This window comes from Martinezella rhizogenes (assembly GCF_000799715.1).
Lineage (GTDB): Bacteria > Pseudomonadota > Alphaproteobacteria > Rhizobiales > Rhizobiaceae > Rhizobium > Rhizobium rhizogenes_C.
On sequence record NZ_JUHG01000016.1, the window covers coordinates 389,513 to 436,323 of the forward strand.

General features: G+C 60.9%; 39 protein-coding genes, 1 tRNA gene and 1 pseudogene. 13 read left to right on the top strand and 28 right to left on the bottom strand.

The window, feature by feature from the left end:
• Window positions 1–131 precede the first annotated feature (131 nt).
• The 5 genes from rirA to EX00_RS24220 all read right to left on the bottom strand — a co-directional run bounded on the left by rirA (window position 132) and on the right by EX00_RS24220 (window position 5,138).
• Window positions 132–620, bottom strand: coding sequence for an iron-responsive transcriptional regulator RirA (gene rirA / locus EX00_RS24200; RefSeq protein WP_047463766.1), 489 nt, complete (start codon window positions 618–620; stop codon window positions 132–134).
• Window positions 621–755: 135 nt separating this feature from the next.
• Window positions 756–1,853: a M48 family metallopeptidase gene (locus EX00_RS24205; RefSeq protein ID WP_080761320.1), complete on the bottom strand. Its 1,098-nt coding sequence runs from the start codon at window positions 1,851–1,853 to the stop codon at window positions 756–758.
• A complete protein-coding gene (locus EX00_RS24210) occupies window positions 1,825–2,886 on the bottom strand; it encodes a YjgN family protein (protein WP_047463767.1) in 1,062 nt (353 codons plus the stop codon). The genes EX00_RS24205 and EX00_RS24210 overlap by 29 nt, the downstream gene beginning before the upstream one ends.
• Window positions 2,887–3,148: 262 nt before the next feature.
• A complete protein-coding gene (locus tag EX00_RS24215) occupies window positions 3,149–3,496 on the bottom strand; it encodes a glyoxalase/bleomycin resistance/extradiol dioxygenase family protein (RefSeq protein ID WP_047463769.1) in 348 nt (115 codons plus the stop codon).
• Window positions 3,497–3,641: 145 nt separating this feature from the next.
• Window positions 3,642–5,138 (bottom strand): CoA-acylating methylmalonate-semialdehyde dehydrogenase, encoded by a 1,497-nt coding sequence (locus EX00_RS24220; protein ID WP_047463772.1) that lies wholly within the window; start codon window positions 5,136–5,138, stop codon window positions 3,642–3,644.
• Window positions 5,139–5,250: 112 nt separating this feature from the next.
• Here EX00_RS24220 and EX00_RS24225 point away from each other — a divergent pair, with 112 nt between their 5' ends.
• Window positions 5,251–6,132, top strand: coding sequence for a LysR family transcriptional regulator (locus EX00_RS24225; protein ID WP_047463773.1), 882 nt, complete (start codon window positions 5,251–5,253; stop codon window positions 6,130–6,132).
• A 3-nt stretch (window positions 6,133–6,135) separates the two neighbouring features.
• Here the strand turns inward: EX00_RS24225 and EX00_RS31785 are convergent, their stop codons facing one another.
• Window positions 6,136–6,306, bottom strand: coding sequence for a hypothetical protein (locus tag EX00_RS31785; RefSeq protein WP_202903759.1), 171 nt, complete (start codon window positions 6,304–6,306; stop codon window positions 6,136–6,138).
• 144 nt (window positions 6,307–6,450) lie between these two features.
• Here EX00_RS31785 and EX00_RS31790 point away from each other — a divergent pair, with 144 nt between their 5' ends.
• Window positions 6,451–6,600, top strand: a complete 150-nt coding sequence (locus EX00_RS31790; protein ID WP_007700040.1) for a hypothetical protein — start codon at window positions 6,451–6,453, stop codon at window positions 6,598–6,600.
• 53 nt (window positions 6,601–6,653) lie between these two features.
• On the opposite strand, the gene EX00_RS24230 is transcribed toward EX00_RS31790, so the two are convergent.
• Window positions 6,654–6,730, bottom strand: a tRNA-His gene (locus tag EX00_RS24230).
• A gap of 225 nt (window positions 6,731–6,955) precedes the next feature.
• A complete protein-coding gene (locus EX00_RS24240; RefSeq protein ID WP_007700051.1) occupies window positions 6,956–7,405 on the bottom strand; it encodes a phasin in 450 nt (149 codons plus the stop codon).
• 223 nt (window positions 7,406–7,628) lie between these two features.
• Between EX00_RS24240 and EX00_RS24245 the strand changes: the two genes are divergently transcribed.
• Window positions 7,629–11,198, top strand: a complete 3,570-nt coding sequence (locus tag EX00_RS24245) for an ATP-binding protein (RefSeq protein WP_047463775.1) — start codon at window positions 7,629–7,631, stop codon at window positions 11,196–11,198.
• A 151-nt stretch (window positions 11,199–11,349) separates the two neighbouring features.
• On the top strand, window positions 11,350–11,823 hold the full coding sequence (locus tag EX00_RS24250; protein WP_047463777.1) for a VOC family protein: 474 nt from the start codon (window positions 11,350–11,352) through the stop codon (window positions 11,821–11,823).
• A 111-nt stretch (window positions 11,824–11,934) separates the two neighbouring features.
• On the opposite strand, the gene EX00_RS24255 is transcribed toward EX00_RS24250, so the two are convergent.
• From EX00_RS24255 to EX00_RS24265, 3 genes are all read right to left on the bottom strand, one after another.
• Window positions 11,935–12,336: a GFA family protein gene (locus EX00_RS24255; RefSeq protein ID WP_047463890.1), complete on the bottom strand. Its 402-nt coding sequence runs from the start codon at window positions 12,334–12,336 to the stop codon at window positions 11,935–11,937.
• Between the two features lie 176 nt (window positions 12,337–12,512).
• On the bottom strand, window positions 12,513–14,417 hold the full coding sequence (locus EX00_RS24260; protein ID WP_047463892.1) for a DEAD/DEAH box helicase: 1,905 nt from the start codon (window positions 14,415–14,417) through the stop codon (window positions 12,513–12,515).
• A 213-nt stretch (window positions 14,418–14,630) separates the two neighbouring features.
• A complete protein-coding gene (locus EX00_RS24265; protein ID WP_047463779.1) occupies window positions 14,631–16,586 on the bottom strand; it encodes an acetoacetate--CoA ligase in 1,956 nt (651 codons plus the stop codon).
• 165 nt (window positions 16,587–16,751) lie between these two features.
• On the opposite strand from EX00_RS24265, the gene EX00_RS24270 reads away from it, so the two are divergent.
• Entirely contained in the window at window positions 16,752–18,647 is a 1,896-nt protein-coding gene (locus EX00_RS24270; RefSeq protein WP_047463894.1) for an AsmA family protein, read from the top strand.
• Window positions 18,648–18,652: 5 nt separating this feature from the next.
• On the opposite strand, the gene EX00_RS24275 is transcribed toward EX00_RS24270, so the two are convergent.
• The 5 genes from EX00_RS24275 to EX00_RS24295 form a co-directional block, all read right to left on the bottom strand.
• Window positions 18,653–19,468: an ABC transporter permease subunit gene (locus EX00_RS24275; RefSeq protein WP_047463781.1), complete on the bottom strand. Its 816-nt coding sequence runs from the start codon at window positions 19,466–19,468 to the stop codon at window positions 18,653–18,655.
• Window positions 19,469–19,471: 3 nt separating this feature from the next.
• Complete coding sequence (locus EX00_RS24280) at window positions 19,472–20,383, bottom strand: ABC transporter permease subunit (RefSeq protein WP_047463783.1); 912 nt, start codon at window positions 20,381–20,383, stop codon at window positions 19,472–19,474.
• A gap of 2 nt (window positions 20,384–20,385) precedes the next feature.
• Entirely contained in the window at window positions 20,386–21,528 is a 1,143-nt protein-coding gene (locus tag EX00_RS24285) for an ABC transporter ATP-binding protein (protein ID WP_047463786.1), read from the bottom strand.
• Window positions 21,529–21,647: 119 nt separating this feature from the next.
• The gene (locus EX00_RS24290; protein ID WP_234709103.1) at window positions 21,648–22,736 is read right to left on the bottom strand and encodes a polyamine ABC transporter substrate-binding protein; all 1,089 of its coding nucleotides are present in this window, start codon (window positions 22,734–22,736) and stop codon (window positions 21,648–21,650) included.
• A 201-nt stretch (window positions 22,737–22,937) separates the two neighbouring features.
• Window positions 22,938–23,810: a LysR family transcriptional regulator gene (locus EX00_RS24295; RefSeq protein ID WP_047463791.1), complete on the bottom strand. Its 873-nt coding sequence runs from the start codon at window positions 23,808–23,810 to the stop codon at window positions 22,938–22,940.
• A gap of 88 nt (window positions 23,811–23,898) precedes the next feature.
• Here EX00_RS24295 and EX00_RS24300 point away from each other — a divergent pair, with 88 nt between their 5' ends.
• Window positions 23,899–24,153 (top strand): hypothetical protein, encoded by a 255-nt coding sequence (locus EX00_RS24300; RefSeq protein ID WP_047463793.1) that lies wholly within the window; start codon window positions 23,899–23,901, stop codon window positions 24,151–24,153.
• Here EX00_RS24300 and EX00_RS24305 read toward each other — a convergent pair.
• The 4 genes from EX00_RS24305 to EX00_RS24315 form a co-directional block, all read right to left on the bottom strand.
• A complete protein-coding gene (locus EX00_RS24305; RefSeq protein WP_047463795.1) occupies window positions 24,132–26,669 on the bottom strand; it encodes a methyl-accepting chemotaxis protein in 2,538 nt (845 codons plus the stop codon). The two genes, EX00_RS24300 and EX00_RS24305, sit on opposite strands and share 22 nt — an antisense overlap.
• A 338-nt stretch (window positions 26,670–27,007) precedes the next feature.
• On the bottom strand, window positions 27,008–27,151 hold the full coding sequence (locus tag EX00_RS31795; protein ID WP_202903760.1) for a hypothetical protein: 144 nt from the start codon (window positions 27,149–27,151) through the stop codon (window positions 27,008–27,010).
• Between the two features lie 175 nt (window positions 27,152–27,326).
• Window positions 27,327–27,899, bottom strand: coding sequence for an ankyrin repeat domain-containing protein (locus tag EX00_RS24310; RefSeq protein ID WP_234709100.1), 573 nt, complete (start codon window positions 27,897–27,899; stop codon window positions 27,327–27,329).
• 13 nt (window positions 27,900–27,912) lie between these two features.
• Window positions 27,913–29,097, bottom strand: coding sequence for a BaiN/RdsA family NAD(P)/FAD-dependent oxidoreductase (locus tag EX00_RS24315; RefSeq protein WP_047463796.1), 1,185 nt, complete (start codon window positions 29,095–29,097; stop codon window positions 27,913–27,915).
• 136 nt (window positions 29,098–29,233) lie between these two features.
• Between EX00_RS24315 and EX00_RS24320 the strand changes: the two genes are divergently transcribed.
• The 5 genes from EX00_RS24320 (at window position 29,234) to edd (ending at window position 36,300) form a co-directional block, all read left to right on the top strand.
• The gene (locus EX00_RS24320; RefSeq protein ID WP_047463798.1) at window positions 29,234–30,670 is read left to right on the top strand and encodes a glutamine synthetase family protein; all 1,437 of its coding nucleotides are present in this window, start codon (window positions 29,234–29,236) and stop codon (window positions 30,668–30,670) included.
• 13 nt (window positions 30,671–30,683) lie between these two features.
• Complete coding sequence (locus EX00_RS24325) at window positions 30,684–31,982, top strand: NAD(P)/FAD-dependent oxidoreductase (RefSeq protein WP_047463799.1); 1,299 nt, start codon at window positions 30,684–30,686, stop codon at window positions 31,980–31,982.
• A gap of 129 nt (window positions 31,983–32,111) precedes the next feature.
• A complete protein-coding gene (zwf, locus tag EX00_RS24330) occupies window positions 32,112–33,587 on the top strand; it encodes a glucose-6-phosphate dehydrogenase (protein WP_047463801.1) in 1,476 nt (491 codons plus the stop codon).
• 10 nt (window positions 33,588–33,597) lie between these two features.
• Entirely contained in the window at window positions 33,598–34,296 is a 699-nt protein-coding gene (gene pgl, locus EX00_RS24335) for a 6-phosphogluconolactonase (RefSeq protein WP_047463803.1), read from the top strand.
• A gap of 180 nt (window positions 34,297–34,476) precedes the next feature.
• A complete protein-coding gene (gene edd / locus EX00_RS24340) occupies window positions 34,477–36,300 on the top strand; it encodes a phosphogluconate dehydratase (RefSeq protein ID WP_047463806.1) in 1,824 nt (607 codons plus the stop codon).
• Window positions 36,301–36,348: 48 nt separating this feature from the next.
• On the opposite strand, the gene EX00_RS24345 is transcribed toward edd, so the two are convergent.
• Window positions 36,349–37,254 (bottom strand): DUF3313 domain-containing protein, encoded by a 906-nt coding sequence (locus EX00_RS24345; RefSeq protein WP_047463808.1) that lies wholly within the window; start codon window positions 37,252–37,254, stop codon window positions 36,349–36,351.
• Window positions 37,255–37,458: 204 nt separating this feature from the next.
• Between EX00_RS24345 and EX00_RS24350 the strand changes: the two genes are divergently transcribed.
• Window positions 37,459–38,049, top strand: a complete 591-nt coding sequence (locus EX00_RS24350; RefSeq protein ID WP_047463810.1) for a TetR/AcrR family transcriptional regulator — start codon at window positions 37,459–37,461, stop codon at window positions 38,047–38,049.
• A 39-nt stretch (window positions 38,050–38,088) separates the two neighbouring features.
• Here EX00_RS24350 and EX00_RS24355 read toward each other — a convergent pair whose 3' ends face one another.
• The 6 genes from EX00_RS24355 to EX00_RS24380 form a co-directional block, all read right to left on the bottom strand.
• Window positions 38,089–38,442 carry a hypothetical protein gene (locus tag EX00_RS24355; protein WP_047463897.1) on the bottom strand — a complete coding sequence of 118 codons (354 nt, stop codon included), beginning with the start codon at window positions 38,440–38,442 and terminating at the stop codon, window positions 38,089–38,091.
• 199 nt (window positions 38,443–38,641) lie between these two features.
• Window positions 38,642–39,733, bottom strand: a complete 1,092-nt coding sequence (locus tag EX00_RS24360) for an ABC transporter ATP-binding protein (RefSeq protein WP_047463811.1) — start codon at window positions 39,731–39,733, stop codon at window positions 38,642–38,644.
• Window positions 39,734–39,754: 21 nt separating this feature from the next.
• Window positions 39,755–41,407 (bottom strand): beta-galactosidase BglA, encoded by a 1,653-nt coding sequence (gene bglA / locus EX00_RS24365; RefSeq protein WP_047463812.1) that lies wholly within the window; start codon window positions 41,405–41,407, stop codon window positions 39,755–39,757.
• A 42-nt stretch (window positions 41,408–41,449) separates the two neighbouring features.
• Window positions 41,450–42,613 carry a carbohydrate ABC transporter permease gene (locus EX00_RS24370; protein ID WP_047463814.1) on the bottom strand — a complete coding sequence of 388 codons (1,164 nt, stop codon included), beginning with the start codon at window positions 42,611–42,613 and terminating at the stop codon, window positions 41,450–41,452.
• A gap of 1 nt (window position 42,614) precedes the next feature.
• Complete coding sequence (locus EX00_RS24375; protein ID WP_047463816.1) at window positions 42,615–43,631, bottom strand: carbohydrate ABC transporter permease; 1,017 nt, start codon at window positions 43,629–43,631, stop codon at window positions 42,615–42,617.
• Window positions 43,632–43,765: 134 nt separating this feature from the next.
• Window positions 43,766–45,127: an ABC transporter substrate-binding protein gene (locus EX00_RS24380; protein ID WP_047463818.1), complete on the bottom strand. Its 1,362-nt coding sequence runs from the start codon at window positions 45,125–45,127 to the stop codon at window positions 43,766–43,768.
• Window positions 45,128–45,436: 309 nt separating this feature from the next.
• On the opposite strand from EX00_RS24380, the gene EX00_RS24385 reads away from it, so the two are divergent.
• Window positions 45,437–46,462, top strand: a complete 1,026-nt coding sequence (locus EX00_RS24385) for a substrate-binding domain-containing protein (protein ID WP_047463899.1) — start codon at window positions 45,437–45,439, stop codon at window positions 46,460–46,462.
• A 6-nt stretch (window positions 46,463–46,468) separates the two neighbouring features.
• On the opposite strand, the pseudogene EX00_RS24390 reads toward EX00_RS24385, so the two are convergent.
• Window positions 46,469–46,811: pseudogene (locus EX00_RS24390) on the bottom strand (bifunctional methylenetetrahydrofolate dehydrogenase/methenyltetrahydrofolate cyclohydrolase); the annotation flags it as partial.

Below are 46,811 nucleotides of genomic sequence, written 5' to 3' on the forward strand. Positions count from 1 at the left end.
GAACAATTTGACGTGTTCTTCTTACGGAACGTTGACAGCTTCTTGCCTCTTTACACGGCAACTCAAACAAAAAACCGCGGCAGCCTTGGACAACCGCGGATGGAAGACATGGACAATTCGAAAACAGTCGATCAGGCGGCCGGTGCCGTGATCGGCATCTTCTTGGCGATACCCCTGTGATCCAGGTGGTCCAGGCCGAGCAGGAAGTTGATCTGCGGGCGGGCCTTGACGAGATCGTCGATGGAATATTCCATCAGCACGTCGAAGAAAGCGTTGAGCGCCTTGCGCAGCGCCGAATTCAGGCCACAGCTATCGACCAACGGGCATTCAACGGCACCGTCTTCGAAGCATTCCGCCATGGCGAAGCTATCCTCGGTCACCCGGACGACATCGAACAGGCTGATATCGGTCGGCGGCTTGCCCAAGCGCACGCCGCCATTGCGGCCACGCACGGTTTCCACCAGGCCCGCCTTGGTCAGCGGCTGCAGGATCTTGAACAAAAACAGCTCGGAAACACCATAGGCCTTGGCGATTTCCGGGATGCGGCTCAAGTAGCCTTCGTTGGCGGCGCAATACATGAGCATGCGCACTGCGTAGTTAGTCTGCTTGGTCAGGCGCATGCCGATCTCCTGGAATCGAAGCCGCAAAGGGCGGGTCGAGAGCTATATAGTGCGTTTCTTAGTTTGGAACAATTCCAAAATATGAAATTTACATTCACGTTATTCCGAGGGAGCAGACCGGATCAAGACCGGTTTTCACGGCTGCACCTTTTTGTCTCTAAGCTCTCTGGCATAGTCGAGGATTGCCTGCTTGCGTTCCGGCGTGCCTGGATGGGTCGACAACATGCTGGTATCGGAGTGATCATCGAGCCTGGTTTCCAGAATATCAAAGAAACGCGACAGGGCCGTCGGGTCCATGCCAGCCGCCTGCATCAGCTCGACGGAACGACGGTCGGCCTGGGCCTCGGCCGAACGGGAATAGGAAAGCGCCAGGAGACCGCCGCCCTGGGTCAGCACATCCTGCACGCCGGAACCGACATCGCCGGCAATCAGCATGACAAGACCGGCGACACCGGCGGCGCGATAAAGCTGGCGGAGACTATGCTTGTACTCGACATGGCCGATCTCGTGGCCGAGAACGGCGGTGATCATTTCGGTATCGCCGCCGGCAAGATCGACCAATTGATCGGTGAGGACGAGATTGCCGTCCGGCAGCGCGAAGGCATTCGGGCCGATGATACCGCCATCGCGGAAGTTCAGCTTGTAGCGACCGGCGCCGCCTTCGGCCTGGGCCGCGATCTTTTCGAACCGATCCGAGATGTTCTTACGCCTGTCCTCCGGGAGCTTGCTCGGGCCGAGCGCCGTCTGATCCAGCGTCTTCAGCGTGCCCGCCGACATGATCTCCGGCACCACCGGCGGCGTCACCAGCACCGCCACCTCCACCAGCCCCGGCAAGGCATAATGATAGATGGCCGATGCCAGCACGATCGTCGCGACGGCAAAGGCGATCAGGCGCGGGCGGACGATCTCCAGCCGGTGCACGAAACCGCTACGCCCCTCGCCGCGACCATGAAGATAGGTATCGATCGCGTCATTGTCGCGCGTCTCAAAGAGCGACTCGTTGCCAAAAACAATACGTCGCGGAATCGAGCCGACGCGCGGGCTGATCTCGATGTCGGAGCGGATACCCCAGGCGAGACGCTTGTCCTTCTCATCGTCCTCGTCCGAGAGCACGGTCAACGAACCGCCGATGTCAGTCAGCCGCGCCGGAACCTCCCGGCTGGAATGCGGTGGATGCCAGATGCCCGTAGCAATTGTCGTTCCGTCAGAAGCCAAAGTCGAACCCATCGGCATCGAGATACTCCGCGCTGATGACCCCGCCGGTCGAGCGAACCTGATCAAAGACCTCACCAATTTCGCCATCAAGGCTGATCGCCGTGTGCTCAGCCAAATAACGCTGGATCTGCACTGCCGCCCAAGGACGCATCAGACCAAGCGTCAGAAGGGTGAGCACCGTGTTGACGATCACGATCCAGATATATTGGCGACGACCGAGATTGCTGCGGAGCTGATGGCGATGATCGATCATGGCTGCCGACCAGACGATGTTGCGGATGGTTACTCGATAATAGAGGCCGGCGAACATATAGGCGATCAAACCAAGGCCAATCACGAAATAGCCAACAACTATCTCCGTCGAGCTTACTACGACTTTCTCGAAAATACCCGAAACACCGACAACGACACCGATGACCAGGCCACATCCGAGGGCGATCGCGATCATGGCGCCGAACGCCTTGTAGATCGCGCCCAATCGTGGCTCCGTCGAGAACGGCCGATCGCCGTAACGCAGGTTGTCGAAAACATACTTGTAGAACCAGCGACTTGCCACCGGGGACAGCAGGCCGATCGATATCACCGTTATCAAGGTCCCGAGGAAGATTGCCTTGAATGCGCCGCCATAGGTCCCGACGAAATCGAAACGCACATTGCGATAGCTTGTCACACGCGCATTGAATTTCAGACTGCGCATGAGAAACCACGGAAATATCACCAACATCACCGGCCAGATCGCGAGAACCGCCAATGGCGCTATATGCGAAAGAACATTCAGTGCGATAAGAAACCCGAAGACGATCAGCCGGCCGATGAAAATCTGTTTGCCCTTGGCATGATATTCGAAGGTCTGTCCGAGCAGAACAGTGTTGCCGTAGAAATATCTGTTGCGTCGCACCTTGGCCCAGGCCGAATAGATGCCAAGCGTGACGATCGTCAGCAGGATGTTGACGATCCAGATGCCGAAATACTCCTTGGCGCTGCCGGTAAATGAGGCGCGCTGAAAAAAATGTTTATTGCCAATAGGGTAATGCTGCTCGGCGACTGCCATGTTTCCCTGCCCCCACTATGGTCGTCTCCGGGCTGCTTGCGGAAAGAGTCCGAAACGATTGCCAACCACGTCGGTACACCTGAATCTTGCGCCATCAGGTGTACCAATGAGTACGAAACTCGCCTCATTGTTGTATTTGAGAGCAGGAAATTCGGCGGCAGGCAATGGGAAAATCAGGAACCGGAATGTGCAATGCCGCCATGCCGCAACTCAGGCCGGGACTGCGGCCACAAAGCCACACCCAAAGCCCGTCTCACAGCACTCACGGCACCGAAATCCAGACCGCCATCTCGCAACCGCCCGGCTCACGGAAGTGAAAGCGCCGGCCGCCCGGGAAATCGAAGGCGGGGCGCGTCACCACGCCGCCGGCGAATTCGACAGCACGCTGCGCCGCTTCGAGATCCGTCGTGCGCACGACCGGTAGCGGCGCGCCGGCGGCGTCCCCCGCATCGCCATCGATCCCGGCGTCGATGCCAGCAGCCTCGATGGCATGATAAGTCGGCCCGTAGCTGACGAAGCTCCAGTGAAAAGCCTCCTCGAAAAAGCGACGGGTCTTCAGCGCATCTGTTGATGGGAATTCGAGATAGTCGATCTGATAGGTTGCGGGCATCGCAACATCCTCCAATTGTTCTTGTTTTGTTCTAGTGCAAAACATATGTTCCGGCAAGATGACGGCGCCAGAAATAACCGCAATAAAAAACCGCCGCCCGATTCAACATCGGGCGGCGGCGGATTTCAAGAGAGATCGACGCAGATCACTTCATCGTCGGCATGACGAATTCAGCGCCGTCCTTGATGCCGGACGGCCAGCGGGCGGTGATCGTCTTGGTGCGGGTCCAGAACTTGATCGAGTCCGTGCCGTGCTGGTTGAGGTCGCCGAAGCTGGAGGCCTTCCAGCCGCCGAAGGAATGATAGGCGAGCGGAACCGGGATCGGAACGTTGACGCCGATCATGCCGATGTTGATGCGCGAGGCGAAATCGCGGGCTGCGTCGCCGTCACGGGTATAGATGGCAACGCCGTTGCCATATTCGTGCTTCATCGGCAGCTCGAGCGCGTCTTCATAATTCTTGGCGCGGACGACCGAGAGAACCGGTCCGAAAATCTCGGCCTTGTAGATATCCATGTCCGCCGTGACGTTATCGAACAGGCTGCCGCCGACGAAATAGCCGTCCTCGTAACCTTGCAGCTTGAAGCCGCGGCCGTCGACGAGGAGCTTGGCGCCCTCTTCGACACCGCGATCGATCAGGCCGTTGATACGATTATAGGCGTCCTTGGTGATGACCGGACCCATGTCGGCCTTGTCGTCGGTATAGGGACCGATGCGCAGCGACTCGATCTTCGGGATCAGCTTTTCGACCAGGCGGTTGGCCGTGTCTTCGCCGACCGGGACGGCGACGGAGATCGCCATGCAGCGCTCGCCGGCGGAACCATAGCCCGCGCCCATCAGGGCGTTGACGGCCTGGTCCAGATCGGCGTCCGGCATGATGATCATGTGGTTCTTGGCGCCGCCGAAGCACTGTGCGCGCTTGCCGTTCGCGGCAGCCGTGCCGTAGACGTAGCGGGCGATGGGCGTCGAGCCGACGAAGGAGATGGCGCCGATATCCGGGTCTGTCAGGATGGCGTCGACCGCAGCCTTGTCGCCGTTGACGACGTTGAGGATGCCGGCAGGCAGGCCGGCTTCGATCATCAGTTCGGCAAGTCGGATCGGCAGAGAGGGATCACGCTCGGAGGGCTTCAGGATAAAGGCGTTGCCGCAGGCGATTGCTGGCGCAAACATCCACATCGGGATCATGCCCGGGAAGTTGAACGGCGTGATGCCGGCGCCGATGCCAACCGGCTGGCGGATGGAATACATGTCGATCGCCGGGCCGGCGCCTTCGGTGAACTCGCCCTTCGAAAGGTGCGGAATGCCGCAGACGAATTCGCAAACTTCCAGGCCGCGAATGACATCGCCCTTGGCATCGTCGATCGTCTTGCCGTGCTCCTTGGAGAGCATGAGCGCCAGCTCATCCATATGCTTGTTCAGCAGCTCGACGAACTTGAAGAAGACGCGGGCGCGGCGCTGCGGATTGGTAGCGCCCCATTTTGGCTGCGCTGCCTTGGCATTTTCGACGGCGGCGCGGATTTCCTCGACGCTGGCGAGCGCTACCGTCGACTGAACTTCGCCGGTTGCCGGATTATAGACGTTGGCTGTGCGTCCGCTGGTGCCGGCGACGTGTTTGCCGCCGATAAAATGACCGATCTCATGCATGGATGTGCCTCCTCGTTTTCTTGGATGAATGCAGGATCGCACTTCAATTTGCACAAATCAATGCGCTGTTATAAGCAACCGTTGTGCAAAAATTAAAGTCCTAGGTGTGCAAATGGATTGGGATGACGTCCGTATGTTCCTCGCCGTCGCCCGCACGGGACAGATCCTGGCGGCCTCGAAGCGGCTTGGGGTCAACCATGCGACGCTGTCGCGGCGGGTGACGACACTGGAGGAACGGCTGAAGACTCGGCTGCTGGTGCGCCGCACCAATGGCTGCGAACTGACGGCCGAGGGCGAAATCTTCCTGCATGCCGCCGAGCGCATGGAAACCGAGATGCTGCGCGCCCAGGCAAGCGTCGGCCATCTCGACAGCGCCATTACCGGCACGGTGCGCATCGGCGCTCCGGATGGTTTCGGCGTCTCTTTCCTCGCCCCGCGCCTGGGACGGCTGATCGCGCGATATCCGGAGCTGCGGATTCAGCTCGTGCCCGTTCCCCGCTCCTTCTCGCTGTCGCAGCGCGAGGCCGATATCGCCATTACGCTTGAGCGCCCCGAACAGGGCCGGCTGGTCTCCTCCAAGCTGACGGACTACACGCTTGGCCTCTATGCCTCGAACGCCTATCTCGACAAGGCCGGCCTGCCCGACAGCGTCGAAGCGCTGAAACTGTATCCGCGCATCGGCTATGTCGAAGATCTGATCTTCACCGCCTCCTTGAACTTTTCCGGCGAGATCATGCGCAGCTGGGATGCCTCCTTCGAAATATCCACCTCCATCGGCCAAACGGAAGCCGTGCGCTCCGGCGCCGGCATCGGTATCCTGCACGACTATATCGCCCGGCAATATCCGGAACTGACCCGCATCCTGCCCGATATCTCGATCAAACGCGCCTACTGGACCACCTACCACGAGAGCGCCCGCGATCTCGTGCGGGTTCGCACCGTCGCCGACTTTCTGCAAGAGCTGGTGAGCGAAGAGCGGCGGATGTTTTTGTGAACGTCACGCCCGGCCCAGTGCATGCTTCGGCGGCTCCTCGTTCTCATCGGGATTGGGCACGGGAATTTCATCCGGCAAGCTGTCCGGATCCGGCTCTTCAATCGGTGGCTTCGGGATCCAGCCGGGATCGGGCATCGGTGGTGTCTCGGGTATGGGCTCGCGTGGCACGGACATGCCAATTCCTTCCGTCCAGTTGCTGATACTGGCTAACGGTCGGGAGCAAGCAGGGTTCCCGGAGAAATGTCGCCGACGGTTTGAACGAGGCTGGACAAGGGGCAGCCTTGGCCTAGTATCTTAGGAGGATCTCAGGGAGCGAAAATGATGGCTGAGAAAAAGAAAACGAAGCAGGCCGAGAAAGAGCACAAGGAGCAGGACGACTATCTCGAGGAGGCGCTCGAGGAAACCTTTCCCGCAAGTGATCCGATCTCGCCGGGGCATGTCGTCAAGAAGCCCGAAGACAAGAAATAGCCCACGGCCCGAGCCGGGAAGCTATGATGTCTAGTTCTATCAAAGAGTGGGAATGGTACGGTTGGGGGGTCTCGAACCTCCGACCTCAGGTGCCACAAACCTGCGCTCTAACCAACTGAGCTACAACCGCACATGCCCGCGTCGCCGCGAACGGGGGTGACATACGAGGAGTTTGAAATTATTTCAAGTCCTATCTCCCCGCAATATGAAAAAGCTGGGCATGATACCCAATTCTTACGCGCTGCGCCCTTAGATGACGGCACGAAGGCCGCCATCGCCCTGAATCAGAAACGTCCCGCCTTCAGAGCTTTCACCTGAAAACGGGACGTTTTGGCCTTGGGAGGCATTTTGGGTATCAAGCTGCCTTGAAGGTGGACATGGCCTTTTCAGCCGCATCCTTGGCCGGCTTTGCCAGCTTTTCGGCAACCTGCTTGGTGGTTTCCTGAATGGACTTGGCCTGCTCGACGGTCACTTCAGCCTGCTTGCGGATGAAGGAGGTCTGCAGTTCGAAGAGTTCAGCGACGGACTTGACGCGAAGCAGGGCTTCCATGTGCGCGAGCGAGCTTTCGGCATTGGTGCGCAGCGCGTCGATGGCCTTGAGGCCGATCTCCACGGAGCCAGCCTGGGCGGTCTGCACGGTGGCTTCAACGGTCTTGCCGGCTTCTTCAGCGGCGGTCTTCATCTTGGCGAAGGCTTCCTTGGACTGGGCCGCGCCCTTTTCCGCGAAGTCGCGGAAGGATTCGGAGAGCTTGGAAGGGTCGAATGCAGCCGTTGAAAAAACGTCGTCTTTCTTTACAGTAGCCATGATAACGCTCCTAATATGGGCCCTCCTCCGAGCGCCCTTCGTGAAGGTGAGTGAGGCTTATATAATATAGATTATTGTGCAGTGCAACATAATTGTGCGACGCACAACGCGTTAACCCTGCCAGCCGAAAAACTGGCCGTTCGCTGGACCTGAAACCGGGGTGCCGGTATTAATAAAGCGTTAAAGCAAGAGAGGCGGTCACGCCCGCAAAGCAGGTTGGAACATGCCCGCAGTCCAGTACCCATTCATTGACATCGCCGTGCACCCCCGCGTTCGGGAACGCTTTGCGCGCGGCGAAGCCATGGTAATGTTTTCGGCGGGCATGGATCGTGTTCTCTGGGCCAACGGCGCCGGGGCCAATCTCTTTGGCTATGACATTATTTACGATTTTCTCGACCAGGGGCCGAAGGCCGGCGACGTCTCCTTCCGCCAGATCGAGGCGACGGCACGCGGGCTTGGAGCCATCGGCGACCAGCGCACCTTCCTGATCCGCATGGCCTCCGGCTTCCAGCGCGCCGTGGTCAACGCCGCCGTCGAAATCATCCGCGTGCAGGCGGGCGAGGAAGCTATCCTGTTTTCCTCTCCGGTCTCGGCCAAACCGCTTGCTCCGGCCGAAAGCGCCAGGCGGATGATCGACGGCTTCGACGATCCCGATACGCATATGGCCGTGATCGGCCGCGACGGCGACGTCATCGCCGCGTCCACTGGCTTCGATGCACTTGGCGTAACGCCGCAGACCGCAAGAATGTTAACGACCATGGCGGGCGCGCTGCCGGAACGCTTGATCAAGCGGCCGATCCCGACCGGCCGTGGCTATCTGCCCGCCGCCGTCGGCAAGCTGTCGGAAATCCCCACCTTGCATCTGCTCTTCGTCGTCGAGACCGTGCTCGGTCATCTCGACCCGACGGAAGGACCGGACACATCCGCCGCGCCGGCTGCAATCGCCAAGGTCGAGCCGGAGGCGGAAGAAGCCCGCAACGAGCTTGAAGCCGCAGCGGTCGAACCGACACCTGCTCCCGACACAACCCCTGTTGTGACAGCCGCCTCTCCTTCTGCCGACGTTCTCGATGCCGTAGCAGATATCGAGGAAGTCGAGGATACGCCGGAAGCCGATGATGCGCGCGAGGCGATCCCGGCGCAATCCGATGCCGCGAGCGAGGATCTCGGCCAGCTGGCGACAATGGACGGCGCGACGCAGGAGCAGATCGAAGCTATCGCGTATGCCGACGAACTGACGGATGAAGCCGATGACGTGGTTGCACCAGCCGCCGCCGAAACCCCGGCGGAGCATGAGGAAGCACGCGTCCAGCCAGCTGCTCCCGAAAACGATACAGCGGTGGAGGGCCAATCGGCAGAGTTCGCGTTCAAGCGCAATGGCCGTGCCACCCGCTTTGTCTGGAAGATCGATGCCGAGGGCCGCTTCAGCGAGGTTTCGCGTGAATTCGCCGAAGCCGTCGGCCCAAATGCCGCCAAGGTAACGGGCAAGGCCTTCGCCGACGTCGCCGCGCGTTTCAACCTTGATTCGGACGGCAAGATCGCCGAGCTTCTGGCGCGGCGCGACACATGGTCGGGCCGGACGATCTACTGGCCGGTGGAAAAGACCAGCCTGATGGTGCCGGTCGATCTCGCCGCCTTGCCGACCTATACGCGCAGCCGCGACTTCGACGGCTTCAGGGGCTTCGGCGTCGTCCGTCTCTCGGATGCGATCGAGGATCCGATGAAGCTGGGATCGATGCTGGGTGCGGACGAAGATCAGGCCGCTCCGGCGCCGGACGCCACGGAAGAACCAGCGGCGGCCGAGACGGATGCGACGGCTCCGGTAATTGCCGAAAGAGAGGAAACTGTTCCCGAAGCGGCAGAGGAACCCGCTCCCGCGAATGAAGAACCGCCGGCGCTGACGATTACCGAGACGCCGAACCGCCGCGAAACCGACAAGATCGTCCAGCTTCACGAACGGCGTTCATCTATGCCGGGCGGCCTGTCGCTGAGCGAACAGGCAGCCTTCCGCGAGATCGCCCGCCAGCTCGAACCCTTCGGCAAGCGCAGCGATCAACCCGAAGAAGCCACAGGAACCTCTCCAAAGCCGAATGCGGCGGACGAGATCCTGTCCGATGCGGCCGACGACGACATCGCTGAAGACCAGCCAAAGGATGAAATCGCGCCGGAGACCGACGCCGTCGCGCAATCCGAACCGGACAAACCGGAGCCCCTGGTTGAGGCCGAAAAGCCGGAAGAGCATCTCGATCCGCTGGGTGTCCTGAACACCGCCATCCCGTCGCGCGTTAAAATGCGCAATGGCCTATCGGACGAGATCGTCGATCAACTGCCGCTCGCCATTCTCATCCACGCCGGCGACCGGCTGATCCATGGCAATCCGGAATTCCTGCGGCTGACGGGTTATGAGAGCCTTGCCGACCTCGACCATGTCGGTGGCCTGGATGCGCTGCTGCAGCGCCATGACCTCGAAGGCAAGACCGAGCAGCCGGGCACGATGATGGTGGTGCGCGCCGACGATACGCTGGTGCCGGTCACCGCGCGGCTGCAGTCGATCCGCTGGGAAGACGGCACCGCCCTGATGCTGGCGCTGATGCCGATCGAGAAGAATGATGCCGCATCGTCGGAGCCCGTACCCGAAGAAGCGCGGCCGGAGCGCATGATCGAAAAGCTCGGCAAGTTGCAGGTCGAAATCGAGGAGCTGCAATCGACGCTGGAAACCGCGACGGATGGCGTCGTCATCATCGGCCAGGACGGCGACATCCGCTCGATGAACCGTTCGGCGAGCGCCCTCTTCAACTTTGACGACCAGGAAACCCGCGGTAAACCTTTCGTCATGCTGTTCGCTCATGAAAGCCAGAAGGCCGTACTCGATTACCTTAGCGGGCTCTCGGGCCATGGCGTGGCGAGCGTGTTGAATGACGGCCGCGAGGTCATGGGCCGCGAGGCGTCGGGCGGCTTCGTGCCGTTGTTCATGACCATGGGGCGGCTGAACTCCTCCAACGGCTATTGCGCCGTCATCCGCGATATCACGCAATGGAAACGCACCGAGGAAGAGCTGCGCAACGCCAAGCGCGCGGCGGAAACCGCCAATGCCCACAAGACGGATTTCCTTGCCCGCGTCAGCCATGAAATCCGCACGCCGCTCAACGCCATCATCGGCTTTTCCGACATGATGGCCGGCGAGCGCTTCGGGCCGATCGGTCATTCCCGCTATATCGAATACGCGACCGACATCGGCCGCTCCGGCCGGCATGTGCTCGATATCGTCAACGATCTCCTGGATATCTCCAAGATCGAAGCCGGCGAGATGGACCTGGAATTTGCCTCTGTCGGCCTTAACGAGGCGATTGCCGAGGCCGTATCGCTGGTGCAGCCGCAGGCTAACGGCCAGCGCGTCATCATCCGCACCGCACTGTCGCAAGCCGTGCCGAATGTCGTCGCCGACCTGCGCTCGATCAAGCAGATCGCGCTCAACATCCTGTCGAACGCCATCCGCTTCACGCCGTCCGGCGGCCAGATCGTGGTTTCCACCTCCTATGAGGGGAATGGCAGCGTCGTCATGCGCATCCGCGATACCGGCGTCGGCATGACACGCTCGGAGCTGGAACAGGCAATGAAGCCCTTCCGCCAGGTCTCCACCAATTCCCGCAAACGCGGCGATGGCACCGGCCTCGGCCTGCCGCTGACCAAAGCCATGGTCGACGCCAACCGCGCGACGTTCTCAATCAATTCGTCGCCGAACGAGGGGACCTTGGTGGAAGTCACTTTCCCCTCGCCGCGGGTACTGGCGAATTGATTTCTGATCTGTGAAATTGAGCGACGGGTTGCCGGCAGACGCTTCGACCATTTTGGCACGTAAAATGGCTTAGATAGGCTGGAGAAAGACAGTTTGCCTCTTATCTCATTTCAGGAGGGAATGGGAAAGAGATGCAAAAGGAGGACCCGCAATGGCAAAGAACACGATCTGCCTATGGTACGACAAGGACGCCGAGGCTGCCGCCCACTTCTACGCCGAGACCTTTCCCGACAGCGCGGTAGGCGCCGTCATTCGTGCGCCTGGGAACTATCCCGAGGGCAAGCAGGGAGACGTCCTGGTTGTTGAATTCACCGTTGCGGGTATTCCTTGTATCGGCCTGAACGGCGGCCCGGTATTCAAACACAACGAAGCCTTCTCATTTCAAATCGCGACTGACGACCAGGAAGAGACAGACCGCTACTGGAACGCCATTGTCGGCAATGACGGACGGGAAAGTGAATGTGGCTGGTGCAAAGACAAATGGGGCGTGTCCTGGCAGATCACGCCGCGCGTATTGACCGAAGCGCTCGCGGCCGGCGGCGATCAAGCTAAGCGTGCTTTCGATGCGATGATGACCATGAGGAAAATCGATGTCGGGGTGATCGAAGCGGCGCGGCGCGGCTAAGGCAGACGCGAGATCTTCGGGATTAATTCGTTGTCGAGGAGGGGCCTTGCTGGAAGTGACCTTCCCGGTGCCGCAGGTGCTGGCGAACTGAAGGAGCGCACCGGCCCGTTGTCAGAACCAGAGATCGCGTACACACCGCCCTTTTGAAGGAAGGTCTTCGAACGTATCGAGCCCATCGAAATGATCGATGGGCAGGTCGGAGACGAGATCCGGCGGCGCAAGTCGCAGGTTTACGGCCATTCGCCGGCGGCCATCTTTTTGAAGCCGCAGCCCGCGCCAGCTCAACACGCAGGCGCAGGACGGACAGAACAATATTTCAAGAGACGAATTGTCCCTTCCGGCACGCGTATAGGAGGCGGTCTTCCCGCTGATGGAGATACGCTCGCCCTCGTAGTCGTAGGCCCAAAGCGCGCCATAGCGTCGGCAGAGTGTGCAGTTGCACGCCGTAATCGAGCCAGGATCGCCCTTAAGCGCCCAGCTTGCCTTGCCACAATGACATGAACCGATCAGCATGAGTGCATCTTGCTGCATATTTGAAGACAGTATTCTGCCTCGGTCACCCGACGCCTGCAAGTGGCGCAAGTCGCATATTGTCTCTACGCCGACCTCCGGCCCGATTCATGCCGTGCCGGTGACGTGACTCTTGCTACAGACGGTGGACCACGATACCCCGAGCGCGGCGACGGGGATCACTCCCCGCGAGCCTTCTCAGCCTTGCGCTTGGCGCGCGAATCCGGCTTGCCGGCCGGCGGACTGGCATCGCTCTTGGCGAAATTCGGCTTGCCCGGCTTCTTCACCCAAGGCTTCTTGTCGGAAGCACCCTCGCCTGCCCGTTCCGGCTTGCGGTCGGACTTCCATTTCGGCTTGCTGTCGTCGTGCGGACGAGCAGCCTTGTCGGCGAAGGGCTTCTTACCGTAGCCGCCCTCGCGCTTGACCTGCGAAAAATCCGGGATGCCGGCGAGCGGCTTGACGCGGATGCCGCGTTCCAACGCCTTGTCTGGGCCAATGGCTGCCAGGAAGCGTTCAGCGCCTTCGGCCGAAAACTCGACGAAGGTTTCTTCCGGCTGCATCTTGATCGCACCAATGTCGCGCTTGGTGAGGTTGCCGTTGCGGCAAAGCATCGGGATCAGCCAGCGCGGCTCGGCATTCTGCTTGCGGCCGACCGAGAGCGATACCCAGACACCATCGGTGAAATCGTTGCGGCCAGCGCCGGCGGGCGCTTCGTCATACCGCGTGACCGGAAAGTCGTCGCGGCGGGGCTTTTTGCGTTCACCTTCGGCCGGCACATCCTGCAGGTCTTCGGGTGCGGAATGACCGGTGCGGTATTGACGCAGGAACGCGGCGGCAACCTGTTCGGCGCCATGGCTCTGCAACAGCTGCTGAACCAGCGACTGCTCGTCGTCACGCAGCGGAGCGGTGAAAATCGGATCGGCGAGAAGACGCTCGTCGTCACGCTGGCTGACTTCATCGGCCGATGGCGGCTTTGCCCAGGTGGCGCGAATGCGGGCGGCTTCCAGCAGGCGTTCGGTGCGGCGACGGCCGCTGAGCGGCACGATCAGGGCGCTGACGCCCTTGCGGCCAGCGCGGCCCGTGCGGCCGCTGCGATGCAGAAGCGTTTCCGGGTTGGTCGGTATGTCGGCGTGAATCACCAGATCGAGGCCCGGCAAGTCGATGCCGCGAGCGGCGACGTCGGTGGCGATGCAGACGCGGGCACGACCGTCGCGCATGGCCTGAAGCGCATGCGTGCGCTCGCTCTGGCTAAGCTCGCCGGAGAGCGCAACGACGGAGAAGCCGCGATTGTTGAAGCGTGCCGTCAGATGGTTGACCGCTGCACGCGTCGAGCAGAACACGATCGCATTCTGCGCTTCGTAGTAGCGCAGAACGTTGATGATAGCGTTTTCCCTGTCGCTCGGCACGACCGTCAGCGCACGATAGTCGATATCGACATGCTGCTTGGCTTCCGTGGCGCTGGCGATGCGCACGGCGTCACGCTGATAGTTTTCGGCAAGCTTGGCGATCGAGCGCGGCACGGTCGCCGAGAACATCATCGTCCGCCGTTCGGCAGGCGACGTTTCGAGGATGAATTCGAGGTCTTCGCGGAAGCCGAGATCGAGCATCTCGTCGGCCTCATCCAGCACGACGGCCTTCAGCTTGGAAATATCGAGCGAGTTGCGGCGGATATGGTCGCAAAGACGGCCCGGCGTTCCCACAACGATGTGCGCGCCACGCTCCAGCGCCCGCTTCTCGGTGCGCATGTCCATGCCGCCGACGCAGGAGACGATGGTGGCGCCCGTCAGCTCGTAGAGCCATTCCAGCTCGCGCTGGACCTGCAAGGCAAGTTCGCGGGTCGGCGCGATCGCCAGCGCCAGCGGCGTGCCGGCGCGGCCGAAGCGCTCGGCGCCTTCCAGCAGGGTCGGGGCCAGCGCCAGGCCGAAGGCTACCGTCTTGCCGGAGCCGGTCTGGGCCGACACCAACGCGTCCTTGCCAGCAAGGTCGGGATCGAGCATCGACTTTTGTACCGGCGTCAGCGTTTCGTAACCACGCTTTGCCAAAGCCTGGGCAATCGCAGGAACGATGCCTTCGAATTCGGTCATGTCTTGTCTTTCGGAATTCTTCACGCGCCAGGAGGCACGGATCATCGTGGCCCGCACGTCGCAAGCCTCTTCTTCAGCCGTGCACATACTGGTTCAGCGCGACAATGTACAGAGCGGGCGCATATTTGTGCAGCGCGAACCAAAAAAAGGCAGCGAATCGGGCTGCCTTTAGCCTTCATGGGGTCGAATGAAGGCTTGCGTCAATCAGGGCTGTCATTCGTTCTTCAGCTCCTCAAGCCCGGCAAACAGGTCAAGAGCTTCCGGGTTGGCGAGCGCTTCCTTATTCTTCACCGCCCGGCCGTGAACGACATCGCGGACGGCGAGCTCGACGATCTTGCCGGATTTGGTGCGCGGGATGTCGGTGACGGCAATGATCTTGGCCGGCACATGCCGTGGCGAGGCGCCGGTGCGGATGCGGGTCTTCATCGCCTTGACGAGATCCTCCGTGAGCGCTGTTCCCGCCGCCAGGCGAACGAACAGCACGACCCGCACGTCGTCGTCCCAATCCTGGCCGATGCAGAGCGCTTCCAGAACCTCCGGCATCTGTTCGACCTGATTGTAGATCTCCGCCGTGCCGATGCGCACGCCGCCGGGATTGAGCGTCGCGTCCGAGCGGCCATGGATGATCAGGCCGCCATGTTCCGTCCATTCGGCGAAGTCGCCATGGCACCAGATATTGTCGAAACGCTCGAAATAGGCGGCGTGGTATTTGACGCGGTCGGGATCGTTCCAGAACATCACCGGCATCGAGGGAAAGGCCTTGGCGCAGACCAGCTCGCCCTTTTCGCCGCGCACCGGCTTGCCGTCCTCATTCCAGACATCGACGGCAAGGCCGAGACCGGCTCCCTGGATTTCGCCGCGCCAGACCGGCTGCAAGGGATTGCCGAGCACGAAACAGGAAACAATGTCGGTGCCGCCCGAGATCGAGGCGAGCTGGACATCGTCCTTGATGCCCTCATAGACGAAAGTGAAGCCTTCCGGCGACAGTGGCGAGCCGGTGGAGGTCATCAGCCGCAGGCTGGAGAGGTCATGCGAAGCCTTCGGCGTCAGGCCGCTTTTGCGCACCGCGTCGATATATTTCGCCGAGGTGCCGAACACGGCGAAGCCCTCCTCCTGCGCATAATCGAAGAGGATGTTGCCGTCGGGCGCGAAAGGCGAGCCGTCATAGAGGCAGAGCGTGGCGCCGGCGGCAAGCCCCGTCACCAGCCAGTTCCACATCATCCAGCCGCAGGTGGTGAAATAAAAGACCTTTTCGCCGGGAACGACGCCGCAATGCAGGCGATGCTCCTTGATGAGCTGCAACAGCGCGCCGCCGGTGGAATGGACGATGCATTTCGGCACGCCGGTCGTGCCCGAGGAAAACAGAATGAACAGCGGATGCGCAAACGGCAGGGGCACGAATTCGACAGCCTTCGCCTCGAAAGGCGCAATGAAGGCAGAGAGTGTCTTGGCACCCGGCGTCACCGCCGCGACCGCATCGGCATCGCCGGCATAGGGAATAATGACGGTCGGTGCGCCGAGGCGCTGCGCGATGGTGCTGACCTTTGCCGTCACATCCTGCAATTTGCCATTATACCAATAGCCTGCGCAGGCAATGAAGAGCTTCGGCTCGATCTGGCCGAAGCGGTCGAGAACGCCCTGCTCGCCGAAATCGGGAGAACAGGAAGACCAGATGGCGCCGATCGAGGCGGCGGCCAGCATGCAGGCAATGGTTTCCGGCATGTTCGGCATCATCGCGGCGACACGGTCGCCCTTGCCGATACCGAGGGCGATATAGGCCTGTTGCAGGCGTGACACCGTGGCCGACAACCGATCCCAGGACCAGCGATCGCGCACCTTGTCTTCCCCCCAGAAGACCAGGGCATCGCCATCGCCACTCTTCGACAAAAGGTTCTCGGCGAAGTTCAGCTCGGCATCGGGAAAGAAGCGCGCCTCCAGCATCTGATCGCCATTGATCAGCGCCCTTTCGCCGCGTTTTCCCGTGATGCCACAGAAATCCCACACTGCTGTCCAGAAGGTCTCACGCTCGGTGATGGACCATGTGTGCAGGCTGGAGAAATCGGAGAGCGACAGACCGAAGCGCCGGTTGCATTCCTGCATGAAGGCAAACATCGGGCTGTGCCGGCGAAACTCGTCCGACGGGGTCCAGAGCGGTTGAATGTCGTGCATATGATCTCCCCCTGCTTTTTGGCTTATATACCATGCTGCAGCGCATTATAAAGTCACAGAGTCGTCGACCCTCCCGCTGTACAACGTTTGCATCCGCCGATCATTTCCTATATCCGGCAAACACAGGCATATCAGCGCTATGAGTATGAAAGTCTCCGCGAGATCATGAGCACGTCGAGGAACAAGAAGTGGCGGTTGACGATACGATCGGCCTCGCGCTGGCTGCCGGCCGTCGCGCGCACTTTCGGCATCGTGCTGCTGACCGTCCTCATCGTCTTCGCCGTCTTCAGGGCAACCGCCCCGTTCCTGATCTCCAGCGGGCTGGTGCGCTCCGGCATCGAGAAGGCACTGTCGGACTGGACCGGATATCGCGCCCAGATCGAGGGTGACCCGACGCTGGAGTTCTGGCCGACGCCGCGCGTGACGCTCAATCAGGTCACCATCCGCGAGCCGACGAAGAACGGCAAGGTACTCGGCCATGTCGACAGTCTTTCGGCTGATTTCTCGCTGTTTGCGGCGCTGCGTGGACGCGCGCATTTCCATGAGTTCCATTTCCTGCGGCCGACGCTCTATATCCGCCGCGACGAAACCGGCCTGATCGACTGGACGAATGAAGGGCTGCTGTCCAAGGCGATCGAGCGGGTGGAAACATCCGCCAACCAGGGCATGCCGATGCGGCGGGAGCAGGATGCGGATATCGGCACGCTGACCATCGATGACGGCAGTGTCGAGATGACCGACGAGCGCACCGGCAACATCTACAAGATGAACGGCGTCAACGCTGACATCACCTGGCCACGGCTGTCGCGGCCGATGTCGGCCGTCATCCTGGCGCGGCTCAACGGCCAGGACGTCAAGATCGATTTCAATTCCAGCCAGCCTCTGCTGCTGTTTGCCGGCAAGAGCGTGGATGCAAGGACGAGCTTCTCCTCGCCGCTGATCAACTGGACCTATACCGGCGTCAGCAGCATCTCCGATTTCTCGACGCTCGCCGGAAATCTGGATCTGAGCGTGCCGAACGTGCCCTCATTCCTTGCCTGGAGCGGCGAGCATCTGCCGGCCGCCAATACGCTGCAGAACGTCTCGCTCAACGCCGATATCGTCGCGATCCAGAATGGCCTGCGTTTCAACAATCTGAATTTCAAGGTCAACGATTCCGCCGCGTCCGGCGTCATGGACCTGAGCTATACGACAGCCGGCAAGCCAAAGATTTCCGGCACGCTCGCCTTCGACCAGATGAACCTCAATCCGTTCCTGGCGGCATTCTCCATGCGGCTGGCGGCCGATACCGCCATCGATGCGCTGATCAACGGCAATCCGCTGCAGCGCCTCGACGTGGATATGCGGCTCTCGTCGAACAAGGCCTGGCTCGGTCCCTTCCAATTCGACAATATCGGTGCCAGCCTGCTGGTGGCCGGCGGCAAGGCGAAATTCGACATCGGCGACAGCGGCTTCGAGGGCGGGGATCTGACTGCGCATCTGGAAGTCACGCAAGGCGACTTCGATGGAGGCGGCAAATTGCAGATATCCATCCGCAACGCCGATTTCGGGGGGCTTTTCGCTCGTCTCAAGCTCGTTGGTCCGCTGCCGATGACGACAGGATCGCTGGATCTGGCGCTCAGCACCTCGAAGCCGATCTGGGCCGCCAATCTCGGCGATGTCGCCGGCAAGATGAATTTCACCGCACAGGCGGGCTCCTTCCGGCAATTCAACATCTCCGCCTTCCGCGCGCTTGCCGCCGACAAGGCTTTCTTCCGGATGAGCGATATCGCCGACACGGCCTTCGATTTCGACAGCCTTAATGTCGATGCAAGCTTCGCCAAGGGATCGGCCGAGGTGCATAGCGCCAAGATCACAGGGCGCAACGAGACGGTGACGCTGAACGGCGTCGTTCCCTTCCGCAGCAACGGACTGGCGCTTTCAGGCGCCCTCGAGGCGAGCAACCCGGCTGACACACCGGATCTGCCGATGCTGCCCTTCTTCATCGGGGGCACCTGGCCGGACCCGGTGATCTCCCCGGTCACGACACTGCTGCAGAAACCCGACCAGCCGCAGCAATAAAACCCTCAGCCAGCCGCCGCAGCGTGCTCATCCCTCTGGCGCTGTACCTCGCGGCGCTTGGTGGCGATGGAAGCGCAGATGACGCCAATGGCAACGATGCCGATCAGGATGGTGCAGATCGCGTTGATTTCCGGCGTCACACCAAGCTTGACCTGACTGTAGATCAGCATGGGGAGCGTCTTGGCGCCAGCGCCCGAGGCAAAGGTGGCGATCACCAGGTCGTCGAGCGACAGCGTCAGCGCCAGCACCCAGCCGGAGAACACCGCCGGCGCGATGATCGGCAACGTGATTTCGAAGAAGGTGCGCACTGGCGGCGCGCCGAGATCCAGCGCCGCCTCCTCGATCGAGCGGTCGAAGGTCAGAAGCCTGGATTGCACGACGACGGCGACGAAGCACATGGTCAGCGTCGTATGCGCCATGACGATCGTCCAGAAACCACGGTCGATGCCGGCGGTGACGAAGAATAGCAGCAGCGACAGGCCGGTGATGACATCCGGCATGACCAACGGCGCGTAGATCATGCCGGAAAACAGGATGCGGCCGCGAAAGCGCGTGTAGCGCACCAGCGTCAGCGCCGCCAGCGTGCCGAGCACCGTGGCGACCGTCGCCGAGAAAAGCGCAATGCGCACCGTCAGCCAGGCGGCATTCAGCATGGTATCGTTGCTGAAGAGATGCACATACCATTGCGTCGAGAAGCCGCCCCAAACCGTGACCAGGCGCGAGGAGTTGAAGGAATAGATGACCAGCAGCAGGATCGGCAGATAGAGGAATGCCAGGCCAAGCGTGACCGAGACGATGTTGAAACGGGACCAGCGGATCATGGACTACCTCCCTCTCTCTTCGGCTTTTGCCTGGAAATGCTGGAAGAAGACGATGGGCACCACCAGCACAAGCAGCAGGATGGTTGCCACGGCCGAGGCCAGCGGCCAGTCGGTGTTGCCGTAAAACTCGGTCCACAGCACCTTGCCGATCATCAGCGTTTCGGAACCGCCGAGCAGGTCCGGGATGACGAATTCGCCGACGGCCGGGATGAAGACCAGCATGCAGCCGGCAATCACGCCGGGGATCGACAGCGGGAAGGTGACGCGCCAGAAAGCGCCGATCGCCGTGCAGCCAAGATCCTGCGCCGCCTCGATCAGCGTGCCGTCCATTTTTTCCAGCGCGGAATAGAGCGGCAGCACCATGAAGGGCAGGTAGGAATAGACCATGCCGATATAGACGGCGGTGTTGGTGTTGAGGATCACCAGCGGCTCATGGATGACGCCGAGCCCCATCAGCAGCTGGTTCAGCAGACCGGTGGTGCTGAGGATCGACATCCAGGAGTAGACGCGAATCAGGAAGCTCGTCCAGAACGGCAGGATGACCAGCATCAGCAGCGTCGGGCGGATGGTGCGCGGTGCCTGCGCCATGCCGTAGGCGATGGGATAGGCGATGAGCAGCGTCAGGAATGTCGAGATGCCGGCGATTTTCAGGCTGCCGAGATAGGCATTCATATAGAGCGGATCGCCGGCCAACCATGTGTAGTTGTCGAACGACATACTTTGCAGCTTGTCCCACCAATCGCTGAAACTATCCGACCAATTGAAGGACGGATCATAAGGCGGGATGGACAGCGCCTTCGTCGACAGCGAGATGCGGAAGACGATCAGGAACGGCACGAGGAAGAAGAGCAGCAGCCAGACATAGGGGATGATGATGACGAGGCGCTGGTAGAGGGAGGAACCGAGCGTTTTCATCATCAATCCTTCAGCAGCACGCCGGCGTTTTCGTCGAAGGAGACCCAGACATTCTGGTCGTAGGCGAAGGGCTCTTCCACCACCCGGACCGAATTCAGCGATGAGGCCTTGACCACCTGGCCGTTCTGCAGCTTGACGTGGAAAACTGTCATGTCGCCGAGATAGGCGATATCCCAGATCTCGCCCTCGGCGGCGTTGACCGAGGCATTGGCCGGCGGGCGCGGCGTGATCCTGAGCTTTTCCGGCCGAATGGCGAGACTGGCGCGGCTTCCTTCCGCCGGCGTATCACCGGATGCGGTACGCAGCGTGAAGGCGGGATCGACGGCGATCTCGATGATCCCCGAACGGGCCGAGGTGACATTACCCTCGAGAATATTCACATCGCCGATAAAGTCGGCGACGAAGCGCGAGTTGGGAGCCTCGTAGATCTCTGCCGGCGTCGCTATCTGCGCCACCTTGCCATGGCTCATGACGGCGATGCGGTCGGCCATGGTCATCGCCTCTTCCTGGTCGTGGGTGACGACGACGAAGGTGAGGCCGAGGCTCTGTTGCAGGTCCATCAGTTCGAACTGGGTCTCCTCGCGCAGCTTCTTGTCGAGCGCGCCGAGCGGCTCATCGAGCAGCAGCACCTTCGGGCGCTTGGCGAGCGAGCGGGCAAGCGCCACGCGCTGACGCTGTCCGCCGGAAAGCTGATGGGGCTTGCGCCTGGCGAATTGCTCCAGCTTGACCAGCTTCAGCATCTGCGTCACGCGCTCGGCGATCTCCGCCTTCGGCATGCCATCCTGGCGCAGCCCGAAGGCGATGTTCTTTTCCACACTCATATGTGGGAAGAGCGCATAGGACTGGAACATCATGTTGACGGGGCGGCGATAGGGCGGCGTGCCGGCAAGACTCTGGCCGTCGAGGATGATCTCGCCCGTCGTCGGCTGCTCAAATCCCGCCAGCATGCGCAGCAGCGTGGACTTGCCGCAACCGGAGGCGCCGAGCAGGGCGAAGAATTCGCGGTTGTAGATATCCAGCGAAAGATTATCGACAGCGACGAAATCGCCGAACTTCTTCGTGACGTTCTTGAAGGAAATATAAGGCTTTGCCGAAGGGTCGGTCCACGGAGCAAAGGAACGCCGGATATTACCGAGAGACTTCATCATTTATCCCCAAATGAAAGGCTGGTGCGCCGGCTCTTCCCCATTCCGGCGCGGTCCTGATCTTTACGTTATGCCGTCAGAAAAAGGCCCGGACGTTGCCGTCCGGGCCTGCTTTGAAATTATTGGCCAGTGGTGACCTTCGTCCACAAGCGCGTCGCCACGCGCTGCGCTTTCGGATCCCACGGTTTCAAGGTATAAAGGCTCTTCGTGATCTCTTCCGTCGGATAGACGGACGGATCCTCCAGCACTTCCTTGCTCACGAACTGCTGCGACGCCTTGTTGCCATTCGCGTAAGTCGTGAAGTTGCTGGCCTTGGCGATGACTTCCGGCTTCATCATGTAGTTGATGAATGCGTGCGCTTCGGCGACATGCGGCGCATCGGCCGGGATCGCCATCACGTCGAACCACATCTGGGCGCCCTTTTTCGGGATCGAATAGCTGATGTTGATGCCATTCTTGGCTTCGGCCGCGCGGTTGCGCGCCTGCAGCACGTCGCCAGAGTAGCCAAAGGCCAGGCAGATATCGCCGTTGGCGAGCGCATTGATGTATTCCGACGAATGGAATTTGCGGATATTCGGACGAGCGGCCGTCAGCAGCTCCTCGGCCTTCTTGAGGTCTTCGGCCTTGGTCGAATTCGGATCGAGGCCGAGATAGCGCAGCGCCGCCGGAATGACGTCCGTGGGAGAGTCGAGCACGTAGATACCGCAATCCTTGAACTTGGCGGCAACCTTCGGATCGAAGATCACGTCAATATCCGGCGCCTCGTCGGTGCCGAGGATCTGTTTCACCTTGTCGACATTGTAGCCGACGCCGCTAGTGCCCCACATATAATCGACGGCATATTGGTTGCCGGGATCATAGGCAGCGATCCGCTGCTGCACCGTATCCCACATGTTGGAGATATTCGGCAGCTTCGACTTGTCGAGCTTCTGGAAGACGCCGGCCTTGATCTGGCGCTGCAGGAAGTAGGCGGTCGGCACGACGACGTCATAACCGGTCTTGCCCGCGAGCAGCTTGGTTTCCAGCGTTTCGTTGGCGTCGAAGGTGTCGTAGACGACCTTGATGCCGGTTTCCTTGGTGAAATCGGCCAGGATCGAATCATCGATGTAATCCGACCAGTTGTAGACGTTGACAACCTTGTCTTCCGCCTGGGCAGCCGTCACCAGCGAAACAGCCGCAAAGGCGGTTGCCGCGAGCCGTGCGAACATGGACTTCATGGTCTCTCCTGTTTTGTTCAAGGGCATCCTCGCGACACCCAACCCTCTGTTTTTCCCGCCAGACTAGAAAGGAATCCCAAAGGCCACAAGGGGGAAAAGCAAGCCCCATGAGCTTTCACGGATTTACACGAAATCGGGGATGATGCGGCTCTCCGACCGGAGACGAGCCACGCCGTCTTCAGTGTACGGTTTTCAAACGTAGGTCGGACGGTTGCCCGCGAAGAGATCGGCATGGCTCTTCAGCAGCCGGGCCATGCGGTCGACCACCGTGCGGATCTCGCGGCGATGACGGTCAGTGTCGTTCATGACGATCCATTGTCCGTGACGCAGGGGAGCGATTTCCTCGCCCACCCGCTCCAGCCGAGGCTCCAGGTCGCCGACGAAACAGGGAAGAACGGCGATGCCCGACCCTGAAAGAACCAGATCATGGAGCGACCGCGGCCGAGTGACCGTCACCGCGATCGCCTCGCGCTCGTTCTGATGCGGCCAGCGCAGATAGGCGGAGATCGCGTCCTCTTCCGCAACGGCGATCCAGCGGCGGGGGCCGGCGAAGCGCATGTTGCGCGCCTGATAGGCGGCATAGGCGACATCGCCGGTCTTAATGGCCGCAAGGTTCGTTTCCTCCGGCTCGAAGGCGCGGATACCGATATCGCTCTCGCGATGGGCAAGACTGGCGCGGCGTTCGGCGATTTGCAGATCGATGCGGAAGCCGTCCCGCTCGGAGCAGATCGACGGCATGTTCTGGCTGAGCACCCAGGCGACCCAGGTGCCTGCGGTAATGCGGACGATGGCCGCGCCCTGCGCCTCGCGCTGCCAGCTATCCACCTTGCGGGCGGCCGCCTCCATATCGAGCAGCTGATCGAACAGTTCCTGGCCATCGCCGGTCAGCGCATAACCGGTCTGGCTGCGCTGAAAGAGCGGGCGGCCGATCTGGCTCTCCAGCTCCAGCATACGCCGGCCGATCGTCGCCGGGCTCAATCCGCTCGACGAAACGGCGCCCGTCAGCCCGCCGCCGCGGGCCACATCGAGGAAAAGCTGATAGGCATCCCAGGTCGAATTTTTCATAATTGAAAAACATAAGGCGAAAACGGCTATATATAAAGAAAATTTCTATGTGTAATTGAAGGGATGCCTTTCAACATGGAGAGTTCCCATGCTCGACTGCATCGCTTTAGCCAAAATCTTCGAATTGCAAAACCAGACGCTCCACGAGCAATGGCGCAGGAACGAGGATATGTTCTACCAGGCCTATGGTCATAAAAACTGGGCACTGCTCTCCCGACTTGGAAGAACCCTCGACCATGCATATGCATGGCTTAAAACGAAAAAGGCGGACCGGCCCAATATCGGCCGATCCGCCTGTGATGATGGCGTCAACTACTGCGGTCAGGCAGCGTCCGCCCGCTGATAGCTCATGCCCTTGCCGCTTTCGATCTTGAACTGCTGGATGAGATAGAGCAATGCATCCGCCTCGGAGGCCAGTTCCCGGCTGGCCGCCGTGGTCTCCTCGACCATGCCGGCGTTCTTTTGCGTCATCTGGTCCATGTGGTTGACGGAGGCATTGACCTCCTGCAACGCGCTTGCCTGATCGTGGCTGGCGCGGGCGATCATCTCCACATGCTGGCTGATGGTGACGATCTGGCCGCTGATCTGTGCCAGCACCGAGCCGGCCTGCTGCACGAATTGCGAACCGGAATTGACTTCCTGGGTCGATTTATTGATCAGCCCTTTGATCTCCTTGGCCGCTGCGGCGGAACGCTGGGCCAGTTCGCGTACTTCCATGGCCACGACCGCAAAACCCTTGCCGGCGTCACCGGCGCGAGCGGCCTCGATGCCGGCGTTCAACGCCAGGAGGTTGGTCTGGAAGGCGATCTCGTCGATGACGCCGATGATCTGCTCGATCTTGCGGGACGCATCCTCGATGCGCGTCATGGCGTCGATGGCGTTGCCGACGACGACGGAGCTGTCATCGGCGCTGCGCTTGGCTTCGCGCACGATCGCATCCGCATCCTTGGCGCGCTCGGCGGACGAGCGAACGGTGACGGTGATTTCGTCGACAGCGGCGGCGGTCTGCTCCAGCGAGGCTGCCTGCTGTTCGGTGCGTTTCGACAGGTCCTCGGCGGAGGCCGCCATCTGGTTGCCATTGGTCTGGATCATCTCGACATTGTCGCGCACTTGGCTGATCGTCTGCTGCAGGCGCGACAGCGAGCTATTGAAATCCTGGCGAAGCTGTTCGAGACGGCCGATGAAGGGCGTCTCGATCGTCGAGGAGATATCGCCCTGCGCCAGACGCTCGAGGCCTGCGGCAAGCTCGCTGACGGCAAAGTCGATCTGGCGGTCGAGCTCGCGCTTTTCGGCGTCGTTGCGCTGGCGCTCGTGCTCGGCGGCAGCGCGCTCCTCGTCGCTCTGCTCCTCAATGCGGATTTTCGAAATCGCATTTTCCTTGAAGATTCCGAGCGCGCGGGCCATGTCGCCGATTTCGTCGTGGCGCTTTTCGCCGGAGATCGCGGTCTCCAGCATGCCATCGGCAATGCGGCGCATGGCAGCGGTGATCTGGCCGATCGGACGCTGCAAGGTCAGCACCAGCGCAATGCCGCCGGCGATGGAAAGAATGATACCCAGAATGGTGGCGAGGATCGAGATGTAGTTTGCCTGCTCACGCTCGGTGCCCGCGCTCTGTTTCTGCGTTTCGGCGAAGGCGGTGAGCTGGCCCCAGACCTGATCGAGCTGCTGGCGCGCAGCGGCATATTCCGCAACGCGCTGGGTCGACGTGTTGACCAGCTGGTCGCCGCCGTCCTCGATCGCCTTGAGGGCGGGCCGGATAGCCGCATCGATGCCATCGATGAAATCCATGCCCTTGGCGCTTTGCTTCATCGTGTCCATGGCGCCGCGGAGCTTGAAGACCTCCTGCCGTAGACGAGTGAGATTATCCTTGCTGGTATTGGCCAGGAATTCGCCAAGCACGAGCTGCAGCGAATAGATCGAACCCTGGAGACGCCGGGTATCCTGAAGAACGGAGTTGGTTTGAACAACCTTGGCGTCCATCTCCACGAAGGTCGTCGTCGCCTGGCGCATCATCTGCGTCGCGGCCAACTGGGTATAGGTCGAGGTCTGGCGGAAGCGGGAGAGAAGCCGGGTGATGCCGGCAATCGTATCATCGGTCGGGACATCCGCGCTTTCGGTGAAGGCGGTCAGGTCCTTGATCGTGCCGACAACGGATTGCACGACGCTCTTCTGGTTTTGCGGAAGAGCAAGATTGATCGAGCGTTGCGCCTTGTTCAGATCTGGCAGCCGGTCCTTGAGCAGCTTGACCTTGTCGACAGGGGTTGCAGCCTTGTTGAAATCCTCGGCAACGGCAACGAGCTGATCGCCGCCCTTCAGCAGGCGATCGGCCGACCGCAGCGTCGATGTCGCGGCGGCCTGGTCCTGGCGCATCTGATCTTCCAGTTGCTGCCCGTTGAAATCGACGTTGAAGCGAGCCTTGATCAGCGCCTTCTGAGCATCGTCGATCGCCTTGCGGAAATCGACTTCCTGTTCGTGCAGCGTCCAGAGCTTGGCGACCTCATTCGCCATGGCGGCGGTCTTGGTCGTCGCATCCGTCAGATTGTCACGGCCATCCGCATCTTTGCCGAGCTGGTCGAGCGTCGATGCCAGAACGCCCTGCTGCGATTTGATGTCCTCATATAGCTTGTCACGCTGCTGCTCGTTGGTGATGCGCAGGAAGTCATCCATCGAACCATAGAGATTCTTGAAGCCCGTCAGCGATTGCAGCACGCTGTTGGAGATTTCCATGCGCCCCTGCAGCAGGCCGGAAGCATAGAGCCCGGTGAGGCCGACGGCGGAAATGCTGATGACGAACGGGAGGACGAAGAGGAGAACCTTCGTCTTGATCTTGAAACGGGACAGGATCTTGTCAATGAACATCGTAGCTCGGGCCTCTCACAACTGCTCCCCCCTTGCCGGCGCCTTCACAGCGCTGACCGGATGCATAATCTTCAATCTTGAGATGTTCGCAGACGGGGTCCTGAACGATGTCAGGCGGCAATCATTGCTTCTGCTTCACGTTGTGGAAGCGGCCCCAGAAAATCTGCGCAGATTGTGAGTTTGATAGATTAATTTTCGGATAAGGGGCCGTGGCGGCAATTACACAACGGAAAACGCGGGAAAACGGCTGATAACAGGTCAGCCGAAACAAGACGTAGCGCCTGGGCGCAAGTGCTTCGCCGAGAAAACGGCGAAATCAGCCGATCGGGCCGACGATGTCAGAAGCCGCGTGCCACGAGATAAGCAATGCAGGCAGCCGTGGCGCCGGTTGCAAGCATCAGCAGCCTGACGGCCACCAGCTTGGCGTTGTCCCGGGTTTGAGCAATTGCTATGGCGCGAGCGCGACGTTGTGTTTTGTTCATGAGCCTAAATCCCATTTTCGCACTGACACGATAACCGGCAACAGGCCGTTCCGGCAACAGGCAATGTAGAAAATAAAGATGTAGGAAATGAAAACGCCAAAACCAGAGGTTAGTCGCAATTGCCGCACCTTTCGAACATTTGCCCAAAAAGCGCGGAACTCCGCGGGGTGTAATTTTACTTCAGCAGCTCCGCGATCGCCGGATTGGTCGCCATCTCAGCGGCGGTCTTGCCGGAAGACGACTTGATGGTCTTGTCGGCCCCATTCTTCAACAGCGTCCTGACGATGGCCGCATCTTCTTGTTGTGCCGCCATATGCAACGGCGTCCAGCCATCATAGTCGCCGCGCACGTTGACGTCGGCACCTTTGGAGACCAGGAGATCGATCATGCTGGCCGGGCCGTAATAGGCGGCGGTGTGCAGCGGATACCAGCCTTCGGTCGTCTTCATATCCAGCTTGGCGCCGCAGGCGAGCATCTTCTTGACGACATCGCCCTTCTTGTCGCGGATCGCCAGCGCGAAATTGGTGTCGCCGCCCGTATCCTGGCCGTTCGGATCCAGCTTCTTGCATGCCGCAGACGCGGCATTGGCGTCCAGCGCCGTGACAGCGATGAAGCCAAGAGACAGCATCAAGGCTGCCGCCATGCCAGGAAAAGTTGCGGATCGAAATGTCCAGGTCTTGAACGTCATCATCGCCTCCATCGAATAGTGTCGTCGCTGGAGACGCTCCTTGCCTGCTTCGCGACCCATTGGCAAGGCCGCCTCAAGCCGCCTCGCCGGCAACGTGGCCGGAGGCCCAGGCCCATTGAAAATTATAGCCGCCGAGCCAGCCGGAAACGTCAACGCATTCGCCGATGAAGAAGAGGCCGGGTATGGTTTTCACCTGCATGGTCTTCGAATCAAGACAGGTGGTGTCGATGCCACCGAGCGTGACTTCCGCCGTCCGATAGCCTTCCGAGCCCGAGGGCTTGACCGGCCAGGCCTGGACGGCGGCGGCAAGCTGCTGCAGCCGCTTGTCGCCCTGGTCCGCCATATTGCCCGACATGCCCTCGCCCTCGGCGAAATGCTGCGCCAGCCGTTTCGGCAGGATTTCCGCCAACGCGGTCTGCGCCGATTGCCGGCCGTTAGCGTGCCGCGCTGCCTTCAGCATGACGAAGACATCCACATCGGGTTCGATCGCCACGGTGATCTCGTCTCCTTCCCGCCAATAGGAGGAAATCTGCAGGATCGCCGGACCGCTCAGGCCACGATGGGTGAAGAGCAGGGCCTCGCGGAACGCCGTCTTGCCATGGCGGATTTCGGCGGGCGCGGCTATGCCGGAAAGCGGCGCCAGGCGCTGGAGAAGCTGGGGATCGAGAGTCAGCGGCACAAGGCCGGGGCGGGTCTCGACCAGCGGCAGGCCGAATTGCTCGGCGATACGATAGGCAAAGCCGGTGGCACCCATCTTCGGGATCGATTTGCCGCCAGTCGCCATGACTAGAGAGGCCGCCTCGAAGGCTCCTTCCGAAGTCGCTATGCGATAACCGCCACCCGAGACAGGCTCGATCGCATTGATTTCGGTGCGTAGCCGCAAAACCACACCGGCCGATCGCATCTCGTCGGTCAGCATGCGGATGATGTCCTTGGCGCTGTTGTCGCAGAAAAGCTGGCCGAGCGTCTTTTCATGCCAGGCGATGCCATGGCTCTCGACCATGGCGAGAAAATCCCTGGGCGTGAAGCGCGCCAGGGCTGATTTGGCGAAATGCGGATTGGCGGAAAGGAAATTCTTCGGGCCGGCATGGATATTGGTAAAATTGCAGCGGCCGCCGCCGGAAATGCGGATCTTCTCGCCCGGTGCGGCGGCATGGTCGAGCACCAGCACGGAGCGCCCGCGCCGGCCGGCGCGAATGGCGCACATCATGCCCGCGGCGCCCGCGCCGAGAACGATCACATCATATTTGCCGGCCAAGTTTCATTCCTTCATTCGAATATCGCGCTGCGTGACTATTTTTCCATCATATGGCGAAAGTCGGAGCGCCTCCCCCTCGCCAATTGGCAAACTGCCGTTATGATGCATTCTCCGATCCACGCAAATACGGTGTTTTATGCCTGCGAAAAAGACCCCGCTGAAAGCTTCCAAGCCGGTCTCGAAAGTTGCGACAGTTCCCCCTAGCTTACGATCGGCACGCGGGGTGGCAAATTGGAAGGAAGCAACCCAGTGGCTGCGGGCGCGCGGGATCGAAGACATAGAATGCATCACGCCCGACCTTGCGGGCGTGCCGCGCGGCAAGATGATGCCGACCTCGAAATTTACCTCCAACACCTCGCTCGCCCTGCCCTCGGCGATCTACCGACATACGATTTCCGGAGAATATCCCGAAGAGACCGAAAACTTCCGCTACGAGCCGCGCGACAGCGACCTCAAGCTGGTGCCCGATCTCTCGACGCTTTCCGTCGTGCCCTGGGAAACCGATCCGACGGCGCAGGTGATCTGCGACATCGTCAATTCCGAAGGCGAAGCGGTGTCCTATACGCCGCGCAACCTGCTGAAGCAGATCATGAATCTCTACAAGGAGCGCGGCTGGAAAGCGGTGGTCGCGCCGGAGATCGAATTCTATCTCGTCGCCAAGAACGACGACCCGGACTATCCGCTGCATCCGCCGAAGGGCCGCTCCGGCCGTTCGATCCTCGGCGGCCAGGGCTACTCGATCGCCGGCATCAACGAATTCGACGAGCTGATCGACGATATCTATCATTTCTCCGAGAAACAGGGTCTCGAGATCGACACGCTGATCCATGAAGAGGGTCCGGCGCAGCTCGAAATCAACCTGCGCCATGGCGACCCGATCGAGCTTGCCGACCAGGTGTTCATGTTCAAGCGCACCATTCGCGAGGCGGCGCTGAAACACGGCATCTATGCGACCTTCATGGCCAAACCCATGCAAAGCCAGGCGGGCTCGGCGATGCATATCCACCAGTCGGTGGTCAACATCGAGACTGGCAAGAACGTCTTCACCAATCCGGACGGCAGTCCGTCGCAGGAGTTCTTCCACTTCATCGGCGGCATGCAGCGCTACGTGCCGAATGCACTGGCGATGCTCGCGCCCTACGTGAATTCCTATCGACGGCTGGCGCCGAACATGTCTTGCCCGGTCAACAATGCCTGGGGTTACGACAACCGCACGACCGCTTTCCGCGTGCCGGTCTCCGATCCGCAGGCCCGGCGCGTCGAGAACCGGTTGCCAAGCTCGGACGCCAATCCCTATCTCGCGCTTGCCGCCTCGCTCGCCTCTGGCCTCCTTGGCATCATGAAGAAGGTGGAACCGACGGCACCGACCGAGGATTCGGCCAATGAAGGCTCGATCGACCTCCCCCGTGGCCTTCTCGAAGCCATCGCGCTCCTGGAGGGCGAGCCGGCCTTTTATGAAGTCCTCGGCAAGGAGTTCATCGACATCTATGCCGGCGTCAAGCGCGGCGAGTTCGAGACCTTCATGCAGGTGATCAGCCCCTGGGAGCGGGAATTCCTTCTGCTCAACGTGTGAGGGAGGGTTACCCATGACATCGCAGGACGCATGGCAGAGCCCGATCGCGCCGGGGCTTTCCTGGTATCAGGCAACCGTCGGGCCTCGCCCGACCTATCCGAAGCTCGACGGCTCGCGCCGTGCCGACGTCGCCATCATTGGCGGCGGCTATACCGGCCTGCAAGCCGCCTATAATCTCGCCAAGGGCGGTGTCGATGTCGTGCTGATCGATGCCAACCGCTTCGGCGACGGCGCGTCCGGGCGCAATGGCGGCCAGCTCGGCACCGGCCAGCGCTGGTGGCCGGAGGAGCTGGAAGAGAAGATCGGCTATGAACGCTCGAAAGCGCTGTTCGATCTTGCCGAGGACGCCAAGCGGCATCTGCTCGATTTCGCTACCGAACACGGCATCGACATCGACTTCATGCCCGGCCAGATGAACGTTACGCACAAGCCGAGCTACAAGCGCGCCTATATGGAAAACGCCGAGATCGCCGCGACGCGCTACGGCTATCCGCATGTGAGCTTCATGGACACGGTGGAGACCCAGGAGCGTCTGGGCTCGAAACGCTATCTCTATGGTGTCAGGGATATCGGCACCGGCCACATCCATCCGCTGAAGCTGCTCATCGGCTTGGCGCGCGTGGCTGCGGCCGCCGGCGCTTCACTGTTCGAGATGACGCCGGCAAAGGCTCTGCGTCAATCAGGCGGCAAGACGCTGATCGAGACAGAGAGCGGCACGATCACCGCCGATCGCGTGCTGATCGCCTGCAACGGCTATATCGGCAATCTGGAGCCGGTGACCGCGAGCCACGTCATGCCGATCCGCTCCTTCATCGGCGCCACCGAACCGCTCGACAAATTTCCCGATGTGTTGCCCGGCGGCGAGGCGGTGGCGGATTCGCGCTTTGTGGTGCGTTATTTCCGCAAGTCGAAGGATGGCCGCCTGCTGTTCGGCGGCCGCGAGGCCTATACGGCCGATAATCCGCGCGACATAACGGAGCATATCCGCCGCCAGATCGCCGAAATCTATCCCGCACTCGACAAGATCGACATCACCCATGCCTGGGGCGGATCGGTCGGCATCACCATGCCGCGCCAGCCTTTCGTGCGCGACGTCATGCCCGGCGTGACCTCCATCGGCGGCTATTCCGGACACGGCGTCATGCTGTCAAACTATTGCGGTAAACTCTATGCGAAAACGGTCCTCGGGAACGCCGACGATCTTGCGCTTTTCAGGGCGCTGAACATCCCGCCGTTTCCCGGTGGTGCTCGCATGCGGGCGCCTCTGCTGTTCCTGGCGCTCTCGTGGTTTGCGTTGCGCGACAGGTTTTAGATACGGAACGGATTTCCTCATTTGGCAATCCGGTCTAAAAACCGAGTCTGAATTTTGCGATGCACACTGGCCTTTTTAAATCGATTAGATTAAAAGGGGCCTCAACCAAGACCGATTGAGAGATACCTCATGAGCAGCCAAATCATTCCCGTTGAACCTTTTGACTATGTCGTTTTCGGCGGCAGTGGCGACCTTGCCGAGCGCAAGCTTCTGCCCGCTCTTTATCATCGCCAGATCGAAGGCCAGTTCACCGAACCGACCCGCATTATCGGCGCCTCGCGTAGCGCGCTCTCGAACGAAGAATACCGCAAATTCGCCGACGCCGCCCTCAAGGAACACCTGAAGAAGGGCGAATATGACGAGGCGGAAGTCAAGAAATTCCTCGCCCGGCTGTTCTATGTTCCGGTCGATGCCCGCAGCGATGCCGGCTGGGATCAGCTGAAGAAGATCCTCGACGAGGGCAAAGACCGCGTGCGCGCCTTCTATCTCGCCGTCGCTCCAGGCATTTTCGGCGACATCTCGCAGAAGATCCACGACCACAAGCTGATCACCAAGTCGACCCGCATCGTCGTCGAAAAGCCGATCGGCCGCGACCTCGCTTCGGCCCTGCATCTCAACGACACGATCGGCAAGGTCTTCAAGGAAGAGCAGATCTTCCGCATCGACCACTATCTCGGCAAGGAGACGGTGCAGAACCTGATGGCGCTGCGCTTCGCCAACGCCCTCTACGAGCCGCTGTGGAACGCCAATTACATCGATCACGTCCAGATCACGGTTGCGGAATCGGTCGGTCTCGAAGGCCGTGCCGGCTACTACGACACCGCCGGCGCGCTGCGCGACATGGTACAGAACCACATCCTGCAGCTCCTTTGCCTGACCGCGATGGAAATCCCCTCCTCGATGGATTCCGAAGCCGTCCGCGACGAGAAGCTGAAGGTGCTGCGCGCCCTGAAGCCGATCAATGCCTCTAACGTCGAGCAGGCGACGGTTCGCGGCCAGTACCGCGCCGGCGCATCCGCAGGTGGCCCGGTCAAGGGATACCTCGATGAACTCGAAGGCGGCGTTTCCAACATCGAAACCTTCGTCGCCATCAAAGCCGAGATCGGCAATTGGCGCTGGGCCGGCGTTCCCTTCTACATCCGCACCGGCAAGCGTCTTGCCGGCCGCATGTCGGAGATCGTCATCACCTTCAAGCCGATCCCGCACAATATCTTCGATCAGGCCGCCGGCCGCACCGTCGCCAACCAGCTGATCATCCGCCTGCAGCCGGATGAAGGCGTCAAGCAGTCGCTGATGATCAAGGATCCGGGTCCGGGCGGCATGCGCCTGCGCAACGTCTCGCTCGACATGAGCTTCGCCTCGGCCTTCAACGTCCGCAATCCGGACGCCTATGAACGCCTGCTGATGGACGTCATCCGCTCGAACCAGACGCTGTTCATGCGCCGCGACGAAGTGGAAGCCGCATGGGATTGGGTCGACCCGATCCTCAAGGGTTGGGAAGAAGCCGGCCAACAGGTGCAGGGCTATACCGCCGGCACCTGGGGTCCGAGCCAGGCCATCGCCCTGATCGAGCGCGACGGCCGCACCTGGCATGACGATATCTAGGACGGTGACGATGACAGCGAATATGCATGCTTTCGCCAATGGCGCCGAACTCGCCGGCAAGCTCGCGGACAAGGTGGTCGAGGTTCTCTCGGCCGCCATCACTGCTCGCGGCTCCGCAAGCATCGCGGTCTCCGGCGGCTCGACGCCGAAGGCCTTCTTCCAGACGCTGTCGTCGCGTCCGCTCGACTGGGGCAAGGTAACGATCACCCTCGTCGACGAACGGTTCGTGCCGGCGGACAATCCGCGCTCGAACCACCTGCTCGTCCAGGAAAACCTGCTGAAGGACAAGGCCGCATCGGCGCAGTTCCTTCCGCTCTACCAGGCTGCGGCTTCCGCTGAGGAAGCCGCTGTCATCGCAACGCAAGAGACCAAGGGCGTCGGCCATCCCTTCGATGTCGCCATCCTCGGCATGGGCAATGACGGCCACACGGCCTCGTTCTTTCCAGGCGGCAGCAATCTTGCGACCGCGCTTGATCCGAAGACCCCGCGCGGCATCATCACGATGGAAGCCGAGGGGGCCGGCGAGCCGCGGCTGACATTCACCTTCTCCAGCCTTCAGGATGCCCGATTGCTGGTGCTCCATATCGAGGGAGAGGGCAAGAAGGACGTTCTCGCCAAGGCCGAGGCACCGGGAGAAGAGACCGAAATGCCGATCCGCGCCATGCTGCGCCGGGCCGCTTCTCCGGTCGAGATTTACTGGGCTCCCTGACACGACCGGACGGTCGTCATCGGACCCTGAAAGACACAGCAACGGCTGCTGCGCCACGCGCCCGAAAGGGCGTGCCGGCATAGCAGTGACATTTCAAGCCTGCGCCTGATCCTTTCCCTAGACAAGATCGAAGGCGATCTTTCGGGATCAAGCGCAAGAACAGCCGGAGGCAGATCGACCATGGCCGCTGACGCCCGCATATCCGCGATTACCGCACGTATCGTCGAACGTTCGAAACCAACACGCGAGCTCTACCTGGCTCGCCTGCGCAATGCCGCGACCAAGGGTGCGCAACGCTCCATTCTCGGCTGCGCCAACCTTGCCCACGGCTTCGCAGTCTGTTCCCCCTCCGAGAAGGATGCGCTGGCTGGCGACCGCGTGCCCAATCTCGGAATCATCACCTCCTATAATGACATGCTCTCGGCGCATCAGCCCTTCGAGACCTATCCCGCGATCATCCGCGAGGCCGCGGCGCAAGCCGGTGGCATCGCCCAGGTCGCCGGCGGCGTGCCCGCCATGTGCGACGGCGTCACCCAGGGCCAACCGGGCATGGAGTTGTCGTTGTTCTCGCGCGACCTGATCGCCATGTCGGCGGGCGTCGGCCTGTCGCACAACATGTTCGACGCGGCCGTCTTCCTCGGCGTCTGCGACAAGATCGTGCCCGGCCTCGTCATCGCCGCCCTCTCCTTCGGCCATCTTCCGGCCGTCTTCATTCCGGCGGGACCGATGACCACGGGCCTGCCGAACGACGAGAAGTCGCGCGTGCGCCAGCTCTTCGCCGAAGGCAAAGTCGGCCGCGCCGAGCTGCTGGAAGCGGAATCGAAGTCCTATCATGGCCCTGGCACCTGTACCTTCTACGGCACGGCCAATTCCAACCAGATGCTGATGGAGATCATGGGCTTCCATATGCCCGGCGCCTCCTTCGTCAATCCCGGCACGCCGCTGCGCGAAGCGCTGACCCGCGAGGCCACAAAGCGGGCGCTTGCCATCACCGCCATGGGCAACGAATACACCCCCGCCGGCGAGATGATCGACGAGCGCTCGATCGTCAACGGCGTCGTCGGCCTGCATGCGACCGGCGGCTCGACCAACCACACGATGCACCTCGTCGCCATGGCGCGTGCAGCCGGCATCGTCCTCACCTGGCAGGATATTTCCGAGCTGTCGGATATCATTCCGCTGCTGGCCCGCGTCTATCCGAACGGGCTTGCCGACGTGAACCATTTCCATGCCGCCGGCGGCATGGGCTTCCTGATCAAGGAGCTGCTCAAGAAGGGGATGCTGCACGACGACGTTCGCACCGTCGCCGGCCAGGGGCTTTCCGCCTATTCGATCGAGGTAAAGATCGGCGCCGATGGCGGCGTGGTCCGCGAACCGGCGCCGGAAAAGAGCGGCGATCCGAAGGTGCTGTCGACCATCGACGCACCGTTCCAGGGCAATGGCGGATTGAAGATGCTGCGCGGCAATATCGGCAAGGCGGTGATCAAGATCTCCGCCGTCAAGCCGGAGCGTCACATTGTCGAAGCCCCCGCCGTTATCTTCCACGACCAGCTGGAAATGCAGCAGGCGTTCAAGGACGGCAAGCTCAACCGCGATTTCGTCGCCGTCGTCCGCTTCCAGGGGCCGAAGGCCAACGGCATGCCGGAGTTGCACAAGCTGACGCCGGCGCTTGGCGTGTTGCAGGACCGCGGCTTCCGCGTGGCGCTTCTGACCGACGGACGCATGTCCGGCGCTTCGGGCAAGGTTCCGGCCGCGATCCACGTCACGCCGGAAGCCATCGACGGTGGTCCGATCGCCCGCATCGAAGAGGGTGACATCATCCGTATCGACGCGATTGCCGGCACGCTGGAAGTGCTGGTCGATGCCGCCACGATGGCCGAGCGCACGCCTGTCGTCGCCGACCTCTCTGAGAACGAATTCGGCATGGGCCGCGAGCTCTTCGCCCCCTTCCGCCGTGCCGCGGGCCCGGCCGATCAGGGCGCCAGCGTGTTGTTCCATCACTAGAGCACTATCCCGCTTTCAGGCAGAATCGCCTGAAAGCGGGTAAAATGCCTACAAGGCGTTCGGCGCACTCTTGTCCGTCCATTTGGGTGGAAGCCCCATGCGCGCTCCGATGAAACCGGCAACACCCGGCGACTTTCCGAACACTTTGCACGCCTCGTATTTTGGCGCGCGCCCGACGAGGCCTGCCAGCTTCGCCCCGGATGGAAAGGGCATCGTTCCGAACGGTGTTTTGCCCCTGACGAGCAGCTTGCTGAAATCGCTGCCGAACTTCGCGGCGAGGCTATAGGCGTCCCCCTCCTTGGCAACCGTTCCTGAATCGAAAAACGCGTTCGCACCGCGCCCCCAGATCATCACCGCCTTCTGCGCGCCCTGAGCGTCGATCGCCTCGGCCTCGAGAGACAGGCTGCCCATCCCGATCGGGATGCGCGGAACAGGCACGGGGACACCTGGCAGCAGCACACTTTTCGCCACCGACGCGACCTTCGACGCACCGACCGCCGTCGTGTTCGTGGGCTTGACCTGCGTGACCACCGCGCGAACAGTCAAATCCGCCGGCTCCGACAGGCCGACGATGACGAAGCGTTCGCTCAACCCCGAGCAAAGCGTTCTATCCACGGCATTGGTGACGAGGTTTCGCTGCGCAGGCGTGAAAGCGGCACTTTCGGCCCGCATCGAAAAAGCGGTCGGAATGATCTTCACAGTCTTCGCCGCAAGGATGTCATCCCTATTCACCTTGAGAAGCGATCGCGTCACCATCCCGTCCGATTGTTTCAGGCCATCATAGGACCGCAGGGAACCCGCGCGGTCCAAAGGTGCCGACGCACAGCCGGCAACCAGCAAACTGAGAGACGCGACCGTCGGCCAGACGGCGAGCTGACCCGCTCGACGTGCCCTGGAGGGGCTCGGACCATGCACTGCTGTCGTATCACAATTGAAAATCGGGTTGACTGGCATGGCGTACCGGTTCTCCTCTGCCTGCTTCGGGCATCTCGATGCTGACATTAATTATTACACTAAGTGTAAAAATTAATGTAGGCAACTTTGCGGCAACCATCGAGTGAGAGGGCGGAATTATTTCACCGGAAATGGAAATGGTAAAAACCGGGAGCGAGTCCTGATAGGTTTGTGTGTTGTGACAACTTATGACAAAATATTTCAATGCATGACCCCTCCTCAAAACCGGAAGGCCTGCGCGAGCGAAAACGCCGCTTGACGTTTCAGCGCATCGCGGATGTCGGAATGAAATCCTTTCTCGCAAAAGGCTATCAGGAGACGACCCTCGACGAGATCGCGGCCGCGGCCGGCATTTCCCGGCGAACCTTCTTTTACTATTTCAAAAGCAAGAACGAGATTCTTCTGGCGCATCAGCGCGGCTATATAGAAGCCCTCAAGACGTCGGTCCTGGAGAGCGCATCGGCCGGGCGACCGCTTGAGATCGTGCATCAGGCGCTGCGCAAGCTCATTGAACGTGTCCAGACATCCGAGCTCCTCGCAGTTGCCCGACTGCTGCGACAAAGCGATGCGTTGCGTGTCCGCACGCGCGGCAACTATCTGGGACTTGAACAGGCCGTCTACGAGAGCCTATGCCAGCTGTTTCCAGCCATGGATCGTGACGAACTGCGCCTGATTTCCATGATATCGGTGAGCCCCCTTCGCCTTGCCGTCAACAAATGGCTTCAGGAAGATGGCCAGCACCCGCTGATGGGTTATCTGGAGGAGGCACTCAGGAAATTCCGGGCGGCGATCTGACCGACCGAATACCGCTCGGACACCTCCGGCTGACTTTGCTCAGGCGCGGATATCCAGCACGCGGTCGCGATGCGCCGGATGAGTGCTGTAGACGAAGATCTTGTTCATTTCCTTCTCCGCCAGCAACCGCAGAAAGCGGACCTCTATCGTGTTGTTGGAAAAGATCTTCATCAGCACGCAACCAATCTTGCTGATGCGGGCATCGGGGATATCAAGATAGAATTGCTTCGGCAGATTGAACTGCGTGAGGATCGCCAGGATCGCGCTGGTCTGCGAGATGCGAATGATGTCGCAGCGGCGTGACGCCAGGTTGAGAACACCCTTTTCGGTATATTCGATGCGGGCCGCGTTCCTTGTGTCCTGCATCCTGTACCGCACCTCACGGTCGTACATGAAGGACTCTTCCTTGTTCAAAAAATGCTGGCCTGAATTCGCTGCGCCGCGAGCTGCCATTGCCGTAAATCCCTAGAGTAGCTTACGGATCACACGCTATCAGCGGGTATTTAACAGAAGGTTTGGAAGCGCTAGCCCAAGTTGCATTTATTTTATGTGTTTGATCGGGCTAGCGCAGCTGCACCTTTGGCAAGGTGCCTTATTGCCTACGATAGGCATGGCCTTCGGCATCGAAGAGATGCAGCTTCTGCCTATCGGCCGCAAAGCGCATCTTTTGCCCGCGCTTGACGTCCGCGATACCGGGGATCTTGACGATGATCGGCTCGCCGTCCACCAGACCCTCGATATAGAGCTGCGTGACTTCGCCGAGCGCTTCGACGATCGAGACCTCCCCCTCGAAGAGATAGTTGTCGTCGGTGGCGACCCGCAGGTCTTCCGGGCGAACACCGAAGCTCGCGGTCTTGCCGCGCTCGGAGGCGGCCGTCGGGATGTCGAGGGTGACCGACTTGCCACCCGTCAGCGTCACCGTCGTCTTTTCGCCAGCCTCGGTCACCGTCGCCGGGATGATATTCATGGCCGGCGAACCGATGAACTTCGCGACGAAGAGGTTGGCCGGATGCTCATAAAGTTCAAGCGGCGCTCCCACCTGCTCGACACGGCCGGCCGACAACACGACGATGCGATCGGCAAGCGTCATCGCTTCGACCTGGTCGTGGGTGACGTAGATCATCGTCGTCTCGGGCATGGATTCGCTGAGCTTGGCAATCTCGATGCGGGTCGCGACACGCAAGGCCGCGTCGAGGTTCGACAATGGTTCGTCGAAGAGGAAGACCTTCGGGTTGCGGCAGATCGCGCGGCCGATGGCGACGCGCTGGCGCTGGCCGCCCGAAAGCGCCTTCGGAAGACGCTCGAGATATTGCGTGAGCTGGAGGCTCGCCGCCGCGGCGCGAACGCGGCGATCGATCTCCTTCTTGTTCTCCTTGGCGATCCGCATGCCGAAGGCCATGTTGTCGTAGACCGTCATGTGCGGATAGAGGGCGTAGGACTGGAAGACCATCGCAATGCCGCGCCGGGAGGGCGGCACTTCGTTGACCTTCTGTCCGGCGATGAGCATATCACCGGCGGTGATGCTCTCCAGACCGGCGATCATGCGCAGCAAGGTGGATTTGCCGCATCCAGAGGGTCCGACAAAGACGATGAACTCGCCTTGCTGGATCTCCAGATCGATGCCGTGCAGGACGTGCACGCTTCCGTATGACTTACGGATGTCCTTTAGAACCAGTCCCGTCATCTCTGCCCTCCTCCCAGGCACTCAGGCCAGGCGCGCGAAATAAGCGCCCCAAGCCGGAATATCGATCTTGTTGCCGTAATTGTTGCTTGCAAAACCATGGCCGGTCAGGGCCTGCCAGTTCCCCTCGGGCACGGTCGCGGCCGCTTCCGTCGCGCCCATGTTGAAGACGCAGAGAATGGTCTCGTCGTTAAGGCTGCGCGTATAGATCAGCACGTCGTCCTGCGGCTCCGTGAAAGCAATCTCACCCTTGGCGAAGGCCGGATGCTGTTTGCGGAAGGTGAGGAAACGGCGGTACTGCTCCAGCACCGAATTCTCGTCGCCATGCTGGACACTGACGGCGCGCAGGATGTGTTCCACCGGCACAGGCAGCCAGGGCTTCACCGTCGAAAAGCCGCCCTGCGCCATCTGGCTGTCCCAGACCATCGGCGTGCGGCAACCGTCGCGGCCCTTGAATTCCGGCCAAAACTGGATGCCGTAGGGATCCTGCAGATCCTGATAGGCGAGATCGGCTTCCGTCAGGCCGAGTTCCTCGCCCTGATAAATGCAGACCGAGCCGCGCAAGGTCAGAAGCAGGGCCGCATATTGCTTGGCAAAGGCCTCGCGGTCGGCAACCAGGCCGCCCCAGCGGCTGACATGGCGCACCACATCATGGTTCGAGAATGCCCAGCATGCCCAACCATCCGGCGCGGCGGCGCCGAAATCGTCCATGACCTCTTCGACACGGTCAGGCGACAGTGCATCCGGCGACAGGAATTCGAAGGCGTAGCACATGTGCATCTTGTCATCGCCGGCCGTATATTCGCCGACGATCTCAAGACCACGCTGGCTGTCACCGACTTCGCCGACGGCGGCGATTGCCGGATATTCGTCGAGAACGGTGCGGAAGCGCTTCAGGAACGCCAGGTTCTCCGGGCGGTTCTTGTCGTAAAGATGCTCCTGGAAGTTATAGGGATTGACCGCCGGCGCGGTCGAGGCGTTGCGGCGCGATGGTTCGAGCGCGGGGTTGTCGCGCAGTTCCCTGTCGTGGAAATAGAAATTGATGGTGTCGAGGCGGAAACCGTCGACGCCGCGATCCAGCCAGAAGCGAACGACGTTAAGCAGGCGATCCTGTACCTGCGGGTTATGCAGGTTCATGTCCGGCTGCGAGGTCAGGAAGTTGTGCAGGTAGTACTGCATCCGGGTCGGGTCCCAGGCCCAGGCCGAGCCGCCGAAGATCGACAGCCAGTTGTTGGGCGGCGTGCCATCCGGCTTGGCATCGGCCCAGACATACCAGTCGGCCTTGGGGTTATCCTTGCTGGAACGGCTTTCGACGAACCAGGGATGGCGGTCGGAGCTGTGCGACAACACCAGGTCGATCATCACCTTGATGCCGAGACGATGAGCTTCGCTTGTCATCACATCGAAATCGGCAAGCGTGCCGAAAATCGGATCGACATCCTCGTAGTCGGAGACATCGTAGCCAAAATCGCGCATCGGCGAGGTGAAGAACGGCGAAATCCAGATTGCGTCGACCCCAAGGGCAGCAACATGCGGCAGACGGGCGGCAATGCCCTTGAGGTCGCCGATGCCGTCGCCATTGGAGTCCTGATAGGAGCGCGGATAGATCTGATAGATCACGGCACCACGCCACCAGTCCTTGTCCACGGTCGCAATCGATTGAGAGGCAATGCTCATTCTGTATAGGTCCTGTATGAATACTTTAGCTGAGGTCTTTGATCAGCCCCCCTTCACCGACCCGGAGAGCAGACCGCGCACGAGGTAGCGCTGCAGACCGAAGAAGACGAGGAGCGGGATGAGAATGGTAACGAAGGCCGAGGCCGTCAGGATTTCCCAGTTGCCGCCGCGCGAGCCGAGCAGCGCGTTGAGCGCCGCCGTCAGGACCAGGCGATCCTTGTCGGTGCCGAGGAACACCATGGCGATCAAGAGGTCATTCCAGACCCAGAGGAACTGGAAGATCGCGAAGGAGGCGAGCGCCGGGAAGGACAATGGCAGGATGATCTTGACGAAAATGTCGAAATCGCTGGCGCCGTCGACGCGGGCGGATTCGATGATCTCCTTGGGCAGGCCGGCAATGTAGTTGCGCAGCAGGTAGATGGCGAGCGGCAGGCCGAAGGCGGTATGCGCCATCCAGATGCCGGGATAGGTTTTCGACGACACCCCGAACATCTGGCCGATCTCATTATAAATGCGCAGCAGGGGGATCAGCGACATCTGCAACGGCACGACGATGAGGCCGACCACAAGCGCGATCAGCAGCGCACGGCCGGGAAACTCCATCCAGGCCAGCGCGTAGGCCGCGAAAGCCGCGATCAGGATCGGGATGACCGTCGCCGGAATGGTGACCGTCAGCGAGTTGATGAAGGACTGACCGATGCCCTCGCCCGTCAGGACGTTGCGATAATTGTCCAGGGTGAATTGCGGCGGCGTGGCGATGGTCAGATAGATGCGTTTGCTGCGCGCATCCGCCTCGAATGGCGCATTCTTCTGGTAGCGATAGCTGCCATCGGCATTGACGGTGAGCGTCTCGCCATTGCCGAGGTCGGCGGACGAACCGACCTTGTAGGCCGCCGGCTCCTGTACACGCATACCGAAGGATTCGATCTTGCCGTTGCCGCTATTGCCTTCACCGGCAACGGTGCCGGCGATGACGTAATTGGGGCCGTCCTGCACTGCCTTGTCGGGGCCGGCCAGGCGCACGGCCGCCGTCTGCGATGAGCCGGAGAAAGCCGTCCACCAGCCGGAGACGACGATCTGGTCCCTGTCGCGGAGCGCGGTGACGAAGATGCCAAGCGTCGGCAGCAGCCAGAGAAGAACGATGACGAGCACCGAGAAATGAACGAAGAGGCGGGCGGGGCCGATGCGGCCGAGGTTTCCAAGCATGTCAGCGCCCCTTCATTTCCGCGTTTGCACGACGGATGTTCCAGATCATGATCGGCGTGACCGCTGCCATGATGACGAGCGCGATCACCGCGCTTCGACCGGAATCGCCGCCACCGCGGAACATCCAGTTGAACATCAGATTTGCGAGCACCATCGTGTTCCACTGGCCGTTGGTCATGGTCAGCACGATATCGAACACCTTGAGCACGAGGATGGTGATCGTGGTCCAGACCGTGGCGATCGTGCCCCAGACCTGCGGCACCATAATCTTCCAGAAGATCTGCCAGCCATTGGCGCCGTCGATGACGGCCGCTTCGATGGTTTCCTCCGAAATGCCGCGAAGGGCGGCCGACAGGATGACCATGGCGAAACCGGTCTGAATCCAGATCAGCATGACCATCAGGAAGAAATTGTTCCAGAAGGGGATAGTGATCCAGACTTCCGGCGTGCCGCCGAAAAGCTGCACGACCGCGTTCAGGAGGCCGATCTGCGTGTCGGTGCCGCCGCGATATTCGTAGATGAATTTCCAGATGACCGACGCGCCGACGAAGGAAATCGCCATCGGCATGAAGATGACCGCCTTGGCGATGTTGCCCCACCAGATACGATCGGTCATCACGGCGATCACCAGACCGAAGAAGGTGCACGCAGCCGGCACGACGGCGAGCCAAAGGATATTGTTGAAGATCGACTGGCGGAATTCGTTGTCGTTGAAAGCCCAGACATAATTGGCGCCGCCGACGAATTTGCTGCCGTCAGGACCGTAAAAGGACAGGATAAGGGTCGCAACCACCGGATAGACCAGGTAGACGGCGAGGAGGATGAGTGCGGGCCCGAGGAAAAGCCAGGGACGGATCAGTCCACGGCGACGCAGATTGACCGCGACCCGGTGAACGTCGCCACCCTCTTTTGCCGGGAAAATCAGGTCCAGCAACTTGTTGGAAAACAGAAAATACGCGGCACAGACGGCAACGCCGAATATCATGGCTCCGACCGCCGACAGGATCTGCGAAATCATCTTTCCCTCCCGATTTTTTTTACTTGCTCGAAGCCACCCGCCCGGCGTCGTCGGCACTCCCCAAGGCACCGATCGCGGCAGGACGGGATCAGCATCGCCGGGAAATACCGGCGATGCTTTTCCGCAATGTCAGACTACTTGATGGCGTCCCAAGCCTTCTGGATCTCGTCAGCGGAGTCCTTGGCCGACTTGCCGCCGACGAAGTCCACCATACCGGTCCAGAATGCGCCCGCGCCAATCTTGCCCGGCATCAGGTCGGAACCATCGAAGCGGAAGGTCGTGGCGGTCGTCAGGATCTCACCTTCCTTCTTCAGCGCATCATTGGCGTAGGTAGCCGTGTTGACGCCCTTGTACGGGGTCAGGAATCCGGACTGCGCCATCCAGACTTCCTGGGCGATCGGCGTCTGCAGGAACTGAATGAAGGCGCGCGCGGCCTTCGAGTCCTTGGTGATCGCGGCCAGCGTACCGGCGCCGAGAACCGGCTTGCCAAGTTCCGGGTGCGCCGCATAGGGCGGGAAGTAGAAGAAGTCGGCATCCTGGCCGAGCTTCGTGCCCTCCGGGAAGAAGGAGGGGATGAAGGAGGCCTGCTTGTGCAGGTAGCACTTCGGCGGAACCGCAAAGAGGCCCTTGGGACTATCGCGGAAATCGGTCGAGGCGACAGCAGCGACGCCGCCGCTCACATATTTGGCGTTCTTGGCGAACTTGCCGAATTCGTCGATGGCATTGACGACCTTCGGATCGTTGAACTTCAAGCTGTTGTCGACCCAGCCGTCGTAATCCTGCGGCGATACGGTGCGCAGCATCAGGTCTTCGACCCAGTCGGTCGCCGGCCAGCCGGTGGCGCCGCCCGAACCGAGGCCGACGCACCAGGGGGTGCCGCCGTCCTTGACGATCTGGTCGGAGAGCTTGAAGAGGTCTTCCATGGTGGTGGGGACCTTGTAGCCGGCTTCCTCGAAGTTTTCCGGCACATACCAGACGAGCGACTTCAGGTCGGCCTTGTAGGGAAAGGCGTAGAAGGCGTCCTTGCCGTCCTTGCCCTTGTAGGTACCGTAACCGACCCAGCTGTCGCCGGCGCCGTAGTTTGTCTTGATCCAGGAGGCCAGATCATCGCCAAGCGGCGTCAGATAGCCCTTGCTGGCGAGGTTGGCGAACAGACCCGGCTGCGGCAGGATCGCGACGTTCGGCGGCGAGCCGGCCTGGGTGTCGATGACGATCTGCTGCTCATAGTTTTCCGAGGACGAATATTTGGCGTTCACGCCGGTCGCCTCGGTGAAATAATTCAGAACGCTGGTGAATAGCGCTTCGTCCTCGCCGCGCCACGGACCGAAGATGGTCAGCGTCTCGCCCTTCAGGTCCGCATGAGCGGACTTGAAATCGTCATAACTTTTCCAGTTGAACTTCGCATCCTGGCCAGGCTGGAATTTCAAATCGGCCGACATCGCCGTTCCGGCTGCCAGGGCGGCAACGGCAACGGTCATCAAAAACAACTTCTTCATGTGGTTGTCCTCCCAAATACCAATCCCACGAGCCGAGCACGTCTCGCGTGCTGCGCGCTCATTTCCTCAAAGCGCTTTGGCTACTTATTCATCCCATTGCAGACGACGCGGAGTCAAGCGATTTTGCCGATTTGGCTGCCCTGCACACCATATCTCGCATTGCAGCATGAAATGGATGGCAATATTTCGCTATTTATCTTGTTTCAAATGCGTCTCTTGCTACATAGTTAAAAGCGCTTTGGAAGCCAAGCCGCATGGCAGGAGGGATTTTGGCGCCATGGCGGCGGGGAGATGGAGGAGCCAAACCAAGTGAATCTGAAGCAGCTATCCCAAATGCTCGGCTTATCGCAGACCACGGTCAGCCGCGCGCTGAACGGTTATCCGGAAGTCAACCGCGAAACCCGTGAGCGCGTCCTCAAGGCGGTTCAGGAAACGGGTTATCGGCCCAACAAGGCAGCGCAACGGCTGGCAACCGGCAAGGCAGGCTCCATCGGCCTCGTCATGCCGACCGCGCCCGGCAACCCCACCGACCTGCATTTCGGCGAATTCCTGACCGGGCTTGGCGAAGAAGCGCTGCGGCACGATTTCCATTTCGTCGTGACGCCCGCCGATCCGAACGACGAGGTCGGCGCATTGAAGCGGCTTGCCGTCAGCGGCAATGTCGACGCCCTGTTCGTCAACTATATGCGCGGCCACGATCCCCGTCTCGACATGCTGAAATCGCTCTCCATGCCCTTCCTCGTGCATGGCCGGTCCATCGGCTCGGAACCGGATTATCCCTTCCTCGACATCGACAACGAGGCGGCCTTCTACGATGCCACCAAACTGCTGCTGCAACTCGGCCACAGGCGTTTTGCACTGCTGAACGGTCCGATGTATCTCGACTTTGCCATCCGGCGGAAAAACGGCGTGGACGCCGCCCTTGCCGAGCGCGGGCTGGCGTTGGACGAAGCTTGCGTCAGTCACACGGCAATGACCGACGAGCAGGGCCTACTTATCATGGAGCGCATTCTGCAACTCGACAAGCGTCCGACCGCCATTCTCTGCTCCAGCACCGTGCTGGCGCTAGGCGCAGTACGCGCGATTAACCAAGCGAAACTGAAGCTCGGCGAGGATATCTCGCTGATTGCCCATGACGACGTGCTGACGCTTCTGAAGCCGGAGAATTTTACCGTGCCGCTGACGACCACACGCTCGTCGCTACGCGCCGCCGGCGTACGCATTGCCGAACGACTGATTGCCGGGATCAAGCATACGGAGACATTTCCCGAGCAGGAGCTTTGGAAGGCCGAGCTGATCGTTCGCGCCTCGACCGGCGTGGCGCCGGCCGACTAAGCTAGTTCAGAATTTCGGCGCGCTTTTCCCTGCTGCCCGATGAGCGGCAATGACGGTATTGGCCATCAGCATGGCGATGGTCATCGGCCCGACACCACCCGGAACCGGCGTGATCACGGCGGCAACGTCAGACGCTTCGGCAAAGGCGACATCGCCGACCAGACGGGTCCGGCCCTCGCCGCGCTCAGGGGCGGCAATCCGGTTGATGCCGACATCGATCACCGTCGCGCCCGGCTTGATCCAGTCCGCCTTGACCATCTCAGGACGGCCGACCGCCGCCACCAGAATATCGGCGGTGCGAGCGACCATGGCCAAGTCCTTGGTGCGGGAGTGTGCCGTCGTCACCGTC

Bases quoted from the DNA above. Each gene is read 5' to 3' on its own strand.
- EX00_RS24375 (WP_047463816.1), bottom strand. From the start codon at position 43,631: ATGATTTCGCAGATCCTGTCGGCGGTCGGAGCCATGATATTCGGCGTT.
- EX00_RS24305 (WP_047463795.1), bottom strand. From the start codon at position 26,669: ATGTTCATTGACAAGATCCTGTCCCGTTTCAAGATCAAGACGAAGGTT.
- EX00_RS24210 (WP_047463767.1), bottom strand. From the start codon at position 2,886: ATGGCAGTCGCCGAGCAGCATTACCCTATTGGCAATAAACATTTTTTT.
- EX00_RS24205 (WP_080761320.1), bottom strand. From the start codon at position 1,853: ATGCCGATGGGTTCGACTTTGGCTTCTGACGGAACGACAATTGCTACG.
- EX00_RS24310 (WP_234709100.1), bottom strand. From the start codon at position 27,899: ATGGGTCGCGAAGCAGGCAAGGAGCGTCTCCAGCGACGACACTATTCG.
- EX00_RS24350 (WP_047463810.1), top strand. From the start codon at position 37,459: ATGCATGACCCCTCCTCAAAACCGGAAGGCCTGCGCGAGCGAAAACGC.
- EX00_RS24300 (WP_047463793.1), top strand. From the start codon at position 23,899: ATGCTCGACTGCATCGCTTTAGCCAAAATCTTCGAATTGCAAAACCAG.
- EX00_RS24240 (WP_007700051.1), bottom strand. From the start codon at position 7,405: ATGGCTACTGTAAAGAAAGACGACGTTTTTTCAACGGCTGCATTCGAC.
- EX00_RS31795 (WP_202903760.1), bottom strand. From the start codon at position 27,151: ATGAACAAAACACAACGTCGCGCTCGCGCCATAGCAATTGCTCAAACC.
- EX00_RS24290 (WP_234709103.1), bottom strand. From the start codon at position 22,736: ATGTTCGCACGGCTCGCGGCAACCGCCTTTGCGGCTGTTTCGCTGGTG.
- EX00_RS24215 (WP_047463769.1), bottom strand. From the start codon at position 3,496: ATGCCCGCAACCTATCAGATCGACTATCTCGAATTCCCATCAACAGAT.
- EX00_RS24360 (WP_047463811.1), bottom strand. From the start codon at position 39,733: ATGACGGGACTGGTTCTAAAGGACATCCGTAAGTCATACGGAAGCGTG.
- rirA (WP_047463766.1), bottom strand. From the start codon at position 620: ATGCGCCTGACCAAGCAGACTAACTACGCAGTGCGCATGCTCATGTAT.
- EX00_RS24260 (WP_047463892.1), bottom strand. From the start codon at position 14,417: ATGACCGAATTCGAAGGCATCGTTCCTGCGATTGCCCAGGCTTTGGCA.
- EX00_RS24265 (WP_047463779.1), bottom strand. From the start codon at position 16,586: ATGCACGACATTCAACCGCTCTGGACCCCGTCGGACGAGTTTCGCCGG.
- EX00_RS24275 (WP_047463781.1), bottom strand. From the start codon at position 19,468: ATGATCCGCTGGTCCCGTTTCAACATCGTCTCGGTCACGCTTGGCCTG.
- pgl (WP_047463803.1), top strand. From the start codon at position 33,598: ATGACAGCGAATATGCATGCTTTCGCCAATGGCGCCGAACTCGCCGGC.
- EX00_RS24280 (WP_047463783.1), bottom strand. From the start codon at position 20,383: ATGAAAACGCTCGGTTCCTCCCTCTACCAGCGCCTCGTCATCATCATC.
- EX00_RS24270 (WP_047463894.1), top strand. From the start codon at position 16,752: ATGAGCACGTCGAGGAACAAGAAGTGGCGGTTGACGATACGATCGGCC.
- edd (WP_047463806.1), top strand. From the start codon at position 34,477: ATGGCCGCTGACGCCCGCATATCCGCGATTACCGCACGTATCGTCGAA.
- EX00_RS24295 (WP_047463791.1), bottom strand. From the start codon at position 23,810: ATGAAAAATTCGACCTGGGATGCCTATCAGCTTTTCCTCGATGTGGCC.
- EX00_RS24245 (WP_047463775.1), top strand. From the start codon at position 7,629: ATGCCCGCAGTCCAGTACCCATTCATTGACATCGCCGTGCACCCCCGC.
- EX00_RS24220 (WP_047463772.1), bottom strand. From the start codon at position 5,138: ATGCATGAGATCGGTCATTTTATCGGCGGCAAACACGTCGCCGGCACC.
- EX00_RS24325 (WP_047463799.1), top strand. From the start codon at position 30,684: ATGACATCGCAGGACGCATGGCAGAGCCCGATCGCGCCGGGGCTTTCC.
- EX00_RS31790 (WP_007700040.1), top strand. From the start codon at position 6,451: ATGATGGCTGAGAAAAAGAAAACGAAGCAGGCCGAGAAAGAGCACAAG.
- zwf (WP_047463801.1), top strand. From the start codon at position 32,112: ATGAGCAGCCAAATCATTCCCGTTGAACCTTTTGACTATGTCGTTTTC.
- EX00_RS24255 (WP_047463890.1), bottom strand. From the start codon at position 12,336: ATGCTGATCGGTTCATGTCATTGTGGCAAGGCAAGCTGGGCGCTTAAG.
- EX00_RS24345 (WP_047463808.1), bottom strand. From the start codon at position 37,254: ATGCCAGTCAACCCGATTTTCAATTGTGATACGACAGCAGTGCATGGT.
- EX00_RS24250 (WP_047463777.1), top strand. From the start codon at position 11,350: ATGGCAAAGAACACGATCTGCCTATGGTACGACAAGGACGCCGAGGCT.
- EX00_RS24355 (WP_047463897.1), bottom strand. From the start codon at position 38,442: ATGTACGACCGTGAGGTGCGGTACAGGATGCAGGACACAAGGAACGCG.
- EX00_RS31785 (WP_202903759.1), bottom strand. From the start codon at position 6,306: ATGTCCGTGCCACGCGAGCCCATACCCGAGACACCACCGATGCCCGAT.
- EX00_RS24225 (WP_047463773.1), top strand. From the start codon at position 5,251: ATGGATTGGGATGACGTCCGTATGTTCCTCGCCGTCGCCCGCACGGGA.
- EX00_RS24380 (WP_047463818.1), bottom strand. From the start codon at position 45,127: ATGAAGAAGTTGTTTTTGATGACCGTTGCCGTTGCCGCCCTGGCAGCC.
- EX00_RS24320 (WP_047463798.1), top strand. From the start codon at position 29,234: ATGCCTGCGAAAAAGACCCCGCTGAAAGCTTCCAAGCCGGTCTCGAAA.
- EX00_RS24370 (WP_047463814.1), bottom strand. From the start codon at position 42,613: ATGCTTGGAAACCTCGGCCGCATCGGCCCCGCCCGCCTCTTCGTTCAT.
- bglA (WP_047463812.1), bottom strand. From the start codon at position 41,407: ATGAGCATTGCCTCTCAATCGATTGCGACCGTGGACAAGGACTGGTGG.
- EX00_RS24285 (WP_047463786.1), bottom strand. From the start codon at position 21,528: ATGAAGTCTCTCGGTAATATCCGGCGTTCCTTTGCTCCGTGGACCGAC.